Genomic DNA, 57,671 nt, shown 5'->3' with positions numbered 1-57,671 from the left:
TTTTTTTAGATTCATATTTCAAAGCAACTGCAATGTGTGTCGGATTAGTGATAACCACATCCGCTTTAGGCACATTTTGCATCATTCTTCTTTTTGATATTTCAATTTGTCTTTTTCTTATCCGAGATTTTACCAATGGATCACCTTCAAGTTCCTTCGTTTCTTCTTTCACCTCTTGCCTTGTCATTTTCAGTTCCCTTTCGTATTCCCACTTTTGAAACACAAAGTCAAAAATTGCAATTAGAAAATATACAATTCCAGTTTTCAACATAAGTGAAAAAGCCGAACCAACTATAAAATCAGATATTCCCCTGACATCGGAATCAATCAAAACTATGACATCATTAACCATATTTCTCAAAACAAGATAAGCGGTAAACCCAATGACAAGTATTTTGAAAAATCCCTTAACAAGTTCAAATAAACTTCTTTTAGAGAAAAAGATCTTCTTGATCCCAGTTATCGGATTCAGTTTCTCCAAATCAAACTTTAAAGGTTCAAGTGTGAATACATACCCAGTTTGAATAATGCTTCCTCCTACCCCAACTAAAGTTAGCAAAACCATAAACGGGAAGAAATTTATAGCAAGGAAAGAAAAAATTTGAAATGTATATTCGCTAACATTCTTTGGTGTGATTTCAAATTTGTGAAGATTTGAGAGCACCAAACTTGTCAAATTTGCTATTTGTTGATAAACAAAACTTCCACCAAAATAAAATATCGCAATAGAAGTAAGAAGGACGATGCTTGAATTAAATTCGTAACTTCGGGCAACCTTTCCTTTTTTTCTCGCATCTTCTCGTCGTTTCGGCGTTGCCTGTTCCGTTCGTTCTTGAAGCTCCTCAGGCATTTTATGAGCCGATTATTTTTAGAAGTTCAATTATGTTGCCTTGAAACACGATGAAAAGTTTTTTAAAGATATAAACAAACAGTGGAACAGTTAAGATCAGCGCAAGAAGACCAACGATTATTTTGATAGAAAAAGCAAACATAAATATGTTCATCTGTGGAAACGCCCGAGATAAAATCCCGATTGATAAATCAGTTAAAAACAAAGCAACAATGACAGGAGCACTAATTTTAATTGCCGAGACGAAGACGAATGCGATCAATTTAATCCCGAAATCTACGATACCTGCCGAAATAGAAAATGATGAAGAAATAGGCACGATCTCAAAACTTGATTTCAAAACTTGGATCAGAAAATGATGCCCATTCAACATTAAAAAGATAACGACGAATAAATAATTTTTGAATTGACTTAACGCAGGAAGTGGCTCTGAATGTTCAGGATCAAAAGCTGTAGCCGTAGAAAAACCAATATCAAACCCTATAAGATGCCCAGCAAATTGAACCGAGTAAAAGATCACCCACGCAGAAAAACCTAAAATTAAGCCAATCATAACCTCTTTCAGTACAAGAATCACAAAACCAAACAACTCAACCGAAAAATCACTTGTATTTTTATCTAAAATCAATAAGAAAATGTAGCTTAAAAAAATACTCACCCAAAATCTCAATTGAAACGGGATAACGGAATACCCTAAAACAGGTGAAGCGGAAAGAAAACTTAACACCCGAACGAAGATCAAAATAAATGTGAAAAATATGGAAAAGTAAAACTCCATTAAATCATCTTGCTATGTTTGGTATCTGATTAAATATCTCTTTCGTAAAACTCACAGCTATGTCAATTATCCAAGGCAAAGTAATAACAATAACAACCGCTATCACGATAAGTTTTGGGACAAACGAAAGCGTCATCTCATTAATAGAAGTTGCTGCTTGAAAAATTGAGATTATCAGCCCAACAACCGCAGAAGCTATGAGAACCGGTGCTGAAATCAAAAGCGCAGTGAAAAATGTTTCCCTTGCGAGATGAATTATAAACTGTTCCGTCATTTTCAATTCCCTTGTTTTTTAATGGAAACTTCGTATCAACGACCAAACTACCAAATGCCATCCATCAATTAGGATGAAAAGCAGAATTTTAAAAGGAAGCGAAATCATAACAGGTGGCAGCATGATCATTCCCATTGACATCAAAATGCTTGCAACAATAAGATCTATCATTAAAAATGGAACATAGATAAGAAATCCAATTTGAAATGCAATTTTTAGCTCGCTTATTGCAAAAGCTGGGATAAGAACATATGTTGGGATTTCATCTCTATTATTTGGTTTTGGTAAATTTGCAAGCGATACAAATAAAGCAAGGTCATCCTCACGAACTTGCTTGAACATAAACTCGCGAAGTGGTTTGACAGCCCGTTCATATGCTTCTTGCTGCGTTATTTCATTTTTCAAATACGGTTGAATTGCATCTTTATTAATTTTATCCCATACTGGGGACATTATAAAAAATGTTAGAAAAAGCGCAAGCCCAACCAATACTTGACTTGGTGGCATCTGATGAATTCCCAAAGCTTGTTTCAAAAAGTGAAATACAACAATTATCCTGGTGAATGATGTTGTTAGAATAATTAATGCTGGTGCAAGCGAAAGGATCGTCATCAAGAACAAGATTTGCAATGTCAGGGCAACATCTTCTGATTTTTGCGCTTTCCCAACTTCAAATGTAATTTTTGGAACTGGAAGAAGAATTTGATCTTCTGCTTTCGTTTGAGCGTTTCCCAAACCTGTGGATAAAATGAAAATCAACAGCAAAATAAGTTTTCTCATTTGTCCACATTCCTCTATTTTAGCACAAGAAATTTACCATTTTTTTCATTACTGGATGAATAAATATCATCAAGAACTCGCACAATTTCTGGATCATTTATTTCTGCCAAAACATTCATAGAATTTTCACTTACGCCGATCACCAAAATTTTGTTCAACACTTTGATAAGATAAATTGATTTCCTCGGCTGAATTTGTAATTTTTTATAAATCCTCATTTCAATGCCATAGTCCGAAGAAGTAGAAAGAGCAGGATAAAACTTTTTCAGAAAATAACTCAAGGAAAATATCAATATAACTACTACACCGAATGACAAAATTGTTTTTGCCAATAATTCCATCACTTTTCACCTTTTCGCATTTTTTAGTCTTTCATCAGGGGCAACCAAATTGGTAATTCTTATTCCAAAGTGTTTATCAATCACTACAACTTCGCCTTCAGCGATCTTCTTACCATTTACAATTACATCAACAGGTTCACTTGCTAGTTTGTCAAGTTCAATAATTGAACCACGGTCAAGCTCAAGTATATCTTTTATAAGCATCGTTGTTCTACCAAGTTCAATTGAAACAGTCAAAACAACATCCATCAACATTTCAATCTTATTGTTGCCAAGCTTTTCCACCGCTGGTTCGTTATCAACGGTTAGTTTCTCAAGATTTTGAAATTCAGCGCTCTGTGGTTCAGTTTGTTTCAAAATTTGTTCTTTTTCCATTTTCACATCTCCTCATTCTTTACAATTTTTGTTATCTTAACCGCTTTTTTCCCGTTGAAGATGCCTGGTTTTCCATAAAGTTTTAATTTCCCAGCGATAAAAATTTTGACCTCTGAATCAACGCCTGTGTTAAGCAAAATTATATCTCCAACCTCAAGGTTCAGTAAATCCATAAGTGTGATCTCACTTTGTCCGAGCTCAACTATTATCGGAACCTTTGTCGTTTTTATTTTCTCAGCGATGTATTTTGAATATTCCTCTGGCGAGCGCTTCTTAACACCTATAAATCTCTGAAAATTCATCTTCGCAATTACATCTTCTATCACAAATACAGGATAACACAAACTCATTCTATAGTTTTTATCTCCAAGCGTAACGATAAATGAGATCACCAGCACAATTTCACTTGAAGGGGCAATTTGAACGATGTCTGGATCACTTTCATATTTCGCAATTTTAAACTTAAGCGTGTCAATTACTCCCCAAGCCTTCTCAAGCTCAGACGCTGAACGCTCCACTATACCTTTAATCAAACTTTGTTCAATCTGAGTTAAAGCTCTTAAGACCTTTCTCTTGTTTAGCTCTGGAAACTCAACGCCACCGCCCAAGAGTTTATCAATCAAAACAAAAGAAAGTTCAAGCCCAAGTTCAAAGACGATTTCACCTTGACTTTCTCCTACAGAAAGAGTAAATATCACGCTTGGCTTTTCAATTGAAAGTATATATTCCGAATAAAAAAGTTGATCAACATTTTCAACTTGAATTGAGACAGGGGTTTGAAGACGACTTGTTAAATAATATCCAAGCGATTCCCCAAAGCTTTGATGGATTGTTTGAATTGTCCTTATTTGATTCTTTGAAACTCTACTTGGACGACGAAATTCATAAGGAACAATTTCCTTTTCTTCTTGCTTTGAAATTATTTCTCCTGGTGATTTTCCAGCACTTAAACCAGCAAGCAGGCTATCTATTTCCTGTTGAGATAAAATCTCCGGCATATCTTTTAAAATTTTTTACTGAACTATAAATTTGCTGAAATAAACATTTTGGACTCTTCCTTGCGTTAAAATATCATTGACCTTTGTTGCTATTTCCCTTCTTAATTCTTTTCGTTTAGTAACATCCGTAAGCTCCTCAAGCGTTTTGCTTGAAAGAACATTTATCAAAATATCGTTTACTATGACTTCTTTGCTTTGAATCTCCGCAAATGCTTTTTCATTTGTTACCTCAATTCCAACGCTTGTTAATAAATATCTCATTCCCCCAGTCCCAGCTGGATTAACGATTAAATCCTTAACAACAAATAAAAACTCAGGATGAGTGGGGACGAATTCAGATTCAGTGATTTTATATTCATCAGTTGTTTTCTTTTCAGTTACTGCCTGTTTTTTTTCTTTTGCCTGTGTATTTGAGTTTGAATTTTGTGCCCCCGTCTTTGAATTAAGATCAAGAACAAGAAGATAAGCTATAATGATTTGCAAGATGACTATAGGGATTGATACAAATAGAATAGTTTTTTTACTGCCTTTGTTTACATTTTCTGCTTGATTTTTAGCCGTTGTTACTTGTTGCTGGTTCAAAGTTTTATCAGTCATTTATTTAAATATATTTTTGTTTTAAACTCCACGAAAAGATTAAAGCAAAGCGTGTGCCACCATAATTTTTATGAAAAAATGAAGTTTTTCTGCTTTTATCATATCTTGGAGATGGCTAATATTAAGCAGGTGTGTAAGATTATTAAACAAAAAGCCCCAGTTTGCACTGGGGCTTTAATTCTTCGGAGTGCAATCCCCCCCTTAAAAAAGTAGCTCAAAGATAAAATATCAAATTATCTCTTTCCGGGATTTAGTATCTTACCTTCTGGTCTTGGGTCTTGCTTCGCACGAGCCCAAATGATATAAGCTTCCATTGCCTTCATTCGTGGGTCATCTTCTTTAAGTGGCTTACCTTCCATTGGATTTTCAATGCACCAGTTTATCATATCACGAAGGAGAGCGATTCTCTTTAATTGAATTTGGAATTTCGGATATGTTTCGGGATGCGTATCAACTGCATCCGGATGGCACATATCACAAGATATTCCATTTGTTCCAAGCGATGGATCATGAAACCATTTATATCCTTCTTCAATCATTGCCTTAAGCTCTCTATCCCAGATCAATGAATCTCTCCTTGTAAATTTCGTTGACTGATATTTCTTTTGCTGTTGATATGTTGCCATAAGCATTGCTGCAACTTCTTGAGCTTTCTCCCTTGACATAACTTCATCCTTTGCCACATCATTCAAAACAACTTGAGTTTCACCATCGCAAGCTGTTATAACTTTTTTTTCAGTTTTTTTGTCGCCTTCACTTTCAATTGCGCTTAAATCATTTGTAGTATTGAAAAATGCACTTACGAGAAAAACAGCTAAGAGGATGAATGTCTTCTTCATAAAAATTCCTCCTTAAAAATTTTTATTTTTAAAACGATGGATCTATAGGAAGTGGTGGAACTTCTTCCCTTCCACCTGATTCAAGATATCTTGCTGTTACTTTCATTGGCTCTCTGCTCCAGAGATTATAAATCTTGTTCGCCTTTCCATTTGCAAGGACTTCCACAGTTCCATCGCCTGTGCCATCAAATTGATCAAATGGATCTGCTCTGTTCATTTTAATTGTCAACTTTGGAAGTCCAGTCGGTGCATATGGCCAGGGCCAAGCTGTTGAAAGCATACCATAAAAGTTTATGTTCCCAATTCTATGAAATACCGGCTGATGTGTATGTCCATGGATAACAGTGACATTTCTAAATGGTCTCAAAAGCGCTTGAACTTCCTCAGCATCATCCGTCCAGAAGTTCCATGGTTTATAATACTTGTAAAGCGGTGAATGCGAGAACACAACGATTGGAGTATCTCTTGAAACTTTCGCAAGATCTTGTTTTAACCATTCAAATTGCTTCTTTCCAACATCACCATAACCTCGTCCAACTGTAAATGGTCGCCCGTTAGGATTATCAAGCTGTGCCATGAATTTCATTCGGTCCATTGGGCTCATCTTGGCTTCGGTCCAATAGTCATCAACAAGGACAGAATTCAACACGATGAAATGGACACCTTTGTGATCAAATGAATAATATGGTTTTCCGAATAGTTCAATCCACTTTTCACCAAGGTCAAGATACCAGTCATGCTCTCCAACCATCATGTAAACTTTTGGTTTGAGCTCGCTTAAAATTTCTTTCCCAAGCTTTAATTCCTCCGCTTGCCCAAGCTGAGCAAGGTCTCCACCGAAAAGAACGAAATCGGGTTGCGGATCAAGCGCGTTGACATCTTGAACTGCCTTCAGAGCTGCGCGGACAAATCTTTCATTAAGTTTTCTTTCATAAAGATGCGTATCCGAAATATAAGCAAATCTAAACTTGACCTCAGTTCCTCCTTGCTTCGCTTCTACCGCTTCAACCAGTTGGAAAGAATGCGGTGGGAATTGATTCTTTGCAAGCGCAACGGCAGCTGAAGCCATCGCAACTTTCAAGAACTGTCGCCTGTTGAGCTTAGGCAGCATTTTGAAAAATTCCTCTCGCTCTTTCAAATACTGCTCTTCCTTTTTTTCACTTGGCATTTTAGGCATAATTTTGCACCTCCCTTTGTTTGTTTATTTGTTTTCGGGGAAATCTTTCGGAAATTCACCAGTTAATGTTTTCAAAAATTCAACAAGGTCTTGTTTCTCCTGATCGGTTAGATTAAGAGGTCTCATCTCACCTGATAAATTCGGATTATCATTTCCACCTCGGTTATAAAACTCAATAACATCAAGCAGTGTTGCTTCGCTTCCATCGTGCATATATGGTGCTGTAAGTTCAATATTTCTCAGCGTTGGTGTTTTAAACGCGCCAATATCTTTTGGATTTAATGTCACAAGAAATCTCCCAAGCTCAGAATACGCAGGATCAAGCGCAAGCTCATCAAGCTTTCTTTTATCAAGTCGTCCTTGCTTTGCAAGCATTTCAGCTTTTCTGGCAAGCTCCGCGAAACCTTCTCTATTCATCGCAACACCGATATTGTGATATTTGTTATCCGTAAAGAATGGATTTGAGCGATTGAATTCATGACAAGTTATACATCTCGCTTTACCTTGAAATAGTTGCCATCCTCTTTTAGCTGACTCACTTATAGCGTTTTGATCACCAGCAATGAACCTATCAAATGGCGAATTACCTGTTAAGAGAGTTCTCTCAAAAGCGGCGATTGCTTGCGCAACCCTATCAATCGTTATCTCCCCTCCAAAAACCTTTCTGAAAGCTTCAACATACTCTGGGATTCCCTTTAATTTTTTCACAACAGCGTCATGATCGGGCATGCCCATTTCAATTGGATTGATTATAGGCTGTTTAGCTTGCTCCTCAAGGGTTGGAGCTCTTCCATCCCAAAACTGTTCTTCATAAAACATTGCATTTAAAACCGTTGGCGCATTTCTTGCTCCCTTCTTCCCTCCTACTCCTTCACTTACTTTTTTATTTTCCGCAAATGCAAACTTGGGATCATGGCAAGTTGCGCACGAAACAGTATTATCAACCGAAAGACGCTTGTCAAAATAAAGCTTCCTACCAAGTTCAACCTTCTCGGGAGTTATTGGATTATCTGGCGGGATAAACATTTCCCATAAATCTTTTGGAATTCCAAGTGGGATTTTTACTTGATAGGTTACTTTGGCGGATGAGTTCGCTTGCTTTTCACTTATAAATGTGAACGATAAAACAAAGGCAATGAAAAATAAAATTCCCAGATAGAAATGTTTTGATCCGCTCATGGTTTCTTTCTTTTTTATTTTTCATCTTCTTCTACTCAATAAGACAAATAAAACTGGAGATTTATTCCAACGGCAAATTTGTTTTTCCCATTTTCGCTTTATAAATTTATGCTGAGTTCACCTGAATGGGGCCGTAGCTCAGATGGGAGAGCGCCAGAATCGCACTCTGGAGGTCACGGGTTCGAATCCCGTCGGCTCCACACCCTTATCTATCCGACCTCAATACACGATTCAAAAATACAAATCCGAACAACCCAGCTATAGTTGATGAGCTCAATATAGTCAACTTCGCAGTGTTTACTATAGTTGGCTCACTAAAAGCAAGCAAAGTAATAAAAATTGACATCGTAAATCCAATTCCACCTAAAATCCCTGCCCCAAAAATTGTTTTCCAACTTAACTCTTCAGGAAGCTTGCAAATTCCAAACTTCACAGATAAAAAAGTTGATGTAAAAATTCCCAAAGGTTTTCCTACAATAAGACCAAGAGCAATCCCAACTACATAATTTTGAATGAAATTTCGTTCAATCTCTCCACTTAAAACAATCGCAGTATTTGCCAAGGCAAAAATTGGCAAGACAATAAACGCGACAGGTTTATGTAGAAAATGTTGCAAGGCATATGAAGGCGATTTCTCATCATCAAGGTCAAATGGAATTGCAAAAGCCAATAACACTCCCGCTATAGTTGGATGTACACCAGAATGAAGCATAAAATACCACATTATAACTCCTCCAATAATGTAGCAATGAAGTCCTCTTACACCCAACTTGTTAATTAGCAAAAGTAAAGCAAAAATACCTATAGCGATAAGCAAGTTCAATAAAACAACCGTTTTAGTATAGAAAATTGCTATAAGTATTATCGCAGCTAAATCATCAATTACCGCCAATGCTGTTAAAAAAACTTTTAATGAAGCTGGAACTTTGCTTCCAAGTAAAGATAAAACCCCCAACGCAAATGCGATGTCCGTTGCCATTGGTATCCCAACGCCAGATTGAGTTTCAGTTCCATAATTAAAAATCAAGTAAATTACAGCTGGAAACAATAATCCACCAATTGCACCGAAGAACGGCAAAAGTGCATCCTTGATGTTTGAAAGTTCCCCCTTATAAATTTCTCTTTCCAACTCAAGACCGATAAGCAAGAAGAAAATTGCCATCAAACCGTCGTTTATCCAATGCTCAAGCGTCAAACCAGCAAATTTCAAATGAAATAAATTTACATAATCACTTCCGAAACGAGAATTCGCCAATATCAAAGAGATGACGGTACAAGCAATCAAAATAAACCCACTTGTTTTTTCGCTTTCAAAAAATTCATTAAAAAGCTTCGTTAACTTCATAGGTCATCCCTGAATTGTTGATTTTTAAAACAGGTGAATTTTCTTTATTTTATTTTAGAAAAATTCACCCAAGCCAATTTATGATTGAAAAGATTAAAAAAGAAATAATTAACTCAATTGATTCACTGTTACGATATGCGATTGTGATGGTCGGAAACGAAGAAGACGCAAAGGACCTTGTTCAAGAAACCTGCTACAAGGCACTAAAAAATATGAACTCACTTGACGAAAATTCAAATGTGAAGGCTTGGCTATTTACGATAATGCGAAATTTATGGATAAATCAAAGAAAAAGAAGCCAAATTTCCCCAGTTCAGCTTGACGAAACAATAGAAGATGTTTGTGATGAGTGGAATATAAATCCAGAGGAATTGTTAATTAATAATGAAGTGCGTCAGATTTTGATGCGAGCTTTAAATGAGTTGCCAGATGCCTATAGAGAAATTCTTGTCTTGCGGTATTTTGAAGATTTTTCTTATAACGAGATCTCAAAAATTCTAAACTGCCCTGTTGGCACAGTTATGTCAAGATTAAACAGGGCAAGAGAAAAACTTAAAGAAACATTTTTAAAAATTTACGAAAAAAAGCAGTAATGATAGATCACAAAACAATCAAAATATGGATTAATCTTTACCTTGATGGTGAGCTTGCTGGCGATGAGCTTGAACTTTTCAAACAACACATAAAAGAATGCCCAGATTGCACAAAAATTCTAAAGCAACAGCGTGATTTCATTGATTCAATAAGAGCCCTAAAAGATGAGGTAAAAATTCAATCCAAAGATTTCAAAACGGAACTCACAAAACAAATTGAAAGATTCAAACCAGAAAGAAGAAAAACTATAAAATACATCGCTTTTGCCGGCATAATTGCGATTCTTTTAATCATCACAATATCTTTTATTTACTTCCATTCAGAACGCACCGATTTTGTTAAAATCGCCGTTGAGAATCACATGCGTCAAGTCAATGGTCAACTTCCACTTGAAGTAGTGTCGTCTTCAGAGACAGAGATTTCAAATTGGTTCAATGGTAAATTAAAATTTAATTTTCGGCTTCCGCGTTATCCTGATCCTTCAAATCAACCCTATCGCATAAAGGGGGCACGACTTGTTGCTTTAAATAATGACTATGCTGCGCTTGTATCTTATGAAATGGACAATCGTCCAATGACCTTGTTTGTTGCTCCGTCTAAAAGTGCAACTCCTTACGGCAAAAGGAAGGTAAATTTTAAAGAAATTGATTTCTACCTTGATACACGAGATGGTTTTAATATACTCTCGTGGACGGATAAGGGTTTAACTTATGCTCTGGTTTTTGACTTTGAAAACTTTGACTGGAAAAAGCCCTGTATCGTCTGCCATAGCCAAGAAACGAAGGAGATGTAAAGAAATAGTTAGAATCCTTCCTACCGTCAGAATAAGGATCGCAACTTAAGCAAATGTGAAGTGCATTGGAATTACTTTAAAATTTTTTGTAAATTATTAACGCAAAATTCAAAAACAAAACCTTCAAGCAGAAAATGCCAGCCCCAAAGGAGATAAAAAGAATTTCTGAAGTAATTTGGGAAATACCTGAGACATATAAAAAAGGAATGCGTGTCCCAGCGCGAATTTACGCAACTAAACAACTTCTTGATTCAATGGATGAAGGAGTATTTGAACAAGTCACAAATGTCGCTTGTCTTCCGGGAATTCAAAAATACGCTCTCTGTATGCCTGATGGCCATTGGGGTTATGGCTTTCCGATCGGTGGAGTAGCTGCGTTTGATTTTGAAAACGGCGTGATATCACCTGGTGGGATCGGCTTTGACATTAATTGTGGAATGCGACTTGTTAAAACTAATTTGACAATTGAAGAAGTCAAACCTAAACTAAGAGAACTTGTTGACCTGCTATTTCAAACAGTCCCAACCGGAGTCGGAGCAACTGGATTTGTTAAGTTATCAAATTCACAATTTGATGAGGTGATGGTAAAAGGTGCGCGCTGGTGCGTTGAACACGGATACGGTTGGAAAGAGGATCTTGAAAGAATTGAAGAGCACGGCGCTATAAAAGGCGCTGATCCATCAAAGGTAAGCCATAAAGCAAGAGAGCGTGGAATAGATCAGCTTGGAACCCTTGGCTCAGGAAATCATTATCTTGAGATTCAAGTTGTTGATAAAATTTTTGATCAAAATGTTGCAAATGCTTTCGGAATTGAGCAAGAAGGGCAAATCGTTGTTATGATTCATTGCGGTTCGCGCGGATTTGGCCATCAGATAGCAACTGATTATTTGAAAGTTTTTCTTGATGCGATGAAAAAATATGGAATTCCGCTTCTTGATAAAGAGCTTGCTTGTGCTCCAATTGATTCTCCTGAAGGCAGGGACTATTATTCAGCGATGCTCTGTGCTGCAAATATGGCTTTCGCTAATCGTCAAGTTATTTTGCATCGGGTAAGGGAAGCTTTTGAAAAAGTTTTCAAAAAATCTGCCGAAGACCTTGAAATGCATCTTATTTATGATGTTGCGCATAACATCGCAAAAGCAGAGGAATATGAAATTGACGGTAAAATTAAAAAATTACTTGTCCATAGGAAAGGTTCAACTCGCTCATTTGGACCCGGACACCCTGAACTTGCTGAAATCTATAGAGATACTGGTCAACCTGTTATCATCGGAGGCTCAATGGAAACTGGTTCATATCTTCTCGTTGGAACTAAAAGAGCTATGGAAGAAACATTTGGCTCAACTTGCCACGGTAGCGGTAGAACAATGAGTAGACATAAAGCCAAAAAAGAGATAAGTTACAACCAACTCGTAAAACAGATGGAAGAACGCGGAATATATGTAAGAGCTGCTTCAAAGTCAGGTCTCGTGGAAGAGGCAGGCGCCGCTTACAAAAACATATCAGATGTCGTTGAAGCAGTTGATAGAGCTGGAATCTCCAGAAAAGTTGCAGCCTTAAGACCGATAGGAAATATAAAGGGTTGAAAACATTCTGCATTTGATTTAAAAAACATTGAAAGTCAACTATTAATTTTGCCCTTGGACTGCCGCAAATCTCTATAATAAAGCCACATAATCGTCTTTTGATTTTTAAACCCTTTTCGCTTAAATTTATCAAAAATTTAAAAACAATTTGAGGTGAAAAACGCACCATGCCTGTAATGGCTAAAATGAGAAATAATCTTCCTGTGATACTTTTATCACTTGTGTTTTTATTTCTTCTTACGATCGTCCTGGATTGGGGAATGGATATAACAGGACGACATCAAAGAGAAAACCCTTATGAACCCATAGGTGAAGTCAATGGTGAGGAAATAACTTATCAAGAGTTCAATCAAGCACTTGAATTTGAAATTGAAAACTATAGACAAAGGACCGGAAGCGAGCCAGACGAGTTCATGCTTGAGCAGTTAAGAAATCAGATCTGGGAACAACTTGTCACAAAAAAACTCATAGAACAGGAAATAAGAAAACTTGGAATAAAAGTAACCGATGATGAAATAACCGATTGGGTTTTGAATTCACCTGAAACGCTTCCCGAGGTAGTTAAAAGAAATTTCGTTGATTCACTTGGAAATTTAGATAGAACACTTCTTGAAAGAGCTTTAAAAGCAACAACACCTGAAGCGAGGCAGTTTTGGATTGAGGTTGAAAAGTTTTTAAGAGCTCAGAAATTAACCGAAAAACTTCAAAGCCGAATCCTTGCTAGCATTCGGGTAAGCGAAGGAGAAATAAGGGAAAGATTTGAAAAACAAAACACGAGATATGAGATAAAATATGTTTCGCTTGATCCAAATAAGTTTGCAAACAGCATAACCGAACCAACAGATGATGAAATCAGAGAGTATTACCGAAATCATCAAGATGAATTCAGAGTTCAGGAAACAAGAAGATTAAAATATGTCGTTTTCTCCGATGCCCCTTCATCAGAGGATTCCGCTTCCGTTTTAAGGGAACTTGAAAATTTCAAACAGCAAGCATTGCAAGGCGCTGATTTCATTGAACTTGTAAAAAATTACTCTGAAACACCTTTCTCGGATGTATTTTTCAAGCATGGTGAACTTATGCCCGAAATTGAAAACGAAATATGGGATAAAAAAGTCGGGGAAATTGTCGGTCCTTTGAAATTAAGTGATGGATTCCATTTAATTAAAATCCTTGATGAACGAAAAGGGACGGATATATTTGTAAGAGCAAGCCACATCTTAATACCACTTACTCGCGATACGGTGGCGTCATATAATTTAGCCAGGGAAGTTCTCTCATTCGCAAAAAGAGGCGATGATTTTGCAAATCTAGCTGCGACTTTCTCCGCTGATCAAGCAACCGCACGAAAAGGCGGAGACCTTGGATGGTTCGGAAAAGGCAGAATGGTAAAAGAATTTGAAGAAGCAGTTTTCAAAGCAAAGCCCGGCGAGATAATTGGTCCAGTGAGAACTCAATATGGTTTGCATATTATCAAAGTTGTTGCAAAAGATAACCGCGAGCTTAAAATCGCAGATCTTAAGTTAAGCGTTAGAGCAAGCTCAGAAACGATAGAATCACAAAGAAAACGTGCGGAGGACTTTTCACACACAGTTAGAGGGGAAAACTTCGTTCAAGAAGCTTCAGCCCTTGGGCTTGAAATTAAAACAACACCACCATTTACAAAAGATTCACCAATCCCTGGAATTGGATTTAATAAAACGATTTTAGATTGGACATTCTCAAATAAAATTGGCGCTGTAAGTCCAGTTTTCAAACTCAGAGATGGATTCGCAGTTTTCACAATAGCAGAAATCAAAGAAGCCGGAATAAGACCATTTGAAGAAATCAAAGAAGCGCTAAAAGTCAGAGTAAGACGAGAAAAATTAAAAAATAAAGCATTTGAATATATTGCAAATTTGAGAAATAAACTTAATGAAAAGGACGGGCTTGATGCTATAGTTAAACTTGATTCTACGCTTGAGGTAAAAACAGCTTCTGGTTTTACTCTTTCAGGTGGAATTCCAGGAATCGGCACTGACGAAAATGTCCTCGGAAAGCTTCTTGATTTGAAACCAGGTCAAATATCGCAACCAATAAAAGGGAACTCAAATATATATCTTGTCCAGCTCGTGAATAAAACGCCATTTGATTCATCCGCTTATAAATCTCAATATGATATGCTTAAGGAACAGATTTACAACGAGAAGAAAAACACGATTTTCTTCATTTGGCTTGATAACTTGAAAAAGAATTCTAAAATTGTTGACAACCGCTCTTTGTACTTTGAACAATAGATTTTAATTGCCCCACCATTTTAAGGTGGGGTCTTGCTTTCAAAGAATGTTAAAACTAGATCATGCATTCAAAGAGCATTAAAATCTTGACTTTTCTAATTTTTTTGCTTACTGATTTCTTGCTCTCCCAGCCAAACAAAACCATCGGCGTAAATTTCAATTATATTCTCTCCGCATTTGTATATCCAAATGTGATTTCAAACGATAGAGGGATACGAAACCTTTCAAAAGAGATCAACGGGTGGATTGGGATCTCGGCAGATTTCAGATATGAATTTACAGACGGATATTTACTTGGATTTTCATTAGAAGTTGTGGATAAAAAAGTTGAAGATTTTTTGATACGCCGCATATCAAACCAAGTAGTAAGAATTCCTGTTGAAGATAGGTTTAGAATTTACATCGCTGAATTGAGTTTATTTTTCGTTGCACCTTTTAGCTCTCAAAGATGGAACATTTACATCGGCGGTGGTCTTGGTGCATATAAAGGTGATTTCACAAAGTCAATTTTGAATGTTAAAAGTAAAATTCAAAAATCTCCTATTAACCTTGGAATTCAAGTAATATCTGGGGTGATGTATAATTTTAGCGAAAGGTTCGGAGCAAGAGTTGAGTTAAAATTTCGTGATCCGATGGTTGAAACGGAAAATAAGTTTACAGAAAAATTTATAAATTACGGCGGATACACTATCCAAATTGATCAAGCACCTTTTAGACCAAGGGTTAACTTTGATACGATGACCTTAATTTTAGGGATGACATATTCGTTTTAAAACTTAATGATTTTTAAAAACATGGCAACATACGCAGAGCAAAAGAAGATGATTGAGGAACTCAACAGAATATCTTACCGACTTAAAGGAAAAGACAAGTATGATTTTGAAATGCTTTTAAAAAGGCACAAAGATGACGAAGACCTTGATTCGCTCTCAATGAAGCGACTTCGCGAAATTTACGAAAAATATGTTATAAAGAAGGAGAAATAATCCAAATGGTCGGTTTTATTGGAATTGCCGTTATTGTTTTGATAGTTATCTTTGCAATTTTTTATGGTTATGGTCTTATCCTTAAACAGGAAAGAAGCGTCAATCCATATTCAACCCGCGCAAAGTGTACACTCTGTGGTAGATTTTTTGAAAAGGAAAATCTCGTTGAACGAGCAATTGGCATAGAAAAACTTTATTACTTTTGCACCGAATGCATAAAAAGTTTATACGAAGATTATATCAATCTCAAATCAAAACAAAATTGAAAAGGTAAAATGCTCCTTTGTGAATTTAGTATGACACCTATAGGACAAGGAGAAAGCGTGAGCAAATTCGTCGCAAGATGTATTGACATAGTTGAGAAAAGCGGACTTGAATACAAATTAACACCAATGGGTACGATAGTTGAAGGCGAATGGGATGATGTCTTCAACACAATAAAAAAATGCTTTGAAGCACTTAAAGAAGATTGCAACAGGATATCAATAACAATCAAAGTAGATTACCGAAAAGGTCGAACTGGAGCATTAGAAAGCAAAGTTAGAAGCGTTGAAGAAAAGCTCGGAAGAAGTGTGAAAAAAGGTTAACTTTTTTCGTTTTTGAACTTTTTCAAAATTCCAAATGGTATGATCAAAACATACGCAATAAACAGAATAATCGGCGCAAGCGTAATCGCAATGAAATCGTCCACATCACCAATTATCATTAGATAAAAGCCGATGAAAATCAAAACGACACCTAAGATAATAACAACGAAATTTTTCTTTGAAAATGGGATCTCGTTCCTCTGTAAAACTGTCTTCGGTTTCTTCTCCTTTATCTTTGCCATTTAAATTAAGTTTTTGTTTTTGACTTTTAAAAGATAAAAAAACAAACGAAGTTTTGCAAATATGCGAGCTAAACTTTTTATCATCTTTTTTCTTCTCTCGTTCTACTCATGCGATCACGGATTGAAACCACCAGAAGTTGATACCTCAACACAATATGAGGAGCCAGGTTTCGGAGGAATTGTTTATTTCAAAGGGACATGGCCAGACACAATTTATGATCTAAGGGTCGTCGCTTTCAGAAATTATCCACCTAAAAACATAATAAGCGAGGTAATAGAAGGAAAAGCAAAGTTCAGCCAATCATTGCCAAGGAGAGTTGATTCAGCAAAGTATGAAGTTCTAGCTGATACTGGAAGATGGGAATATATCGTCGTAGCACTTCAATATGGTGCAAACATATTTTCTGATTGGAAAGCAATTGGTGTTTACGACACAACCAAGTCCGATACAATCCCAACACCACTTTATATCCCCCCTGGTAGATTTATCCGTGGAATCAACATAGTTTGTGATTTTAGAAATCCACCACCTCAACCATTTAAATTATCCGAAATAATTGGGCTATTAATCACAAAACAAATTGAGATTGAAAAATGAAGTTTCTTTTACTTTTGATTCTAACAACTTCACATCTTTTCTCACAACAGCCCAAAATGGGTAATTTATCAGGAACAGTGCTTGACGAAGAAACAAAACAACCAATTTTTGGAGTAAATGTTATAATTGAAAACACATTCCTCGGAACAGCTACGGATCAGAGAGGGAAATTTAGTATTAAAAACATTCCAACTGGTAAATACACCGTCAGGTTTTCTGCTATAGGTTATGAAATCAAGAGAGAAAAAATTGAAATTTTACCTTCACAAGAAACGAACTTAATCGTTGAATTAAGACCAACCGCATATACAACAGAACCAATAATTGTAACAGCAACAAGAAGGGAACAAATTTTAAGCGAAATCCCTATAAGCACTCATGTGGTTGAATCTGAGATGATTTCAAATAGAAATAATCTTCAAATTGATGATATACTTCGCTATGTCCCTGGTGTTAATATGATCCAATATCAAGTGAACATTCGCGGTTCAAGTGGATATAGTCGTGGGACTGGAACGAGGGTTTTACTTCTTTTTGATGGTATGCCGTTCTTAACAGGCGATGCAGGAGAAATTATTTGGGAAGCGATCCCAGTTTGGCAAATTGAGAAAATTGAAATAGTAAAGGGAGCTGGCTCAGCTCTTTACGGATCAAATGCGATAGGCGGAGTTATAAATGTTATAACGAAAGAAACGACACAAAAACAATCCTTCAGATTCCGAACATACCTTGGAATGTATGACAAACCATATTATCCTCAATGGAGATGGAGCCCAAAAAATAGATTTTACTACGGTGGCTTTGCATCTTTTAACTTTTCCGTTGGAAACCTCTCCTCCCTTATTCACATACAACGAAGCATTGATGAAGGATATAAACAGAATCAAAATTATCACAGGTGGAACTTATTTACAAAGTCAAAATATAATTTTTCCCCTTACTCAAACTTGAGTTTTGTTTTCAACTACATTCGTCAGAAAAATGAAACTTTCTTTTATTGGAAGAACTTACGAAACGCACTTAGACCAAGAGACGAGGACCTTGGATCAAGGGTAAATTCTGAAAGATTTGTCACATTTGCACAATATAAAAGAATTTTAAACGATCGTCTTTTTTATTTAGCTCGTTTAGGATTTTTCAGAAACAAATGGAACGATAATCTAACACCTCAGAATAGAAGCACAGCAGGCTTCATAAATTCAGAAATACAAATCAATTACCAACCAAACGATAAAAACTATTTGATCTTCGGGCTTGATCTAATTTACAATGATGTTAAATCATCACTCTTTGGAAAAAGAAACTCACATTCAGTTGCTATATATCTTCAAGACGACATTAAACTTTCCGAGAGTTTCTCAATTTCGCTTGGCTTGAGAAATGATTTATATAAACTTGACTCTTTAAAATACACTGGGCAAATAAATCCAAAATTTAGCGCAATTTACAAAATCAGCAACGCATTAAATTTCAGGACATCGTTTGGCTCTGGTTTTAGAGCCCCAGCGATAAGCGAAGCATTCACAAGCACTACAGCAGCTGGAGTTACAATTAAACCAAATCCATCTTTAAAACCAGAAAGAGCAATATCATTTGAAGTTGGGTCAAGATTTATACATTCTTTAGCGATGATTGATTTTTCGCTGTTTTGGAATCACTATTGGAATTTGATAGAACCTGTGTTTGACATTGATGGGAAAATTATTTTTAAAAATGTGACCGAGGCAAGGATTCAAGGAGCGGAAATTGGAATCAATTTATTTCCAACATCTTTTTTGAACTTTTCAATTGGATACACTTATCTATTCCCATGGGATTTAAGCGAGGATGCAATCTTGAAATACAGACCAAAACATATCTTTTATGCAAATACGAATTTGAATTACAAAATTTTCCATATGGGCTTTGATTTCAGGTTCATAAGTAAGTATGAAAGAATAGACCAACTTTTAAAACTTATCGTTCCTGATGCAGAAGCAAGGGTTCCAATATATGTTGTTGATGCAAGGTTAGGCTTTGACTTTAGAAAGCTTAAAATTTTTGCAAATGTGAACAACCTTTTACAATACAACTATGTTGAAATCGTCGGTAATCTTGCACCGATAAGAAATTTCAATTTGTCAATTGAGTATGAAATTTGAAATAAACTAAAAACGGGGGAATTTGCTCCCCCGCTTTCTTATACGACCTCAACTTCAACCTTCTTGTTGAAAACGGGTTTTCCGTAAAAGTCAATGTCTATAACAACTGTATCTCCGTTCATGAATTCACCCGCAAGGATTTTTTCCGCAAGCGGATCAAGTATATGCTTTTGTATAACTCTTCTCAAAGGTCTCGCACCATAGGTCGGATCGTATCCAATATCAGCAAGCCATATCTTTGCTTTATCTGTGAGTTCAATCTTCATGTTATTCTTTTCAAGTCGCTTGTTAACTTGCTTGATCTGTAAATCAACTATCTTCAGTATGTCATTTTTAGTCAACGGTTTGAAGAAAATTATCTCGTCAATTCTATTCAGAAATTCGGGTCTTATTGTTTGTCTTAAAATTTGCATCAAATCGTTTCTTAATTCCTCCATAATTTTGTCCCTGTTTTCATCAGTCATCTTCGCCATCTTCTCCTGGATTATATGCGAGCCGATGTTTGAAGTCATAATTATGATCGTGTTTTTGAAGTTAACGACATGACCTTTGCTATCGGTTAATCTTCCATCCTCAAGGACCTGAAGCAATATATTAAATACTTCTGGATGCGCTTTTTCAATTTCGTCAAGTAAAACGACCGAATAAGGTTTTCTTCTAACTGCTTCTGTTAATTGACCACCTTCCTCATATCCGACATAACCAGGCGGTGCACCAATTAACCTTGAAACGGAAAATCTTTCCATATACTCAGACATGTCAATTCTTATCATCGCATTTTCATCGTTAAACAAAAGTTCAGCGAGCGCTTTCGCAAGCTCTGTTTTCCCAACGCCCGTGCTACCTATGAACAAGAAAGAACCAATTGGTCTTCTTTCGTCTTGAAGTCCAGCTCTTGCTCTGCGAATTGCGTTGCTTACGGCTCTTACTGCCTCCTCTTGATCAACAATTCTTTCATGCAATCTTTCCTCCATATGAAGTAGTTTAGTTCTTTCGCTTTCAAGCATTCGCTGAACAGGTATTCCTGTCCATTTTGAAACTATCTCAGCGATGTCTTCTGCATCAACTTCTTCTTTCAACATTCTTAAATCCTTTTGGACTTCAGCTAATTTTTGAGTTGTCTCTTTGAGTTTCATTTCAAGCGAATGAATTACACCATATCTTAACTCTGCAACTTTAGCATAATCACCTTCTCTCATTGCTTTGTCAGCTTCAATTTTGGCTTTTTCAATTTGTTCTTTCATCTCACGAATTGATTTTATAAGTTCCTTTTCAGTTTGCCAATGGGCTCTGAGGCGATCTCTTTCCTCACGCAAAGATGCAAGTTCTTGCTCAATATCTTCAAGCTTTCTCTGTGTTGCTTTTTTGTCAATATCAGTTGCGTAATTTGAAGCAAGCTCTCGCCTTACTGCTTCTCGCTCTATTTCAAGTTGCTTAATTTTTCTTTCAATTTCATCAAGTTCTTCGGGCATTGAATCAATTTCTATTCTTAACTTTGACGCTGCTTCATCTATCAAATCAATCGCTTTGTCAGGTAAATATCTATCGGTTATGTATCTATGGCTCAATTGCGCAGCTGCGACGATCGCTGCATCCGTGATTCTAACGCCATGATGCACTTCATACTTTTCTTTCAAACCTCTTAAAATTGAAATCGTATCTTCAACCGATGGTTCTTCAACGAGAATCGGTTGAAATCTTCTCTCAAGCGCTGGGTCTTTTTCAATATGTTTTCTATACTCATCAATCGTAGTTGCACCAATTGCATGCAATTCTCCACGGGCAAGCGCCGGTTTCAACATATTTGCTGCGTCAACTGCGCCCTCAGCTGCGCCAGCTCCAACAATTGTGTGTAGCTCGTCAATGAAAAGAATAATTTCACCGTTTGATTCTTGAATTTCACGTAAAACAGCTTTTAACCTATCCTCAAACTCTCCACGATATTTTGTCCCTGCGATCAACGCACCGATGTCAAGTGCGAAAATTCTTTTGTTTTTCAACGGTTCAGGTACATCACCTTGGACAATTCTATGTGCAATTCCCTCAACAATTGCTGTCTTACCAACGCCCGGTTCACCGATTAACACAGGATTATTTTTCGTCCTTCTTGACAAGACCTGCATAACACGACGGATTTCCTCATCTCGGCCAATCACAGGATCAAGCTTACCAAGCCGTGCTAATTCAGTTAAATCTCTTCCATATTTTTGTAATGCTTGATATTTATCTTCCGGATTCTGATCTGTAACTCTTTGCGAGCCACGAATTTCTCTCATTACCTTAAGAATTGCATCTTTGGTTATACCTTGTTCAGCAAGGATTTTTCCAGCGTCGTTGTTTTTGTTTTCGGCAAGAGCTATCAAAAGATGTTCAACACTTATATATTCATCTTTTAACTGATTTGCCTCTCTTAACGCATCATCAAAAACTTTCATCAAACTTTGAGATATATACTGATTCCCAAGCCCAGCTCCTTGAACTTGAGGAAATCGGCTTATTGATTGATTTAGTTTATTTTTGATGTATTGAATGTTTCCGCCGATTTTCTTTATAATTGAATTAACAAGACCAGTTTCATCTTCAATCAATGCAAGCAGTAGATGCTCAGGTTCAATCACCTGATGACTTTTCTCGGATGCAATTTGCATCGCCTTTTGAATTGCATCTTGCGATTTTATCGTGAATTTATTCCAATTCATTTACTTTCACCTCCTTTCTTTTTGTTTAGCAAAAAATCAAAACGCTGTTTAAAGTATACTATTTTATGTGTTGGAATTTTAACAGAAAAAGCGAGCAAGAATGTTTTTAAAAATCAGACGTATTCATAATTCAACAAAAAAGGCGAGGTTAAAACCTCGCCTCTGTTGAATCTTTTAATTCTTCTCTTTCTTATCTTTATCGTCAACTATTTCATAGTCAGCGTCTTTAACATCTTTCTTCGCTTCCGACTCTTGAGAAGTACCTCCTGTATAACCACTTCCGTAGCTAGTTCCAGAAGTTGCATGTTGATATAGATAACTTGAAGCTTCGTTCCAAGCACGAGTTAAATCATCCATACCAGCTCTTATGTCAGCGATAGGTGCGTTCGTTTTGATCAAATCTTCAAGTTTATTTGCCTTCATTTCAATTTTACTCTTCAAGTCGGATGGTAATTTATCACCTATTTCACGCAATTGCTTGCGTGTTGTATAAACGAGGTTGTCAGCTTGATTTCTAAGTTCCGCTTCTTCACGTTTTCTTCTGTCTTCCTCAGCGTGTTCTTGAGCCTCTCGCTTCATTCGTTCTATCTCTTCTTTGCTTAATCCGCTTGACGCTGTTATTCTTATGCTTTGTTCCCTACCTGTTGCTTTATCTCTTGCGGTGACATGTAAAATTCCATTTGCATCTATATCAAATGTAACTTCAATTTGTGGCACTCCTCTCGGAGCCGGTGGTATTCCATCAAGTATAAATCTACCGAGCGATCTATTATCCTTTGCCATCGGTCTTTCACCTTGCAAAACATGGATCTCAACTGAAGTTTGATTATCAGCTGCTGTTGTGAATATCTCGGTCTTTCTTGTCGGAATCGTTGTATTTGCAGGGATTAAAACAGTCATCACTCCACCAAGCGTTTCAACACCGAGCGAAAGTGGTGTGACATCAAGTAATAGAATATCTTTTTCTTCGCCAGCAAGGACAGCAGCTTGAATCGCAGCACCAATTGCAACTGCTTCATCTGGATTGACGCTCTTGTTCGGTTCTTTCTTGAAGAAATCACGAACGATTTGCTGGACTTTTGGAATTCTTGTTGAACCACCGACGAGAATAACCTCATCAATATCGTTAACCGTTAACTTCGCTCTTCTCAAAGCTTCTTCGCAAGGTGGAATAAGCTTCTGCAAAAGATCATCTATTAATGCTTCAAACTTTGCCCTTGTCAAAGTCATTTGCAAATGTTTAGGTCCAGTGTTGGTCGCTGTGATAAATGGAAGATTTATCTCTGTTTCAAGTCGGCTTGAAAGCTCAATTTTAGCTCTTTCTGCAGCTTCTTTCAATCTTTGCAAAGCAATCGGATCTTTGCGAAGGTCAACTCCCTCTTGCTTCAAAAACTCCTCCGCTATCCAATCAATTATCCTTTGATCAAAATCATCTCCACCGAGATGTGTATCGCCGCTCGTCCCTTTGACTTCAAAGACACCTTCACCAATTTCAAGAATTGAGATATCAAAAGTTCCACCACCAAGGTCAAAAACTGCGATTTTCATTTGCTTACCTTTCTTGTCAAGCCCAAAAGCAAGAGCTGCTGCGGTTGGCTCGTTGATTATTCTTCTGACATTCAATCCCGCAATTTCACCTGCTTCTTTAGTTGCTTGACGCTGTGCGTCATTGAAGTATGCTGGGACAGTTATAACCGCATCCGTTATCTTTTCACCCAAATAAGCTTCTGCATCCTGTTTTAATTTTTGCAAAATCATCGCTGAAATCTCCGGTGGTGAATAAACCCTGTCTCCAATTTGAACTCTCGCTGTGTTATTCGGACCACGAACAACTTTATACGGAACTCGCCTTGCTTCCTCAATCACCTCATCATAGAATCTTCCCATAAATCTTTTTATTGAATATATCGTATTCTCCGGATTTGTGATCGCCTGTCTTTTCGCAGGATGTCCAACGAGCCGCTCACCCGTTTTAGTAAACGCAACAACAGATGGAAGCGTCCTTGGACCTTCAGATGTTGGTATAACAACGACATCATTTCCCATTTTTACTGCAACGACAGAGTTTGTGGTTCCAAGATCAATCCCAACAATTTTTGGCATAGTTTTCCACCTCGTTTTTATTTTTTTATAAAACTTGAAAAATTTTCTGTAAATTTATATTGCAAAGCTCGTGCCAGAGGAAAATGATTAAAAGTTAATAAAAATTTTTTGCGAATTTCATTCCGAAAATTTTAAATTTGGCAGACAAATGAAAAGATTTCAGAAACTTAAGCATTTTTGACCGATGAGAGTTAAAGCAACTGAAGAAAACATAAAACTTGCTGGGAAAATCATAAAAGAAGGTGGATTAGTTGCATTTCCAACTGAAACAGTTTACGGGCTTGGTGCAAACGCTTTGAATCCATATGCGGTTGCAAAAATTTTTGAAGTCAAAAAACGGCCAGCCTTTGATCCACTTATTGTTCACATCTCTAAAATTGAGTGGCTTGAAAATCTCACAACAAAAGTAGATGAAAGAGCCAAAAAACTTATAGAAAAGTTTTGGCCAGGTCCTTTGACTTTGGTTTTGCCGAAGTCAGACATCGTTCCCGACATCGTCACCGCTGGTCTTCCAAGCGTTGCTATTAGAATGCCTTCTCATCCCGTTGCGCTTGCGCTAATTGAAAACGCTCAAACCCCGATCTCTGCACCAAGTGCAAATCCATTTGGTTATATCAGCCCAACAACCGCTGAACATGTTGAAAAAATGCTTGGCGATAAAGTTGACTTAATTCTTGACGGAGGGAAAACTCCAATAGGTGTTGAATCAACTGTTTTATCGTTAATTGACGACGAGCCAAAAATTCTTCGCCCAGGTGGACTTCCAATAGAAGAAATAGAAAAAGTCATAGGTAAAGTTATAATTCAAACAAGAGCCGAAAAAATACTTTCGCCTGGGCAACTTAAAAAACACTATTCACCAAGAACCCCTGTTAAAATCTTTAAATCATTTGATGAGATAAAGGAATCCTCCGAAAACCTTGGTCTTCTACTTTTCAAGAAAACTGACTTAAAAATTAAAGCGAAACATATTGAGATATTGTCTGAAAGCGGTGATTTAGTTGAAGCTGCTGCCAACTTGTTTTCGGCGCTCCATCGGCTTGATGATTCAAATGTTGATGTGATTTATGCACAAGAAGTTCCAGAAGTCGGACTTGGTCTTGCAATAATGGACAGATTAAGAAAAGCATCCGCTAAAGAATAAATTAAGGGGATCCACAACTTAGAGGGATCCCCATTTTAGTTTTCACTTAATTCAAAAACGGTGATGGACAAAGACAAAACTTTTAAATTATCTGTTTATCTCAAGTATTTTATATTTCACAATTCCAGCTGGAACTTTTACCTCAACCACATCTCCAACCTGTCTTCCAAGCAATCCTTTTCCGATCGGCGATTGAACAGAAACTTTTTTCTCTGCCGAGTTTGCCTCCTGCGATGAAACGATCGTGTATTCAATGATTTGATTTGTATTGAGATTAAGAACTTTAACTTTTGAGTATAGATAGACCTTATCGTTCGGTAGATTTTTCGTATCTATAACTTTTGCTTTGGCAAGTGTTTCTTCAAGTTTCTGAATTTTCAGCTCGAGCATTTCTTGTTCTTGCTTCGCCGTTTCATATTCCGAGTTTTCAGAAAGATCGCCGTGCGATCTTGCTTCAGCAATTTTCCTTGCTACTTCTGCCCTGCCCTTTGTTTTTAGCTCAGATAATTCTTTTTTAAGTTCCTCGTACTTTTCCCTTGATAGATAGATTACATCATTTCTGTCGCCCATCATTTTGAGTCAATTAATTTTGTTTTTACTTAAAATCTGCTGTTGTTTTAACCAGTGTTTCTTAACAACTTCAAAAGCTGGTTTACTATACGGAGAAAAACCCGTTTTCAAGGAATCATCTTTTAAATCCGCATCCCAATTCCAAAAGAACACACCATCAACGAAATCAATATGTGAAATCACATCAAGCGCAACTTGATAACATAAACTTTGCTCCGCAAAATCAACAACTGTGCCTTTTTGCCAAGGCCTCATGCTCGCTCCATCAGTTGAAGGATAACCAATTTCAGTGAAAATCAACTTTTTATCTTTGTGATTTTCGGTATACCAACTTTTCAAATCGTTTAAATACGGTTGCCATCCGAGGACAAGCTCATCGTAAACGGGATCCAGTTTATTTGACACCGGAGCGAAAAAATCTATGCCTACATAATCAACCTTATCCCAAAAAGAAACATTTCTATATTCATCAAAATTTGAAGCGTAAATTATCTTTCCGTTGTAAACTTTGCGGACGCTATCAATTAAATCCGACCAAAGTTTTCTCTCTGCGCTCAGCGAAGCAAGTTCTGTTCCAACGCAAAACATCTCAACCCCAAGCATTTCAGATATCCTTGCATAATTTAAAACATATCTTGAATAATTTCTAAACCACGCGCCAACATCCACAGGTTTAATTTTCGTTCTCGGAGTTCCATCATAAACATCAACATGAATCTTCAACATAACACCAAAATTTTTTGAATGTGCATATTGAATTATTTGCGAAATTGAATATACGCTCGGTGTTCGGTTTATATCTTCTATGATCACCGTGTCATTCAACTTCTTTTGATAAAGCGTCACAACAACCGAAACCCAATTCGCTCCAGATGTCGCCATAGTGTCAAACGAAGTTCGCGCTTGCTCTGAGCCATATTCGGTCCGTCTCCACGAAACGAAATTGAAACCCTTTTTGTATGCTTGAACTCTCTCCTTTATCATTTCATCTTTGATGTTGACAATAAAATTGCAACCGTAGAATAAAAAGAGCAAAAGAGAAATTTTTGAAGCGATCATCTTCATCAAACCTGTGTCCCGCCGACTGTTATTTCACTTACGAGGATGGTTGGTTGCCCAACTCCTACTGGGACATATTGTCCATCTTTCCCACATGTTCCTGTCCTTTTCTCAATTTCAAGATCGTTTCCAACGCCGATAACCTTCTTCATAATATCAGGTCCATTCCCAATTAAATTTGCGCCACGAATTTGATATGTTATTTCACCATTTTCTATTAAATATCCTTCGTTTATTTCAAACACGAAATTTCCACTTACAATATCAACTTGACCTCCGCCTAAAGATTTCGCATATATTCCGAACTTAACGCTCTTTATCAGATCATTGGGATCGTCTTTTCCGGCATCAATGTAAGTGTTTCGCATTCTCGGCAATGGATAATGTCTATATGATTCACGCCGACCGTTGCCTGTTGATTCAAGATTCATAAGTTTTGCGTTTAACTTATCAAGCATGTATCCCTTTAAAATTCCGTTTTCTATTAATACGGTTTTTTGCATAGGTGTTCCTTCGTCATCAATCGCAAGTGAACCTCTTGAGTTAGGAACAGTGCCATCGTCAATAATTGTGACAAGTTCAGAACAAACTTTTTGACCTATTTTTCCGGAATAAACTGATATCCCTTTTCTATTGAAATCACCCTCAAGCCCGTGTCCAACGGCCTCATGGACAAGAACTCCGCCCCAACCTGATTTAATTACAACAGGGAAATTTCCAGCTGGTGCTGGCTTTGCATTTAATTTTGAAACAGCTTGGCTTGCTGATTCAATGCCTGCTTTCTCTGGCGAATGTTCAATCAAATAATCATATCCATATCTTCCACCCACATAACTTATGCCCATTTCACGCAATCCATTATCAATTGCTACTGAAGTTATAAAAATTCTAAACAAAGAATCTTCACTTTCAACGAAAATTCCTTCCGAATTCGCAATCCAAAAATATCTGATGCTCTCTTGGTAATTTATATCAACTTGTTTTATCCGAGCGTCATAACTTCTTGCTGAATCGTTTGCCCGCTTAAGCCATTCAACTTTTTGATCAATATCAAGAAGATAAATTGGTTTGTCGGATGAAAAATTTGGCTTTACACTTCTTTTATTCTCAAGATCAGCGATTTTGAAACTTGCTTCACCATTAGCAATGTATGAAGCAACCTCTGCGACTTCCAAAATTTTTTCAAATTTAAAATCATTTGTATATGCGTAGCCAGTCTTTGAACCTGAGATAACTCTTACACCGAGCCCAGGTGAGATCCCATAACTTAAACTTTTCACTTTATCTTCTGAAAAATTTATCGTCGTTTCAACTCTATATTCAAAATAGATTTCTGCGAATTCCCCGCCTCTTGCAATCGCCCGGTCTAAAACTTTTTTTATCTGTCCAACATCAAGTATTTCGGGATATGCAAGTTTCATTTGCCTTCACTTTTATTTTTCTCATCCATTAACACTAAATGTCCAAGCTTATCTCGTTTTGTTCTAAGATAGTTAATGTTAATTTCATTTGGTTGGATTTCTATTGGAACTCTCTCAACGATTTCAAGCCCGTATCCGGCAAGCCCAACTATTTTTTTGGGATTATTTGTAAGAAGTCTCATTTTTCTGACGCCGAGATCAACAAGTATTTGGGCACCGATTCCATAATCTCTTAAATCAGGTTTAAACCCAAGCATTTCATTTGCTTCAACTGTGTCCTTACCTTCGTCCTGTAATCTATAAGCTTTGATTTTATTAACAAGTCCAATTCCTCTACCTTCTTGTCTCATATAAAGCAAAACTCCTCTTCCCTCGCGTTCTATCATCCTCATTGCGGAATGAAGTTGATCTCCGCAATCACATCTAAATGAGCCAAAAACATCGCCAGTTAAACACTCAGAATGAACACGGACAAGCACTGGTTCACCATCATCAACTTTCCCTTTAACAAGGGCAACATGGACTTTTCCATCGGTCAAACTTTCATAGAGATGAAGTTCAAAGAAGCCATATTTCGTAGGAAGCTTCGTTGTGGTAATTTTTCTAACCAGTTTTTCACTTTTGAGGCGATAACTTATTAAATCTTTTATTGTTATAATTTTCAATCCAAATTTTTTCGCAACCTTGAAAAGGTCTGGGACTCTTGCCATTGTCCCATCGTCGTTCATGATCTCACATAATACACCTGCCGGATATAATCCAGCAAGTCGCGCAAGATCAACTGCCGCTTCTGTATGTCCTGCCCTTCTCAAAACTCCGCCTTCCACCGCTTGAAGTGGGAAGATATGTCCAGGCCTTGCGAAATCCCCAGGCTTTGAATTTGGATCAACTATCGCTTGAATTGTTTTCGCCCTGTCAAAGGCAGAGATTCCTGTCGTTGTTCCTTTTTTGTAATCAACGCTTACGAGAAAAGCTGTGTTATGTCTTGATGTGTTAAATTCAACCATCGGTTCAAATTCAAGCTCGCGTGCTCTCTGTTCAGTTATAGCAACACAAATCAAACCACGCCCATATTTTGCCATAAAATTAACCACTTCAGGTGTCGCCTTTTCTGCAGCAACTATAAAATCGCCTTCGTTTTCCCTATCTTCATCGTCAACAACTATCACAATTTTCCCATTTCGTATATCTTCAATTGCTTCCTCTATCGTATTAAATTTTTCACCTGGCATCATATTTCACCTCGTGTAGATTTATATTTCAAGCGGTTTCTAATCTCGTGTGGGAGATCCTTTTATAAAAAAATTTGGGACAGATTAACTCTGTCCCATCAGAAAATAATTAAGGGATTTTAAAGATATGAATTAACCTTGACCTTCACGAGTGACAACTGCTATAGCTGCCTTTTCAAACTTTATTTTTACACCTTCATCAACTTCAAGCAAAACTGTTCTGTCGTCAAGTCCAACGACTTTTCCGTGAATTCCACTTGAAGTTATAACTTTGTCGCCTTTTTTCAACGACTCAATAAGTTTTTGATGTTCCTTGGCTCTTTTCTGCTGCGGTCTTATTATCAAAAAATAGAAAATCAAAAAGATCGCAACGAACATTATAATCGTGCTGATCAAACTGCTCGTAGCATCTGGTTGCGCCTGAAATAGAAGAACCATGATTTTTAACCTCCGAATAAATTTGCTTCTAAATTTTGCTTTAAGATAAGAAAATAAAGCAAGATTTCAAAATTTAGCCTAAAACATCTTTGATATCTCGCTCTCAAACTCGGGGAAGTAATGGTTTATCTCGCGAATGTTGAATTGCCTTAAAATTGATGTGTTTGGCTCGCGATCAAGCAAAAATTCAAAGGATAAATAAACAAACTTCTCAACGGTTATCTTTCCTTCTGTTAATTTCTTGAAATAATTTTCTTCAACGGACACGATGTGCATTGTTTTAGATTTTCCTGAAACAGTGACTTCAAATTCCGCAACTGGAAATGGCTTTATTTGTTTTACTTCAATTTGATAAGCCATAATACCACCTCCAGTTTATTTTAAAGCAAGAAAGATATATCTCGCCAGGAAAACGAATGTCAAAGCAATTATTATCCAGTTTATTTCCTTATGTCTTCCACTGAATAACTTCACGATCACATAAGATGTGAATCCAAGAGCGATCCCATCGGCAATGCTAAATGTCAATGGTATCCCAAGCATCATAATAAACGCAGGGATCGCCTCAGTTATATCGTCCCAATTTATATTGACAATAGGTTTTACCATTAAGCTTCCTACAATGATAAGAGCTGGTGCAGTAATTGGATAAAGAACATAACCAGCGGAAACTTCAACTCCACCACCAACCAACTTAACAATGGGATAGAAAAGAAGCGAAATTAAGAAAAATAAAGCGACAAAGATTGCTGTTAAACCCGTTCTCCCACCAACCGCAACGCCAGATGCGCTTTCTATGTAAGCAGTCACTGTTGATGTCCCCAACAAAGCCCCAAATGTAGTTGCAAGAGCATCTGACAAGAGTGCCCTTTCAGCTTTTGGAAGTTTTCCATCTTTCCCCACAAGTCCAGCTGCCTGCCCAACACCTATCAGTGTGCCGACAGTATCAAACAAAACCATATAAAGAAAAACAAGGACAGCAACAATAAAAGTGATATCAAAAAGATTTGAAAAATCAAGTTTTAAAATCGCGCTTTCCTTCACCTCTGGCAACGATATAACTTTGCCCTCAAACTTTATAACTCCCAAAATAATCGCCAATATCGTTGAGAAAAATATCCCAATTAAAATTGCCCCTCTTATGCCACGAGCCAAAAGAACAGATGTAAAAATCAAACCGAAAATAGAAATCAAAACCTCAATTCTATGAATCTCACCAAGCTGTGGTAAATTTGTCCCTGAATTAATCTTTATAATTCCTGCTTGAATAAAACCTATCAAAGTGATGAAAAGCCCGATCCCAGTTGCAATTGAATGCTTCAAACCTTTAGGCATCGCATCAAGAACTGCTTCTCTTAACTTTACAAGTGAAAGCACACTGAACAAAACGCCAGAAAGAAAAACGATTGTAAGAGCGGATTGCCAAGAAAATCCCATGCTCCCAACAACGGTATAGGAAAAGAAAAAATTTTGCCCCATGCCAGGAGCTAAAGCGATCGGATAGTTAGCAAGCAAAGCCATTATCACTGATCCAATCGCAGAACCAACGCAAGTTGCAATAAGCCCCGCCCCGAAATCAATTCCAGCGTGAGATAAAACAACCGGTTGAACAAAAATTATATAAGACATGGTCATAAATGTAGTAACCCCAGCGACGAATTCAATCTTGATGTTCGTATTTCTTTTGCTAAGCTCAAAGAGGTTTTCAAGCAATTTGCTCATACCGAAGGTCAATGTTAAATTTTTAATTTCCCAAAATTTTTATAACAAAAAATTTTCTCAAAATCAAGTTGCCATGTGGAAATCGCTCCCGCTTAAAACTTACTTAACACAAAAAGGGGAGATTTTCAGAAGAATTAACCTTGATCCTTACGATGAAGAATGCACACGAGCAAAACTAAACCTACCTCAATAAATACAAGTTCTTTTTCACTTAACAAAGGCTCATTTCAATAAAACCATCTTTTTGCTAGCTTCAAACTCGCCAGATTTGATTCTGTAAATGTAAACTCCACTTGGAAGATCGTTAGCTACGAACTTAACGGTTTTTTCTCCGACATCAAATTTTTCATCCTTGATAAGAGTCCTAACCTTTCTTCCAGTTACATCAAAAATTTCAATTGTTACATTTGCTGGCTTTGGAAGCGCAAACTTTATGTTCGTTTCAATGTTGAAAGGATTCGGATAGTTTTGATACAGGACGAATTTTTTAGGTATTATCTTATCAGACCCAGTATCAGTTATGATAAATTCCCATCTTTCTCTTGCCCTCATAACCGCTCTTCTTAAAGCTTGCAAGCTATCACCGCAGACGATCGCAAAGCCAATTTTCAATGTATCCCTGTTCTTAAACAATGAAGTTCCGCCAGAAATAACAACAGAAACATCTCCAGCTCCAGCCGAATCCCTTCTCACACCTCTATAACTTAACGCCTCCCATTTTTCAGACTTTGTGAATCCATCATAAATTCCCCACAGGTTATCACCTGCATTATTTATAAACCAAACTCCTTGATTGGCTCCACCGATTAATGCGATCCCTGTTAATGTCTTCTCACCATCTGGCTCTATATCATATACATAAACGAAATTACCAACCCTATCGTAAACGATCATGTTTTCATATGCACTTCCAAGATCAAAATCAAGAAACAATCCAGCTCGGAAATTAGCGTAATCAGAACCGGATTTGTTAATTATTGAATACTTAAGCAGAACAAAGTTCATATCATCAAGTGTTTGATCAAAAGCAAAGCTATTAAGTTGAACTTCAATTCCGACCCTATTCGGACTTGGTGCAAGCGAATCGCTAAAAATTGCAAACCCATCTTGCGCTGAGATATTTCCTGGCGTTCTTAAATAAAAAGGCGTTCTATGTATGAAATCACTTCTTTGCCTTTGACCTGTTTCATCCCTTGCAACATCAACTATTTTAGAACTACTAAATCCAGCCATGAAAGCACCCTCAAAGAGCAAGTTATTCCCATCACGATAAAGCAAACCCTTCCCTTGCGTGTTTGAAGGATAATCGTTGAAAGCAAGATTACCGCGACTTGTAACAGTTAAAGTTATAAAGTTAGCGTTATGCTCCCTGAAAGTTGGTCTTACGAAAACTTTGAAATAAACAAAATCGTTATATGAGCCAGCAGATATTTTCACGACAAATTTAACTGTATGATTCTCTGGAGTGCTTGGATCTATTCTAAATTTAAATGGTTCTGAAAAGTTGCTCCTTGATTGTAAAGTTCCAAGCGTTCCAATTGTAAAAGCGCCACTTATTATTTGAACATATGGATCCGAGGTCTCAAGGGTCGCAACGAGATTTGAGGCTGGCAAAAGATAATTCTTAAAAATCCCTTTAATTTGTATCGTCTCTCCAGGATCAATAGCACCATCTTTATTTCCAAGAGAATCATCAATTATGAAGTCCTCAAACCTTACCGCCGGGGAATTAACAGTTAGTGCCCTATATGCATTCACACGACCATATCCGAGCTGATGTCTATAATTAGGATTTTTATCATCTATCGGATCAGCTGTAACTCTAATTTTTTCAGCAACTTGATCAGGCGTCAGTTCAGGAAACCTCGCTCTAACAAGCGCTGCTATTCCAGCAACAAGTGGACTTGCCATTGATGTCCCCATTATAGATGTATAAGTATCGTTATACCAAGTGTTGAAAATTCTACCATCTGCGGTAGTTCCACCAGGTGCGCAAACATCTACTGTTTCACCGAAATTTGAATATCCTGCTTTAACATCATTTGAATCAACAGAAGCAACACTTAACACATGTTTATATCCCGAAGGTGAGTGAAATTCATCGCTTCTATCGTTTCCAGCAGCTGCGACAACAAGTGCGCCTTTCGCTGTCGCGTATCTTATCACTTCCTGCTCAAACCTTGAACTTCCTCCACCACCCCAACTACAATTTATGATCTTCGCTCCATTATCCACTGCATAAACAATCCCCTCGTAACCATAATAAATTAAATTGTCATCGTCGTCATCAATTGAAACTTTCACCGCCATGATTTTGCTCCTAAACCCAGCACCTGCTACCCCAATTCCATTATTTGTCACCGCTGAAGCAATCCCTGCGACATGAGTTCCATGAACCGGTTTTTTCTCACTTGGATCATTATCCTGTTTTGATCGCTGATTATTAAAATTATCTTTTCCTCCAAAGTCCCACCCTACAAAATCATCAACATATCCATTCCTATCGTCGTCAATTCCATTATTTGGTATCTCTCTCCAGTTACGCCATATGTTTCTAGCAAGATCAGGATGATCAAGATCAACACCTGTGTCAACTATACCGATAACGATGTTTGTATCGCCTTGCGTTATATCCCACGCAAGTGGCATTTGAACTTTCCTCAAATACCATTGATGAGTAAGAAAAAATGGGTCGTTCGGAATAAAATGGGGTCTATATATGTAATGTGGCTCTGCATACTCCACACTTTTCAGATTTGAAAGCTTTGCAACAACAAAATCAACGCTCATCATCTCGGGAAAACGAACGATATAAAATAAGCTTAAATCAGGCTCGCCTTTCTTAAGTGAATTCCCCGTATGAGTCGGAAACATTTTCTCAACAGAAGTTATACCAAGCTGAAGAGATACACTATTGAACTCGTCAATTTCAACTCTTTTAAGATCAAGACGATTTTTATATTCTGGTCTGAACTTCACTATTGCAATTCCAGGGATAAACAAACGCTCTCTATCACCAACTTGGTAAAAGCTTTGCTTCACCATTAAACCAGAAAGTTCAACTTTCTCGCTCGGATAGAAAAATGGAGAGATTAAAACGGCAATTATAGACAAAGAAAAAAGCAAAAGAATCTTCATTGTCCTCTATCTTTCGTTGATTTTAAAATCAAATTATGAAGATCCAAAGAACGATCGCTTTTCGCTTCTAAAATAGTTCAGCCATATCAGTTTAGTTATTAAATCAAAGCAGCGGGGCAACTTAAATTTGCCCCGCATATATGCACAATTAAAACGAAATCCCAAATCCAGCTGAAAGGACATTTACATTTCCAAGGGAATAGTCAACATTAAGATCAAAAATTACAAGATCAAGCTTAAATCCAGCAGTAGCTCTAAAATTGTTTTTACCTTTTAAGCTCAAACTTATATCTTTAGGTGTTCCAAGCGGTGGCCTATATGTATAGTTTATATCTGTTGTAAATGTTTCATACCCAACCCCTCCATACAGAGTGAAGAAAACAAAACTCTTACTTGCATGGACATTGACATTCAAAGCAGTTGCTTTCAGATAAGAACCAACTTTCAATTGCTGATACACACCTTGAACAGCGATATCTATCGGGAACATAGGAATATATTGACTTACACTATGTCCCAAGCCAATTCCTAAAAGATTTATACTTCCGATATCATCGTTAATTTTTATTGATGGGACAAATCTAACAAGCAATTCAGAATTAAAAGTTGATAAACTTAATTGTGGAACGGCAAGTGGGACAAGGGAAAGCCCAAGACCTCCTGGAAGATTTACATCTTGGATATTACGATATCTTGTTCTTGCGCCTCCATTTTTATCACCAAACACGGTCGCTGTTTCAACATTTGATGGATTATAATCCGCTCCCAATTGTGCTCTAAATTTTTTCATTGACGATGGAACAAATACAGCCATACCTTTCACACCGACATAAAACCCAAATAATTTACTCATTGACGCAGTATGATAAAGACCTGAATTTAGATTTGCCCCCATCACATCAACAAGCGGTTGAATATAACCTTTAACCGCCGCTTCTGGAAAGCTTCTCATATTTACATCTACCTGTGAAAAAGCAAAAGATGATAAAAAGACCAAGGAAACAGCTAAAATAATAATTCGCTTCATTTTTGGCTCCTTTTTTAGTTTTTGGATTTAGCTTACTCTCTCAAGAACAAAATCTGCAAGTTTCATTAATGATTCTTTTACTTGCGATTCAGGAAAATCACTGATGAAGTGTTTCGCCCTATCAAGATAATCTTCAGCAATCTTTAGCGTATACTCAATACCGCCATAACTTCGCACAAAGTCAATTACATAATAAATGTCCTTAATTTTGGGATTATTTTTTATGATTTTTATCACACGGCGGGATTCCTTGCGGGAAGAATTTTTAAGAGCATAGATCAAAGGTAATGTTATCTTTCCGTCTTTTATATCAGATCCTATCGGTTTTCCAGTAATACTACTATCACCCATATAATCAAGTAAATCGTCCCTTAGCTGAAATGCTATACCGAGATTTTCTCCGTAGTTTTTGAGCTTATCTATCACAATCTCGTCATCAGTTGTGCTCGCTGCACCAAGCTCACAACATGCTGCAATTAAAGAAGCAGTTTTATCGGAAATTATCCTGAAATACATTTCCTCATCTATATTGCTTGCCTTAGCGTTTTGGATCTCAAGCAATTCACCTTCGCTCATCCTACGAACTGCTTCACTTGTTATGTGAAGGAATTTATATTCTTTATGTCTCAAAGATATAAGCAATCCTTGCGCAAGGAAGAAATCGCCAACGAGAACCGAAACCTTATTTCCCCATATCGCGTTCAAAGATGGGAAGCCCCTTCTCATATCTGATTCATCAACCACATCATCATGAACAAGTGTAGCTGTGTGAAGAAGTTCAACGAGAGTAGCTGCATGATAAGTTGATTCGTTTATTTCACCAGCGAGCTTCGCAGATAAAAGCACGAGGGTTGGTCTGATTCTTTTCCCTTTTTGCCTTAAAATATAGTGAGCAATTATGTTAAGAAGCTTTACTTTTGAAAACATCGCCTTTTTAAAGGAGCGTTCAAATTCAATAAGTTCGTCTTTTATAGGTTGTATTATTTCAGCTAAATTCACATTTGGAACCATTCTTTGTTTTTAAAGTCCAGTTTTTTTACCTGTTAAATGAACAATCAATATGCTAAGCTCGTAAAGCAGATAAAGCGGTATCGCAAGGGTAGCTTGGCTTGCGATATCAGGTCCTGGCGTTAAAAGTGCAGCTATAATCAAAATAACAACAACAGCATGTTTTCTGTAATGCCTCATAAAAGCTGGCGTCAATATCCCGATTCTTCCAAGGAAAAATGAAAGCATTGGCAATTCAAAAACAACCCCGGAAGCAAGCATAAGACCAATTACGAAACTCATATATTCATTTATCGCAATTATATTTTGAATCTCCTGGCTACCAAATCCTGCGAAAAATCTCAATGAAATCGGAAGCACCACGAAATATGAAAAAATGATCCCCGCAAAAAAACACAATGATGAAAAAGCAACGATCCAAAGTACATATTTCTTCTCCCTCGGCAATAAACCTGGCTCAACGAATTTCCAAAATTGATAAAGTGTAAAAGGCAAACTTAAAACAAAGCCAGAAATTATAACCACCTGCATATAAAGCATAAACTGTCCATACGGCTTTAGATTTTGGAGAGTAAAACCTGCTTTCTTAGCTGGCACAATTAAAATCCCATTAACTATCGTATCGCTAAAAAAAGCACAAATTACAACGCCGACAACAATCCCAAGCAAAGATTTTATAATTCTTGACCTCAACTCCTCAAGATGCTCCCAAAAACTCATCTCTTTCTCGTAGGTCTCGGCATCGTTAACTTTAACATTTTCAATCCTGGGTTCAGCCATTGACTTAAAAAGTTTCGTTGAACTTTTTGATAAGTTAAACAATTAAATAGTCAAAATCAATTTTACCAGATTTGCCGAAATGGTTGATAATTAGGTGATAATTTTGCTAAATTAAAACCTGTGCCGATAAATAATAAGATGAAACTAAACAAAACTAAAGAAAAGAATGGAACCGATACGAGTTGCTTTTCTATGGCATATGCATCAACCTTATTATAAAGAAGATGGTGAATATCTTCTTCCTTGGGTGAGGTTCCACGGCGTTAAAGATTACTGGGATATGGTTAGAATACTTGACGACTACCCCAAAATCAAACAAAATTTCAACCTCGCCCCATCACTTATCATTCAAATCTTGGATTATGTCAATAATAAAGCAGAGGACAAAATCCTTAAGCTATCAAAGAAAAAACCTCAAGATCTAAGCGAAGATGACAAGTTTGAAATTTTGAAAAACTTCTTCATAGCAAATTTTGATAGAATGATCAAACCATATCCAAGATACCTTGAACTTTTCAACAAACGAGGTGGATTTTCCTACACTGCCGAAAAATTTGATGAAGTTTGCTCAAATTTCAGCGAACAAGATTGGCTTGATCTTCAAGTGTGGTATAACCTTGTCTGGGTTGGCGAATATAGCAAATATGATGAACCATTTAAAAATTTTTTTGAAAAAGGTAAAGATTTCACCGAGCAAGAAAAACACATTTTAATTCAGGGACATTATGAAATTTTGTCAAGGATAATTCCTAAATATTTAGAAGCACAACAACGAAGTCAAATTGAAGTAAGCATAAGTCCTTTTTATCATCCGATTCTCCCACTCTTGTGTGACACTTCTATTGCAAAAGTTTCCTCCCCAGACATAAAATTACCTGCTAAAAAGTTTATTCATCCGGAAGATGCAGATGCTCAAATAAAAAAGGGAATTGAACTTTATGCTGAAATTTTCGGTGAAAAACCAAACGGGATGTGGCCAAGCGAAGGGAGCATAAGCGAGGATGTTTTAAATCTTGTAGCTGAAAATAAAATCAAATGGATCGCATCAGATGAAGAAGTTTTAATTAAATCGCTCGCAATTGAAAATCAGGGAAACAACAATACAGATAGAATCAAAATTTACAAACCCTACTCTTACAAAACACCTTTTGGCGAGGTTAAAATAGTATTCAGGGACAGGATTCTTTCAGATCTAATTGGATTTGTATATTCAAGTTGGAACCCCGATGACTCCGCACATGATCTTGTAAATAGAATTTTAAAGATTCGCGAAGATATTATAAAAAGCGAAGGAGAAAATGCTTTAAAAAATTCAATCGTAAGCATAATCCTTGATGGAGAAAACTGTTGGGAATACTATCAAAGCGATGGGAAAGATTTTTTGCGGACTCTTTATTGGCTGATTTCAAATGACGAGAGAATTGAAACTGTTAGATTAAATGATTTTCTTTCTAACGCTAATTCAGTTGCTTTGAAAAAAATTTTTCCTGGCTCGTGGATAAACGCAAATTTCAATATTTGGATCGGTCATGAGGAAGATAACAGGGCTTGGGATCTTCTTAAACAAGCTCGTGATTTCCTTGTGCGAGAAATTGCAAAGGGCAAGCATAGCGAAGATAAAATAAAAAAAGCATGGGAAGAAATTTATATTGCCGAAGGTAGTGATTGGTGTTGGTGGTTCGGCGATGAACATATCACAGCACAAGCAGATGAATTTGACCAACTGTTTAGAAAACATCTTATTAGGGTTTACGAACTATTTGGAGCTGAACCACCAGTTGAACTATACCATCCAATAAAACGAAAATTTGTTAAATTCTTTATCGTTGAGCCGAAGAAATTTATTTACCCGTTGATTGATGGTTCAAGGGCGCGCAATTTTGAATGGGAAAACGCAGGTTATTATGATGTTGCGCACACAGGAACAGCAATGCATCAAGCATCAACGCTTGTAAAGAGAATATATTTTGGATTCAACGAAACAAACTTCTACATCAGAGTTGATACATCAAGGGACTTAACAGAAAATCACAAGATTGAAATTCATTTCATAGAACCATGTGAGATAAGGATTGAGTTTAATCACGAAGGTTTTTCAGTCAGGAAAATCAAGGCGCGAAATAAGCAAGAGATATTTGAGATAAAATACGCATTTAAAGAGATCTTTGAATTCTCAATAAGCAGGAAGACATTGTGTGCCGAGGGCGATGTTCAAAAAGTTAAATTCCACATTCACACCTACGAAGACCACAGAGCAATAGAGAAATGGCCTAAAGAAGAGTCAATAGTTGTAAATTTAAAAAACAAAACCCGATGATGGGCAGGCACCCCTGCGTCACACGGAATTAATTGCCTACCGTTGCTCCCTTCCGGGCCTGGCGGGGTTCGGCAACATTCCGTTGCGCAGGACCTTACCCAAACATCGGGCATTTGTGCCCGGGACCGGACTCGAACCGGTACGTCCCTTTCGGGACACAGGATTTTAAGTCCTGTGCGTCTACCATTTCCGCCACCCGGGCACCAAATTTTTTAAAAATTTAAAAAATCACAAATTCAAAACAAAATTTTCACCTCTTCCTTCCAACCTGTGCCTTCCAAATTTCATAATTTTTCCTTATATCCTGCAAAACTTCAAGATCAATTAAATCATCATTTCGCATTCTCACATCATAATTTTCCCATCCCATGAAATTCTGTAAAGATTTTCTCGTTTTCTCATCAAAAACCCCATTCACTGGACCATCATAAAATCCACGATCTTTCATAATTTGTTGTAATTCCCTGCAAATTTTCTCATCTATCTTTACAAGGTTCTTTGGATCACTTTTAAAAAAGTAAAGTTTATGAAGGTTATACAATCGCTGAAGTTCCTCAAGCGGTTTGGGATGATCGTAGATGCTTATATCAATGTAATTATCCATTGTGCTATCATAGCCAGCTCCTTTTTTAACAACAAGCAAAGCGGCGGATTGCTCACCTCGTTTATCTCCTCCAGCTTTACCACCAGCAACAAGTGCAGCGACAAGTCGGTCGGCAAGTGTTCCTTTCGTTTCTTCAAATGTTTTCGCCATAGCTTCAACTGTTCTCTGATCAACAAGTATATTTCCTTGAACAGCGTAATACTTTCCAACTATTATCTGTCCTTTGCCACCATACTTTTTCTCAGATCCATAACCCACAATTCCTCCAGCCCAGTCAAAGCACTCACTCCCAGTCCAGCTTACTGAATTACCTTTAAAATCAACTATTCCAACTTGTCTCAATTCTCTTTGTGGATCATTTTGCAAAAGGATTTGAAGCGCCTGTTCGGCAGTTGCACCGTTCTCAAGAAGCGCAAGCCCGGTTGGACCATATCCAACATTTGCAAAACTTTGCGTTGCAATCGCGCCGACATTTGCTTTCGCCCAAGGGACAATCGGTCTAACATTTGGAAACTTTGATTGCACAGCAACCCCTACCTCATTTGCAACAGGATCAAAAGCAACGATTGAAAATGTGGCAACTAATTTGGGCTTAACGAAGTCAGTTGGAAAATTAGCAGCAAACACCAACAAGATTGCGATTATAAAAACTGAAGTTATCTTCATTTTAGCACCTCCATTTTTATTATTAATTCAAAAAGCAAACTTTGTTAAAAACTCAAGTTCACTAACTGCAAAGTCGCTAACTCCGAGTGCATTCACTTTTGCCTTATTATATATTCCAATCCCTCCGGGCTAACACTTACAAGATTTAAATGCTCTGACAAGATTATCTGAGGTTTAATAAGTCCTGTTTTGTCATTGACGACATCACGATAGCTGACATAAGCTTTTACCACTGTATCTTTATTTAATTCTGTTGGCACAAGTTTTGAAAGAACCCCACGCACAACAACTTTTATATTCGGCGGGAAAAGTATGACTTCTTTATCTGAAGGTGACTCAATTACATAAACAGGGACAATAAACTCACGCTCAACTATTTGCTCTGCTAAAAACTTAACTTGGGCAAAGTTATCACTTAACTTGATTAATTTTTCGTTCGGATTTGAAATTTTAACTCTCACGCTAATTTCTTGCCCAGTTTTCTCAATTAAAACTTTATCTGTGAACACTGCATCAATTTTTGAGATTACAGATTCAGCGCCCGATATCACAACGCTATCTGGGAAAACCCTTGGCGGATACGCAAAACCTGTGTTTTCTTTATTTATCTCATATACAAAAACGACAGGGACTTTTTTCTCAACTTTTCTGTCCAATTCAAAATTCAATGTCTCAGGTTCTATCCGAAGTATACTGACATTTTCTGGAAGCGGAATTTTAACGCGATGATCGCCAAGCAAATTCAAATTCACATTTCTTTGAACACCTGAGAGATCAATTAAGACATTTGGCTGGGATAAAAAATAAAAGGGCAGGATTTTCCAACCCCGCCCTTTCAACTTGAGATTAACAAATTCGGGATAATTATTCTTTATTGCCCTTTCTGGATGGAGATTTTTTAAAACAACTTTCGCCTTGAAATTTTCCTCATACTCTCCATTAAGATTAACAATAACCCAGAGAAAGAAAGCAAAAAAAACCGAAAGGACGAATGAAACATAGTTTTTCATCTAATTTCAGCCAAACTTCGCTTTTATAATTTTTTCAATTAATTCTTCCTTGGTCGCCTTTGAAATTTCACGACCTGTTAATTCAATTTCCTCAATTTTTCTCGCTATTGATCTAAGTTGCATCACACTAAAATTTTCAAGATAGGAGCGAAGCTCATCTGGAGAATTTGCTTCTGGAAGGTCAACAGGATCAATCTGTGCTTTTCCACTTGAGATATCAGATAATTTTTCAGGATAAATTAACATTTCAAGATCATCAATTGGTCTTGGTATGACATGGACTGAGACAAGTTCTCCAACTCTTTGAGCAGCTGCTGCACCTGCGTCAACCGCTGCTTTAACCGCAGCAACTTCACCAATTATTTTAATTGTGACATATCCACCCCCGATATATTCCTTCCCGACTAATTTGACATTTGCAGCTTTACAAGCTGCATCAGCTGCCTCAATGGCAGCTACAAGTCCCCTTGTTTCTATCATTCCAAGGGCATATTCAATCATAGTTTAAACCTTGTGTTAAGTTTTTACTTTCCCTCGGGTCGCTTCGGTAAAATAAGTTCAACATCAGCATGAGGTCTTGGTATGACATGGACTGAGACAAGTTCTCCAACTCTTTGAGCAGCTGCTGCACCTGCGTCAACCGCTGCCTTCACAGCGCCGACATCACCACGAACCATAACTGTGACATAGCCACCGCCGATAACTTCCTTTCCAATTAAAGTTACTTTAGCAGCTTTACACATTGCGTCAGCTGCTTCAATTGCTCCGACAAGTCCTTTTGTTTCAATCATTCCAAGTGCATCAAGCGTTTCTGCCATATGAGGATTTCCTTAATTTGTTTTTGTTTGGCATCTGAAAAAATATAATCAGTTGTTTCAAAATTATCAAATCAAATTAACCATAAATTACCAAACGATAAAAACAGCGTTCTTGTAATTCTTCTTCAGCTCACGAATGCTATCCCCTCCAAATTTTTCAAGGACAGCGTTTGCAATAATTGGAGCAACTACGGATTCGGCTATTACACTTGCAGATGGAACTGCGCAAAAATCGGAACGCTCATATCTTGACTTCGTTTGTTTTAGCGACTTTAAATCAACACTCATCAATCCTTTAATAACTGTTGAGATTGGCTTCATCGCAACTCTTAAAACTATTGGTTGACCGTTTGTCATCCCACCTTCTATTCCGCCAGCACGGTTTGTTTTACGATAAATTACTCCATCTTTTACAAAAATTTCATCATGCACCTCCGAGCCAAATTTTGTCGCATTCTCAAACGCCGGTCCTATCTCAACACCTTTAACAGCTTGGATTGACATAATTGCCTGCGCCAATAGCCCATCAATCTTTCTATCCCATTGAACATAACTTCCAAGCCCAACTGGTAAGCCTGTAATGAAAACTTCAAAAATTCCACCAACTGTATCACCATTTTTCATCGCCTCTCTTATAACATTTACCATCTTTTCCCCAACAACCTTATCAATACATCTCACTTCAGATTTATCAGCTAATAAACTCAATTCAAAAGCACCTTTGGATTTGCGAATTATTTTAAGAACTCGTTTCTCAAGTTTATTTCTATCATCAAATCCAGCATATCCTATCTGAATAACATGGCTTCCGATGAAAATTCCAAGTTCTTCAAGCAATTTTCTTGCGATTGAGCAACACGCCACCCTTATAGCTGTCTCCCTTGCGCTCGCCCTTTCAATTACATTTCTTATATCGTCAAAACCATATTTAAAATATCCTGCAAAGTCAGCGTGACCAGGACGAGGAATTGTTATCTTTTCAACATCATCGCTAGCTTTCTCTATTGACATCTTCTCTTTCCAATTTTCCCAATCACGATTTTTTATCATCAATGCTATTGGGCTTCCGATTGTTTTCCCATACCTTACGCCAGAGATAATTTCAACTTTGTCATTCTCAATTCTCATTCTTCCCCCGCGCCCATAGCCCATTTGTCTTCTTTTTAGATGAAAGTTTATATAGTCAGCATTTATCTCAAGTCCAGCTGGGATGCCTTCAACAATTCCAATAAGTGCTTGACCGTGCGATTCGCCAGCTGTTAAAATTCTTATCATCGTTAAGAAAAATTTTTTTGAAAAAATTAAACAAGCGGATTTCTATTTGCAAATAAACTCAACCAAAACTATATTTTTAAAAAGGAAACTCCGCCAAAAATAACAGGAGGTAAAGCTATGGTAATCGCAACTGAATTAAGGGAAGGTATGGCAATTAGAATTGAGGGAACGATTTACAAAGTCATTGAGGCAAAGGTCCACGCTGGAAGCGGACAAATGCAAGGTTTCGTATCAGCACGACTTTTGAACCTTTCAACTGGACATTATACGGAAAGAAGATTTAGAACAGATGAAAAAATTGAAGATGTTGAACTTATAAGAAAACCAATGGAGTATATTTACAACGATGGAGATTTGTATTACTTTATGGATCCGCAAACTTATGAACAAGTCGGAGTGCCGAAAGAATCATTGGGGAACTTCGCAAAATTTCTAAAAGAAGGAACAAAAGTAGATGTTGAATTTCTCGGTGAACAGCCCGTTAGCGTTAGATCTCCAAAAACGGTTGACCTTAAAGTTATCCTAACAGGATCTGGCGTTAAAGAAGCACAAGATAACACAATGAAAAGCGCAACGCTTGAAAACGGCATGGAAATCCTCGTCCCACAATTTATCAAAGAAGGTGAAATTGTAAGAGTTGATGTTGAAACAATGAAATATGTTGAAAGAGTGACTCAGAAAAAAGTTTAAACCAGTGCTCATTTATCTACACCCGTATTTTACTTATAAGCATTCGCTTGAACGAAAGGGAACCCCCATCTTAATTTTGTTTTCTCACTGCCCCAAAAATCGCTTGATATATTTGCAATTTTTTTTTATATTTTTAACGATACAATAAATCATTAAATTTTTCGCAATGAAGATTCCAAGGCAAATATCGCGATTTTGCGAGTATTGTGGAGGCAAGCAAAAGTTCAAGTTCAGAGGGAACTTTGAAGCTGAACCGGATAGCAAGCTTTGGTATGTTTGTCAAAAATGTAAACATGTTGTCCTCGTTTCCACAGAAGAGCTAAACCTACAACAAAATGAAACTTCGCAGGAAAATTACAGAATTTATTCAGCAGAGGAAACATATGAAGTTGGAGAATTAATTTACCACACAGAATGGCAGGACTACGGAAGAGTCAAGAAGAAAGAAGTATCCTCAAGTGGCTACAGCATAATCGTTGTTGAGTTTGAAAAAATTGGTCAAAAAAAACTTGTTGAAAACTTTAAACAATAAAAAAAGCGAGGTGATAAAATTGGTAGGCATAATAGTTCAAGAAGGAGAATCACTTGACAAGGCATTAAAAAGGTTCAAGAAAAAATATGAGCAGGCAGGAATCCTGCGCGAATATAAGCGAAGAACTTTTTACACTCCACCATCCGTGAAAAAGAAAATGAAAAGAGCAAAAGCGATCCGCAGAAACCAACGCATAATGATGGAACAGATGTAATTTAAAACAAACTCTTTCTCTGCTTGTGAATAAGAAAAAAAGGCAAGTGCTGAAGAAGCACCGAAAGAAAGAGAAAAAAAGAAAAGAAAAAATGCGCAAACTCAGAGAAATGCTTGCTCAAATGAAACAACAAGAGCAAGCACAAGAAACTTAAAACTTATTTTTCAGCTCTGTAAAAATATTTCCTTCGGAACGAGTCAAACAAGAAAGATATAATTCTTGCGCTGTTAACTTAAGTTGCCTGTAAAATCGCACACTTGAAGTAGGGCCATTTTAAAAATTTGCACTAAACTTACAACAAAATGCTCGTTCCGAAGGAAGTTTTATTTTTTATAGCGAAACTTTGAAACAAATATTTCTTTTAAAACCCATGGGCAAGATCGGTAAATTATGGAGAAAAAAGGTCTTAGGTTTTGCATATACTTTTGATGATGTCCTTCTGGTTCCAGCTAAATCAAATGTCCTCCCGAGAGAAGTTGATGTGTCAACATATCTTACTAAAAATATAAAGCTAAATATCCCACTTGTAAGCGCAGCAATGGATACAGTCACAGAATCAGAGATGGCAATAGCAATTGCACGAGAAGGCGGGATCGGAATAATTCACAAAAATATGACGATTGAAAAACAAGCAAGCGAAGTTGACAGAGTTAAACGATCAGAAAGTGGAATGATATTAAATCCCATAACGCTGACACCTGATAGAAAAGTTCGCGAAGCCCTTGAGATAATGAGTCATTATAAAATTTCTGGAATACCTATAGTTGATTCAAACGGAAAACTCGTTGGGATTTTGACAAATCGCGATTTAAGGTTTGATCCTGATCCAGAAGCGGAAGTTTCTAAATACATGGTAAATTCAAATTTGATAACTGCTCCCCTTGGGACAACGCTTGAAGAAGCCGAGAAAATATTGCAAAAGCATAAAATAGAAAAGCTTCCAGTTGTTGATAAAAATGGTTATCTTCGTGGCCTTATAACATTCAAAGACATTCAGAAAAAGAAAAAATATCCAAACGCTTGTAAAGATGAACTTGGTCGCCTCAGAGTTGGTGCAGCTGTTGGAATTAAATCAGATACGCTCGAAAGAGTTGAAGAGCTCAAGAAAGTAGGAGTTGATGTGATAGTTATAGACACTGCCCATGGTCATTCTAAAGGTGTAATAGAAATGTTGAAAAAAATAAAGAAAAAGTTTCCAGAACTTGATGTCATCGCCGGAAATGTTGCAACTGCTGAAGCAACCCTTGATCTCATAAAAGCTGGGGCTGATGCAGTTAAAGTTGGAATAGGTCCTGGCTCAATTTGCACGACAAGAGTTGTCACAGGTGTTGGTGTTCCTCAAATTACCGCTATTATGAATTGCGCAGAAGTAGCAATGAAATATAAGATACCAATCATAGCAGACGGCGGAATAAAGCAAACTGGAGACATCGCAAAGGCAATCGCAGCTGGAGCCGACTCCGTAATGATCGGGGCATTGTTCGCTGGAACCGAAGAAAGCCCAGGTGAAAAAGTCTTATATGAAGGAAGAAGTTATAAGGTTTATAGAGGAATGGGATCAATTGAAGCGATGAAGGCAGGAAGTAGCGATAGATATTTCCAAGATGTTGAAGACGATATCAAAAAACTTGTCCCCGAAGGTATTGAAGGCAGAGTTCCATACAAAGGTCATTTAAGCGATGTCGTTTATCAAATGATCGGTGGTCTAAGATCTGCTATGGGCTATTGCGGTGCAAGGAACATTGAAGAAATGAAGACGAAAACTAAATTTATCCTGATGACAAGCGCTGGCCTCAGAGAAAGCCATCCACACGATGTAATAATCACAAAAGAAGCTCCAAACTACAGCATATCAAATCTCTAAGTGAGATGTCCCAAACGAAAATCAAACTTGAAAAAGTTAGACGAAAACTTGATGAACTTAAAATTGACGCTGTTCTAATAACTCACCTTCCTAATATAAGATATCTAACAGGATTTTCCGGTTCCTCAGCGCTCTGCGTCATAACAAAAACAGATGCGTTTTTCATAACTGACTTTAGATATGAAGAACAATCAAAACAGCAAGTAAAAGGTTTTAAAAGATTTATAGCAATTGGGAAAACTTCAATTGACTTGATTTATGAAGAAAACATTTTCGGCAAAGTTAAAAAAGTTGGATTTGAAGCACATCGCGCGTCTTTCTCGTTCGTCCAGGAGTTGAAGAATAAGTTTAAAAATCTAAAATTCGTCCCGACGAAAAATTTCATTGAAGAAATTTCCGCAATCAAAACCGATGACGAAATTGAAAACATAAAATCTGCAATTAAAATAAGCGAAAAAGTTTTTCAAGAAATTTTAAAAATCATCAAACCTGGAATATCTGAAATTGACATTGCTTCTGAAATAACATATCTTCATAGAAAATACGGAGCAGAGAAAGATGCTTTTGACATAATTGTTGCAAGCGGTTGGAGAAGTGCACTACCCCACGGAGTTGCCACTGATAAAAAACTTAAAAAGGGGGAACTTGTCGTAATTGACTTTGGATGTGTTTACAACGGTTATCATTCAGATATAACACGAACAATATCTATCGGAAAACCTTCGGCCGAAGCAAGAAAAATTTACCAAATAGTGCTTGATGCTCAAACCAAAGCAATTGAAAATGCAAGAAGTGGTCTTAAGGCAAGTGAGCTTGATTCCATCGCAAGAAATTACATCAAGCAAAAAGGCTATGGTAAATTTTTCGGACATTCGCTTGGACACGGGATCGGAACAGAAACACACACGCTTCCGAGGATAGCACCAAAAAGTGATTATATTCTGCAAAATGGAAATGTTATAACAATTGAACCAGGAATTTACATTCCAGGATTCGGTGGCGTTAGAATTGAAGATGATATCCTGATAAATTCAAATGCGTCAATTTTAACCTCATTGCCAAAAAATTTAATTGAAATCTGATGCCAAGAAGGGTTCTGATGATAACTTATTACTTCCCGCCAGTCATTTACGGGCCAAGCTTAAGAGTTTTCAACTTTGCGAAGCACCTTGTAGAGTATAATTGGCACTCGTCAATTTTGACGCTTAACCATTCCATATTTCCAGTGCTTAAAGATTTCACTCTCTCCGAAGATTTGAAGGAAAGCAATACAAAAACATATACAGTAAATCTTATAAAACCAATCTCAACAATTGCATCTTTAAATTTTCCAGAACTAAAAAAACCGTTGATACCGCGAGTTTTATATTACATCGCTAAAATTTTCGGCATTAGTGAACCTGAAGAAGTTTGGAAGTTAAAAGCGATCAAATTCGGTGAGAAAATTTTAAAATCTCAGCGATACAATGCGATCATTGCTTTCTACCCCCCATTTTCAACAGCTCAAGTCGGGGCTCACTTATCCAAAAAATTCAAGATCCCGCTTATAATTGACTATTCCTCAAATCCATTTCAAAAGAAATCACTTACTTCATTAGAAAGAAAATTGTTAAGAACCGCATCATCGGTCACGGTTGACAACAGAAAGATCAAAGATCAACTTCTTCAAAATTATCTTTTTCTTGACTATAACTCCGTTAAAATAATTCCAACTGGTGTAGATTTTTCAGAGTTTGAAAACCTACGCCCAACGGAAGACGAAAAATTCACCTTAACTTTATCTTATGGAAAAATCACTGCGAAAAAACTCAAATTAATTCTAAACGCATTATTTCACCTCTCGCGTAAAGAACCGCTTTTTAAAAAATTGCTTTTGCTTAATTTAATCGGCGTCCCATCAAATGAAATTCTCAACTTGATTAACCGACTTCAACTGAAGGAAAATGTTAAAATTTACTTGAACTTACAACGGGAAAATTACATAAAAATTCTTCTCTCCTCCGATTTTCTTATCTACCTGGACGAGTTTGATATCTCAAATGTCCCTTATGATTACTTAGCAACGGGAAAGCCGTATATCGCAATAATAAATGGACAGAATAATTTCAGATACATAATTGGCGATTACAAAAACTCGCTTATAGCCGACGCAAGTGATTTTTCATCAATTACAACCGCATTTGCTAAAGCCTTTGAATCTTTCATTAACCACAGAATACCTACTCCGAAGATATATCCAGAAAATTACGATATTAAAAAGGTCATAATAAATCTCGTTCGTGAACTTGAAATGTTCACAGCTGATTAAAACAAAGAGATACAAACGATGAAAATTCTCGTTGTAGGTTCAGGGGGACGGGAGCATGCGCTGGTTTGGAAAATCGCACAATCGGAAAAAGTTGAGAAAATTTATTGTGCTCCCGGAAATGCGGGAATTTCTGAAATTGCTCAAACTGTGCAGATCAAACCTGAAGATCTAAACTCGCTTTTAAATTTTGCAATTGATCAAAAAATTGACCTTACCGTTGTAGGACCTGAATTGCCACTTTCTCTTGGGATCGTTGATCTTTTTGAATCACGCGGATTAAAAATTTTTGGACCACGGAAACTACCTGCTGAAATTGAGAGCAGTAAAGTTTTCGCGAAAAATTTCATGAAAAAATACGGCATACCGACAGCGAATTATGAAACCTTTACATCCGAAGAAAGCGAGAAAGCGAAAAAATTTGTCCAAAGTTTAAATCTACCTATCGTAATAAAAGCAGACGGCCTTGCAGGTGGAAAAGGTGTAACGATATGCGAAACAATTCAAGACGCAATAAGTACGATTGATTTATACTTTAAAAATAAAATTTTTGGCTCTGCTGGAGAAAAAATTGTGATTGAAGAGTTTTTAAATGGTGAGGAAGCATCTGTCTTTGCTATAACAGATGGTGAAGATTTCATCATACTTGCCCCAGCGCAAGATTATAAGCGAGCTCTTGATGGCGACAAAGGTAAAAACACCGGAGGAATGGGTTCATACGCTCCAACTCCGATCGTAAACGCAGAAATACTTGAAAGAGTAAAGAACGATATCATCAAACCAACAATTCAAGGTTTAAAAAATGAAGGTAGAGAATACAAAGGATGCCTATATTGTGGTTTAATGCTAACAGAAGATGGCCCAAAGGTTCTTGAATTTAACTGCCGTTTTGGTGATCCAGAGACACAAGTTGTGTTGCCTTTATTAGAAGGAGACATAATTGAGATGTTTTTTAGAGCAATAGATGGTAGGATAAAAACTTTTAATTACACTATTAAAAATGCAACAGCCGTATGCGTTATAATTGCATCAGCAGGCTATCCTGATAACTACGAAATCGGTAAAGAAATAAAAGGGCTTGACGAGGCGAAAAAAATTAACGATGTCATTTTATTTCATGCTGGAACGAAAAAAATCAATGGTAAAATCGTAACTTCAGGCGGACGCGTTATAGGAATCACCGCAATCGGAGCAGAAAATGATTTTGAAAACACAATTAAAAAAGCTTATTCAGCAGTTGAAAAGATAAAGTTTGAGGGAATGCACTATAGAACCGACATAGGCAAAAAGGCAGTTGAATTCTTAAAAACAAAGAGAGGATAAGATGTCCTCAATTTTTGTAAATGAACAAAATAAACTGCGCAACGGCTGGAAAATTTTGCTTTTCATAATAACTTTCGCCATCTCCATCGCAGTAGTAAGTTCAATCTTCAGCTTATTTTTCCCAATTTACGATTTCATAATTAGCGAAATCATTGTGCTGGTTTCAGTGATAATCTCCAGTTTTATAATGATGAGGTCTTTGGAAAAGGAAAGTTTGCTTAACATAGGTTTAAAATTTAAATCTGGAACCACTTACGAAATTGTGCTCGGTTTGATTTTAGGTTTTCTGATGATAACAGTTGTAGTCCTCCCGAACATAATTCTTGGTTATTATAGATTTGATCTTGCGCCGAATCGTATAATACCGCAGATTTTTGAAGCGATATTATTTTTTACGCTCGTTGCGTTTGCAGAGGAGATGTTGTTTCGTGGCTATCCTTTTCAGAGGTTAATTGATGGAACTAATCCAACTATTGCCACACTAATTTTTTCATTTGTTTTCTCATTGGCACATTTTCAAAATCCAAATATCAATGTAATTGCAGGCTTAAATATCTTTCTTGCTGGCATATGGCTTTCGGTATCATATATCAAAACTCGTTCCCTATGGCTTCCAATTTCACTTCACTTTTCCTGGAACTTCTTTCAAGGTTATCTTTACTCTCTCCCGGTAAGTGGAACAACTTTGATAGAGCCGATTTTTGATGTTGAAATAGCGGCTGAAAATTTGATATCTGGTGGAGATTTCGGTCCAGAGGGAAGTTTACTTACGAGCTTGGTGCTTGTCATTTCAACTGTATTCATTATAAAAAATCCTCGTTTAAGCAGTGAGCAAATTTCTTAATATATACCTTTGCTTGTTATTTTCGCTTGTGGTGAAATCTTTTTCACAAGGTGTTGTAATAAACGAAATAATGAATGCCCCTCAAGGCGGAGAACCGGAATGGATAGAGATTTTGAATTTCTCAAGCGAGCCGATCAATTTAAAAAACTGGAAAATATCAAATAGAAATACATCCACAAAATACACAATCACATCAACTGATTACATCCTTCAACCAGATAGCTATGCAGTTATAACAAGAAGCGACACTATTTTTTATTTCCACAGCATACCTTCCAAGGTTTTCATAGTTTCCAGAATGCCGACTTTTTTATTCAGAAACGATTCCGATGCGGTGGTGATTTTTGATTCAACCGATGACATTGTTGACAGTGTTTATTACAAAAGAACTTGGGTCGTCAGTGGATATTCAATAGAGCGAATTTATCCAAACGGAAACTCAAATTTAAGATCAACTTGGGGAACTTCCGTTGATCCAAAAAGAGGGACGCCTGGACGGAAAAACAGCATAATGGCTAAATATAACGATGTCGCCGTGAGGACATTTACAATTGAACCTTCTCAAGTTCTCCAAGGTCAACCTTTTAAAGTCAAAGCGACTGTTTATAACATCGGGATAAGAACAGCTGAAAATTTAAAAGTAGAGTTCTATGTGGATTTGAACAAAAACTCCATTTTTAACGAAGATGAAAAAGTTGGTGAAACTACGATTTCACAACATATTGAATCAACTGATTCAACTTCTTTTGAAATTAACATTTCCGGCTTAATTTCTGGAGATTATCAATCACTCTTAAAAGTTGTTTTCAGTCCAGACGAAGATACTACGAATAATTCCGTGAGAAAATCCATATCAATACTTCCACCTCCTCTTTCCTTCAATTCCATCGTAATTAACGAGATAATGTATGCTCCGATTTCACCAGAATCGGAGTGGATAGAGCTTTACAACAGAACTGGGACATCAATAAACTTGAAAAACTGGAGAATTGGGGATTCTCAAACCTTACGAACGATAAACATTGACTTTATCTTAAACCCGAACGATTATGTTGTTTTATCATCAAGAGATACGATCACCTCAATTTATCCATGGCTTAGGGATAGAGCAAACAAAATTTTAGTGATTTCCCTTCCTGCATTCAATAATGATGAAGACGCTGTGCGAATTTATGATCAATATGGGAACTTAATTGATTCGGTTTATTACTTTTCAAGCATGGGCGGAACAAATGGCTTCTCACTTGAGAGAATTTCACCAGATAAACCTTCAAACCTTGCCTCAAACTGGGGCACTTCAAAAAGTCCCTTTAGAGCTACACCATTACTTAAAAACTCGCTGACTCAAAAAAACAAAGATTTGACTATCACAAGCATACAACATTCAAAACCTGCTCTTAAATCAAACCCGGTTGAAATAAACATTTTCGTCAAAAACATCGGAATTTCGGCAATTAAAGATTTTACAGTTAAACTTTTTAACGACGAAAACACAGATAAATTACCTCAACAAAATGAATTGATCGGTGAAAAAATTAGCAACTTAAATCTTGCCCCAGGTGATTCAATAAATCTTAATTTCTACTTCACACCAGGCTTTGTAAAATCATATAACTTAATTGCCACCGTTTCACATCCCGAAGACGAAGATACGCTTAATAACACACTTCATAGCCGGCTTGAGATTTCGTATCCAAGCGGGACGCTTTTGATAAGCGAGGTCATGTTCGCTCCAATCGGCGATGAACCAGAATGGATTGAAATCTACAATGCAAGCAAAGATATCGTAAATCTTAAAAACTGGAAAATAGCTGATGTCGCTGACAATATCACGATAACAAAGAATGATTTTTTCATCTTGCCCAATCAATATCTTGTGCTATCAAAAGATAGCTCAATCTTGAGTTTCTATCCGACATCATTAAATGTGCTGACGCTTTCCTTGCCAACCTTAAACAATCTTGGAGACGCTGTTGTAATTTATGATCACACTGGATTTAAAATAGATTCACTTTTGTATTATGGAAACTGGGGCAAAACAGGTTTCTCAATTGAACGAATTGATTTTGAAGAACCAACTACAGATTCATCAAATTGGTCAATTCCATCTGATTCTGTAAAAGCGACTCCGAGCAGGGAAAATTCATCAAAGCGAAAAAATTTTGACTTGAAAATCCAATCTGTTGAAATTCCCTCTTCAATAGATCAAGGCGAAATTTTAAGAGTTCAACTTACAGTTCAAAATTTCGGACTACAACCAGTTAATGAGTTCTCCATAAAAGTTTATAAAGATTTAAACTTTGATTCCACGAGCACAGAAAATGAAATCATCTTTGCTCAAAGCTTTAAAATCACGCTAAATAAAAAAGATTCCGTTAAGTTAAATTTTGAAATCGCAAATCTCGCCGATGGGGAGAACCTGGTTATTTTCACGATTGACCTTCAACTTGATGAAAACCCAAAAAACAACAAGGTATTAAAAAAGGTAAGAGTTAGTTTCCCAACGAATTGTATTGTCATAAACGAAATTATGTTTGAACCGCTTTCAGGATATTGTGAATACATTGAATTATACAATCGTTCTACTAAGCCCGTGAATTTGAAAAATTGGAGATTTAACGATATGAGGAATCAATCTGGACAAGCTAACTTTGCCACAATCTCACCGCTTGATTTAATTATCAACCCGAAAGAGTATCTTGTTTTAGCTGCTGATTCAAGTTTTCATAGATACCTTCAACAGGGCGATTCGGTAGATTTCAAGCTTGTTATACTTAACAAAAGTTTGAGCTTAAACAACGATTTTGATGATATCGTCATCACCGACTTAACGGGAAAAATAATAGACAGCGTGAGATATTTTTCAAACTGGCATAGTCCTATTGTTTGGGACAAAAGAGGTAGAGCACTTGAAAAAGTAAATCCGAATTTAGCTTCATCAGAAAGGTCAAGCTGGATGACTTCATCCGCGAAAGTTGGAGGAACACCTGGGCGAAAGAATACCGCTTTTATTGAAGCTCCAAATGAATTGGGAACAGCAAGAATTAATGTCTCCCCAAATCCGTTTTCCCCTGACGGCGATGGTTTTGATGATGTTTGCTTAATTTCGTATGATTTGCCATTTAACTCTGGAATTCTAAATGTGAAGATATTTGATTCATACGGGAGACAGATAAAAACCCTTGCTGTTAATCAATTTACCAACAAAAATGGAAATTTACTTTGGGACGGGACAGACGATAATGGCAAGATAGCAAGGATCGGGATTTACATTATTTTATTTGAAGCAATTTCTGAAAATGGAGAGACATTTAAGCGTAAATTTACTGTTGTCTTGGCAAAGAAACTTTAAATTTTAATTCCCCACACTTCTGGCTTTGCGCTTCTGGTCATCAATTCATATGTTGCTCTTACTGGATCTTTACCTTTGAATAAGATATCATAAACTGCGTTTGTTATAGGCATCTCAATTTCCAATTTCCTTGCAAGTTCAACTGCGGAAATCGTTGTCCACACGCCTTCTGCGACCATGACCATATTTTTTAAAATATCATCAAGTTTTTTTCCTTTTCCGATTTGTTCTCCAACGAATCTATTTCGGCTGTATTTACTTGTGCAGGTGACGATTAAATCACCAATTCCAGAAAGACCTGAAAATGTTTCAAACCTTGCTCCCATTGCCATTCCTAATCTAACGATCTCAGCTATTCCCCTTGTCATCAGAGCAGCTTTTGTATTATCTCCGAAACCTATGCCATCCGCAATTCCAGTTGCGATTGCAATTATATTTTTCAAAGCCCCGCCGAGCTCAACACCTATGACATCATCAGTTGTATAAACACGAAAATATTGATTCATAAAAACACCTTGAACAAGCTTTGCGACATCTTTATTTGAAGAAGCAACGACTACAGCAGTTGGCATTTTCTGGCTCACCTCTTCAGCATGACTCGGACCGGATAAGATACAGTAATTCTCATTGACCTTCAAAACATCAAACAATATTTCGGAAATTCGCATCAAAGTTTTATTCTCAATTCCCTTTGCGACATTAACCACGACTTTATCTTTACATTTTTCAAATTCCTCCCTTGATAAAAATTCCCTCAAATGTTGCGTCGGAATAGCTAAGACAATTATTTCAGATTCATCTATTGCCTCGTTCAAGTCAGATGTTAATAAAATTTCATCTGGAATTTTAATCCCAGGAAGGTAAAGAATGTTTTCGCGGTTTGATCTAACTTTTTCAAGATAATCACTCCTTCTAAACCACAATTTAACATTATGAGCATTGTCATAAAGTAAAAGCGAAAGCGTAGTCCCCCAGCTACCTGCTCCTATTACAGATACTTTCATGGCTTTTTACTGAAACTTATCTTGTTCTCCGTCCCAGAGAGTAAACGCTTAATGTTGCTTTTATGACGATAAACTATAAGAACCGCAAGCACAGTTCCGAAGATCAAAAGAGTGAGAAAGTCATTATGCTCTAATTTTAAAACCTTCTCAGTAAAGATGATCACAAACGGAAAAGATATGGCTGAAGTAATTGAACCAAGCGAGACATATCTTGTTAATCCAACGATTATGATAAAAACTAAAAAAACGATCAAAAAATCAAGTGGAGCAATCCCAAGCAACATTCCTGCAGATGTGCTTACACCTTTTCCGCCTCTGAATCCTGCAAATATAGTCCACATATGCCCGACCACAGCAAAACATCCCGCTATTATTTGAACAGTTGTTAAATTCAAAAACATTGTTTCGGTATAAAACCATTTAGCTATAAAATAAGTTGCAAAGAATCCCTTAAATGCATCAAACAAGATAACGAAAATTCCCCAACCCAATCCCACAACTCTTATGACATTTGTCCCACCTGGGTTTCCACTTCCATAGTTTCTTATATCAATTCCCTTGACAAGTTTACTAACGATTATGCTTGTTGGAATTGAACCTGCGAGATAGCTGAAAAGAATTATCAAAGCGAGATTAAGCACAGTGAATCCTTTGCGATTTAATTTTAAAAAATTTAAATCTCACAATTAAAAAAACAAAAGGGCGTGCTTTTGCACGCCCTCAGAATTAATTTTTAGAATACCTTATCTTGCGGTAAAGAGTTCAACAACATTTTTCCATACTTCGGCAGGGACTTTCGGGATTTGATACTTCCCAACGATATTGCCAGATGTTGGCAATTGAATCCCGGGCAATGACATAACATCAATTAACGGGATATTTGAACCAAATTTGCCGTTTATTGCTTTAATAAATTCATTTGCAATTATCGCATGACCGCGAGTTGACGGATGAATCCCATCTAAGCTGAAAAGTCCACCAGTTATAAAGTCCGTTGTGAACTTGAATCCTGCAATCTCAAGCCCTTGTGCTTTAACTTCATTCAACTTTGAGAAGATATCAACCTTAACAACTCTTCCAGCTCTTGCTGAGCTAGCGATGACTGTATCAATTATAAAATTATATCTCTGAATCGCAGTTCTTGCAATATTAACTTCACTTGCATCAAGAACAACA

General features: G+C 36.9%; 54 protein-coding genes, 2 tRNA genes, 1 other RNA gene and 1 pseudogene (2 of these 58 cut by a window edge). 22 read left to right on the top strand and 36 right to left on the bottom strand.

Annotation, left to right across the window (positions count from 1 at the left end):
• The 11 genes from flhB to NZ923_07815 all read right to left on the bottom strand — a co-directional run.
• Positions 1-850, bottom strand: the 5' portion of a protein-coding gene (gene flhB, locus NZ923_07865; protein MCS7229930.1) for a flagellar biosynthesis protein FlhB. The gene continues 230 nt to the left of window position 1, outside the view; only the first 850 of its 1,080 coding nucleotides appear in the window; it begins with the start codon at positions 848-850; the stop codon falls past the left edge of the window.
• 1 nt (position 851) lies between these two features.
• On the bottom strand, positions 852-1,628 hold the full coding sequence (fliR, locus tag NZ923_07860) for a flagellar biosynthetic protein FliR (GenBank protein MCS7229929.1): 777 nt from the start codon (positions 1,626-1,628) through the stop codon (positions 852-854).
• Positions 1,629-1,632: 4 nt separating this feature from the next.
• Entirely contained in the window at positions 1,633-1,902 is a 270-nt protein-coding gene (gene fliQ, locus NZ923_07855) for a flagellar biosynthesis protein FliQ (GenBank protein ID MCS7229928.1), read from the bottom strand.
• A gap of 18 nt (positions 1,903-1,920) precedes the next feature.
• Positions 1,921-2,682, bottom strand: coding sequence for a flagellar type III secretion system pore protein FliP (gene fliP / locus NZ923_07850; GenBank protein ID MCS7229927.1), 762 nt, complete (start codon positions 2,680-2,682; stop codon positions 1,921-1,923).
• Positions 2,683-2,696: 14 nt separating this feature from the next.
• The gene (locus tag NZ923_07845; protein MCS7229926.1) at positions 2,697-3,023 is read right to left on the bottom strand and encodes a flagellar biosynthetic protein FliO; all 327 of its coding nucleotides are present in this window, start codon (positions 3,021-3,023) and stop codon (positions 2,697-2,699) included.
• Positions 3,024-3,029: 6 nt separating this feature from the next.
• Positions 3,030-3,398 (bottom strand): flagellar motor switch protein FliN, encoded by a 369-nt coding sequence (fliN, locus tag NZ923_07840; protein MCS7229925.1) that lies wholly within the window; start codon positions 3,396-3,398, stop codon positions 3,030-3,032.
• Between the two features lie 2 nt (positions 3,399-3,400).
• Positions 3,401-4,396 carry a flagellar motor switch protein FliM gene (fliM, locus tag NZ923_07835; protein MCS7229924.1) on the bottom strand — a complete coding sequence of 332 codons (996 nt, stop codon included), beginning with the start codon at positions 4,394-4,396 and terminating at the stop codon, positions 3,401-3,403.
• Positions 4,397-4,411: 15 nt separating this feature from the next.
• Complete coding sequence (locus NZ923_07830) at positions 4,412-4,993, bottom strand: flagellar basal body-associated FliL family protein (protein ID MCS7229923.1); 582 nt, start codon at positions 4,991-4,993, stop codon at positions 4,412-4,414.
• 233 nt (positions 4,994-5,226) lie between these two features.
• A complete protein-coding gene (locus NZ923_07825) occupies positions 5,227-5,832 on the bottom strand; it encodes a hypothetical protein (protein MCS7229922.1) in 606 nt (201 codons plus the stop codon).
• 28 nt (positions 5,833-5,860) lie between these two features.
• Entirely contained in the window at positions 5,861-7,000 is a 1,140-nt protein-coding gene (locus NZ923_07820; GenBank protein ID MCS7229921.1) for a metallophosphoesterase, read from the bottom strand.
• A 33-nt stretch (positions 7,001-7,033) separates the two neighbouring features.
• Entirely contained in the window at positions 7,034-8,188 is a 1,155-nt protein-coding gene (locus NZ923_07815) for a cytochrome-c peroxidase (GenBank protein ID MCS7229920.1), read from the bottom strand.
• Between the two features lie 127 nt (positions 8,189-8,315).
• Between NZ923_07815 and NZ923_07810 the strand changes: the two genes are divergently transcribed.
• Positions 8,316-8,388, top strand: a tRNA-Ala gene (locus NZ923_07810).
• A gap of 5 nt (positions 8,389-8,393) precedes the next feature.
• Here the strand turns inward: NZ923_07810 and nhaA are convergent.
• Positions 8,394-9,533, bottom strand: coding sequence for a Na+/H+ antiporter NhaA (gene nhaA / locus NZ923_07805; protein ID MCS7229919.1), 1,140 nt, complete (start codon positions 9,531-9,533; stop codon positions 8,394-8,396).
• An 80-nt stretch (positions 9,534-9,613) separates the two neighbouring features.
• Here nhaA and NZ923_07800 point away from each other — a divergent pair, with 80 nt between their 5' ends.
• The 8 genes from NZ923_07800 to NZ923_07765 all read left to right on the top strand — a co-directional run bounded on the left by NZ923_07800 (position 9,614) and on the right by NZ923_07765 (position 16,355).
• The gene (locus NZ923_07800; protein ID MCS7229918.1) at positions 9,614-10,126 is read left to right on the top strand and encodes a sigma-70 family RNA polymerase sigma factor; all 513 of its coding nucleotides are present in this window, start codon (positions 9,614-9,616) and stop codon (positions 10,124-10,126) included.
• Complete coding sequence (locus NZ923_07795) at positions 10,126-10,920, top strand: zf-HC2 domain-containing protein (protein ID MCS7229917.1); 795 nt, start codon at positions 10,126-10,128, stop codon at positions 10,918-10,920. The genes NZ923_07800 and NZ923_07795 overlap by 1 nt, the downstream gene beginning before the upstream one ends.
• 206 nt (positions 10,921-11,126) lie before the next feature.
• Positions 11,127-12,506 carry an RtcB family protein gene (locus tag NZ923_07790; GenBank protein ID MCS7229916.1) on the top strand — a complete coding sequence of 460 codons (1,380 nt, stop codon included), beginning with the start codon at positions 11,127-11,129 and terminating at the stop codon, positions 12,504-12,506.
• 167 nt (positions 12,507-12,673) lie between these two features.
• Positions 12,674-14,782 (top strand): peptidylprolyl isomerase, encoded by a 2,109-nt coding sequence (locus NZ923_07785; GenBank protein ID MCS7229915.1) that lies wholly within the window; start codon positions 12,674-12,676, stop codon positions 14,780-14,782.
• 62 nt (positions 14,783-14,844) lie between these two features.
• A complete protein-coding gene (locus NZ923_07780) occupies positions 14,845-15,555 on the top strand; it encodes a hypothetical protein (protein MCS7229914.1) in 711 nt (236 codons plus the stop codon).
• A gap of 21 nt (positions 15,556-15,576) precedes the next feature.
• Positions 15,577-15,768 carry a hypothetical protein gene (locus NZ923_07775; GenBank protein ID MCS7229913.1) on the top strand — a complete coding sequence of 64 codons (192 nt, stop codon included), beginning with the start codon at positions 15,577-15,579 and terminating at the stop codon, positions 15,766-15,768.
• Between the two features lie 5 nt (positions 15,769-15,773).
• A complete protein-coding gene (locus tag NZ923_07770) occupies positions 15,774-16,034 on the top strand; it encodes a hypothetical protein (protein MCS7229912.1) in 261 nt (86 codons plus the stop codon).
• Positions 16,035-16,043: 9 nt separating this feature from the next.
• Positions 16,044-16,355, top strand: a complete 312-nt coding sequence (locus NZ923_07765) for an MTH1187 family thiamine-binding protein (GenBank protein ID MCS7229911.1) — start codon at positions 16,044-16,046, stop codon at positions 16,353-16,355.
• On the opposite strand, the gene NZ923_07760 is transcribed toward NZ923_07765, so the two are convergent.
• Positions 16,352-16,597, bottom strand: a complete 246-nt coding sequence (locus NZ923_07760; GenBank protein ID MCS7229910.1) for a DUF3098 domain-containing protein — start codon at positions 16,595-16,597, stop codon at positions 16,352-16,354. The genes NZ923_07765 and NZ923_07760 overlap by 4 nt on opposite strands.
• Positions 16,598-16,658: 61 nt before the next feature.
• Here NZ923_07760 and NZ923_07755 point away from each other — a divergent pair, with 61 nt between their 5' ends.
• Both NZ923_07755 and NZ923_07750 read left to right on the top strand, forming a co-directional pair.
• Complete coding sequence (locus tag NZ923_07755) at positions 16,659-17,195, top strand: hypothetical protein (GenBank protein ID MCS7229909.1); 537 nt, start codon at positions 16,659-16,661, stop codon at positions 17,193-17,195.
• A 14-nt stretch (positions 17,196-17,209) separates the two neighbouring features.
• A complete protein-coding gene (locus NZ923_07750) occupies positions 17,210-19,336 on the top strand; it encodes a TonB-dependent receptor (GenBank protein ID MCS7229908.1) in 2,127 nt (708 codons plus the stop codon).
• 38 nt (positions 19,337-19,374) lie between these two features.
• Here NZ923_07750 and clpB read toward each other — a convergent pair whose 3' ends face one another.
• The gene (gene clpB, locus NZ923_07745) at positions 19,375-22,035 is read right to left on the bottom strand and encodes an ATP-dependent chaperone ClpB (protein MCS7229907.1); all 2,661 of its coding nucleotides are present in this window, start codon (positions 22,033-22,035) and stop codon (positions 19,375-19,377) included.
• A 174-nt stretch (positions 22,036-22,209) separates the two neighbouring features.
• Positions 22,210-24,138, bottom strand: a complete 1,929-nt coding sequence (gene dnaK / locus NZ923_07740) for a molecular chaperone DnaK (GenBank protein ID MCS7229906.1) — start codon at positions 24,136-24,138, stop codon at positions 22,210-22,212.
• 184 nt (positions 24,139-24,322) lie between these two features.
• On the opposite strand from dnaK, the gene NZ923_07735 reads away from it, so the two are divergent.
• Complete coding sequence (locus tag NZ923_07735) at positions 24,323-25,282, top strand: L-threonylcarbamoyladenylate synthase (protein ID MCS7229905.1); 960 nt, start codon at positions 24,323-24,325, stop codon at positions 25,280-25,282.
• Between the two features lie 87 nt (positions 25,283-25,369).
• Here NZ923_07735 and greA read toward each other — a convergent pair whose 3' ends face one another.
• From greA to tatC, 11 genes are all read right to left on the bottom strand, one after another.
• The gene (gene greA / locus NZ923_07730; protein ID MCS7229904.1) at positions 25,370-25,852 is read right to left on the bottom strand and encodes a transcription elongation factor GreA; all 483 of its coding nucleotides are present in this window, start codon (positions 25,850-25,852) and stop codon (positions 25,370-25,372) included.
• A gap of 9 nt (positions 25,853-25,861) precedes the next feature.
• Complete coding sequence (locus NZ923_07725; protein ID MCS7229903.1) at positions 25,862-26,917, bottom strand: hypothetical protein; 1,056 nt, start codon at positions 26,915-26,917, stop codon at positions 25,862-25,864.
• Positions 26,917-28,332 carry a TldD/PmbA family protein gene (locus tag NZ923_07720; GenBank protein ID MCS7229902.1) on the bottom strand — a complete coding sequence of 472 codons (1,416 nt, stop codon included), beginning with the start codon at positions 28,330-28,332 and terminating at the stop codon, positions 26,917-26,919. Before NZ923_07720 ends, NZ923_07725 begins: the two co-directional genes overlap by 1 nt.
• On the bottom strand, positions 28,329-29,564 hold the full coding sequence (locus tag NZ923_07715) for a bifunctional 3,4-dihydroxy-2-butanone-4-phosphate synthase/GTP cyclohydrolase II (GenBank protein MCS7229901.1): 1,236 nt from the start codon (positions 29,562-29,564) through the stop codon (positions 28,329-28,331). The genes NZ923_07720 and NZ923_07715 overlap by 4 nt, the downstream gene beginning before the upstream one ends.
• Before the next feature lie 132 nt (positions 29,565-29,696).
• Positions 29,697-30,002, bottom strand: coding sequence for a preprotein translocase subunit YajC (yajC, locus tag NZ923_07710; protein ID MCS7229900.1), 306 nt, complete (start codon positions 30,000-30,002; stop codon positions 29,697-29,699).
• Positions 30,003-30,080: 78 nt separating this feature from the next.
• Positions 30,081-30,362, bottom strand: coding sequence for a hypothetical protein (locus tag NZ923_07705; protein ID MCS7229899.1), 282 nt, complete (start codon positions 30,360-30,362; stop codon positions 30,081-30,083).
• A 15-nt stretch (positions 30,363-30,377) separates the two neighbouring features.
• Positions 30,378-31,724 (bottom strand): NCS2 family permease, encoded by a 1,347-nt coding sequence (locus NZ923_07700; protein MCS7229898.1) that lies wholly within the window; start codon positions 31,722-31,724, stop codon positions 30,378-30,380.
• A 222-nt stretch (positions 31,725-31,946) separates the two neighbouring features.
• Entirely contained in the window at positions 31,947-34,862 is a 2,916-nt protein-coding gene (locus NZ923_07695) for a S8 family serine peptidase (GenBank protein MCS7229897.1), read from the bottom strand.
• A gap of 148 nt (positions 34,863-35,010) precedes the next feature.
• Complete coding sequence (locus NZ923_07690; protein MCS7229896.1) at positions 35,011-35,889, bottom strand: hypothetical protein; 879 nt, start codon at positions 35,887-35,889, stop codon at positions 35,011-35,013.
• Positions 35,890-35,916: 27 nt separating this feature from the next.
• The gene (locus NZ923_07685; protein ID MCS7229895.1) at positions 35,917-36,900 is read right to left on the bottom strand and encodes a polyprenyl synthetase family protein; all 984 of its coding nucleotides are present in this window, start codon (positions 36,898-36,900) and stop codon (positions 35,917-35,919) included.
• Between the two features lie 9 nt (positions 36,901-36,909).
• On the bottom strand, positions 36,910-37,719 hold the full coding sequence (tatC, locus tag NZ923_07680) for a twin-arginine translocase subunit TatC (protein ID MCS7229894.1): 810 nt from the start codon (positions 37,717-37,719) through the stop codon (positions 36,910-36,912).
• A gap of 124 nt (positions 37,720-37,843) precedes the next feature.
• On the opposite strand from tatC, the gene NZ923_07675 reads away from it, so the two are divergent.
• On the top strand, positions 37,844-39,994 hold the full coding sequence (locus NZ923_07675; GenBank protein MCS7229893.1) for a glycoside hydrolase family 57 protein: 2,151 nt from the start codon (positions 37,844-37,846) through the stop codon (positions 39,992-39,994).
• Here NZ923_07675 and ffs read toward each other — a convergent pair.
• The 7 genes and pseudogenes from ffs to aroC all read right to left on the bottom strand — a co-directional run bounded on the left by ffs (position 39,993) and on the right by aroC (position 44,364).
• An RNA gene (gene ffs, locus NZ923_07670) (signal recognition particle sRNA small type) lies at positions 39,993-40,093 on the bottom strand. The genes NZ923_07675 and ffs overlap by 2 nt on opposite strands.
• Before the next feature lie 17 nt (positions 40,094-40,110).
• A tRNA-Leu gene (locus NZ923_07665) sits at positions 40,111-40,196 on the bottom strand.
• A gap of 48 nt (positions 40,197-40,244) precedes the next feature.
• A complete protein-coding gene (locus NZ923_07660; GenBank protein ID MCS7229892.1) occupies positions 40,245-41,264 on the bottom strand; it encodes a DUF1028 domain-containing protein in 1,020 nt (339 codons plus the stop codon).
• A 92-nt stretch (positions 41,265-41,356) separates the two neighbouring features.
• Positions 41,357-42,274 (bottom strand): hypothetical protein, encoded by a 918-nt coding sequence (locus NZ923_07655; GenBank protein ID MCS7229891.1) that lies wholly within the window; start codon positions 42,272-42,274, stop codon positions 41,357-41,359.
• A 237-nt stretch (positions 42,275-42,511) separates the two neighbouring features.
• Positions 42,512-42,775, bottom strand: a pseudogene (locus NZ923_07650) (BMC domain-containing protein).
• A gap of 23 nt (positions 42,776-42,798) precedes the next feature.
• Entirely contained in the window at positions 42,799-43,092 is a 294-nt protein-coding gene (locus tag NZ923_07645) for a BMC domain-containing protein (protein MCS7229890.1), read from the bottom strand.
• A gap of 87 nt (positions 43,093-43,179) precedes the next feature.
• Positions 43,180-44,364, bottom strand: a complete 1,185-nt coding sequence (gene aroC / locus NZ923_07640) for a chorismate synthase (GenBank protein ID MCS7229889.1) — start codon at positions 44,362-44,364, stop codon at positions 43,180-43,182.
• A gap of 120 nt (positions 44,365-44,484) precedes the next feature.
• Between aroC and efp the strand changes: the two genes are divergently transcribed.
• The 9 genes from efp (at position 44,485) to NZ923_07595 (ending at position 55,491) form a co-directional block, all read left to right on the top strand.
• Entirely contained in the window at positions 44,485-45,057 is a 573-nt protein-coding gene (gene efp / locus NZ923_07635; GenBank protein ID MCS7229888.1) for an elongation factor P, read from the top strand.
• 166 nt (positions 45,058-45,223) lie between these two features.
• A complete protein-coding gene (locus NZ923_07630; protein ID MCS7229887.1) occupies positions 45,224-45,589 on the top strand; it encodes a hypothetical protein in 366 nt (121 codons plus the stop codon).
• Positions 45,590-45,608: 19 nt separating this feature from the next.
• A complete protein-coding gene (gene rpsU, locus NZ923_07625; protein ID MCS7229886.1) occupies positions 45,609-45,803 on the top strand; it encodes a 30S ribosomal protein S21 in 195 nt (64 codons plus the stop codon).
• A gap of 370 nt (positions 45,804-46,173) precedes the next feature.
• A complete protein-coding gene (gene guaB / locus NZ923_07620) occupies positions 46,174-47,667 on the top strand; it encodes an IMP dehydrogenase (protein ID MCS7229885.1) in 1,494 nt (497 codons plus the stop codon).
• A 5-nt stretch (positions 47,668-47,672) separates the two neighbouring features.
• Positions 47,673-48,749: a Xaa-Pro peptidase family protein gene (locus tag NZ923_07615; GenBank protein MCS7229884.1), complete on the top strand. Its 1,077-nt coding sequence runs from the start codon at positions 47,673-47,675 to the stop codon at positions 48,747-48,749.
• Positions 48,749-49,975, top strand: a complete 1,227-nt coding sequence (locus NZ923_07610; GenBank protein MCS7229883.1) for a hypothetical protein — start codon at positions 48,749-48,751, stop codon at positions 49,973-49,975. Before NZ923_07615 ends, NZ923_07610 begins: the two co-directional genes overlap by 1 nt.
• 18 nt (positions 49,976-49,993) lie before the next feature.
• On the top strand, positions 49,994-51,295 hold the full coding sequence (gene purD, locus NZ923_07605) for a phosphoribosylamine--glycine ligase (protein ID MCS7229882.1): 1,302 nt from the start codon (positions 49,994-49,996) through the stop codon (positions 51,293-51,295).
• A gap of 1 nt (position 51,296) precedes the next feature.
• Positions 51,297-52,139 carry a CPBP family intramembrane metalloprotease gene (locus tag NZ923_07600; protein MCS7229881.1) on the top strand — a complete coding sequence of 281 codons (843 nt, stop codon included), beginning with the start codon at positions 51,297-51,299 and terminating at the stop codon, positions 52,137-52,139.
• 28 nt (positions 52,140-52,167) lie between these two features.
• Positions 52,168-55,491 (top strand): lamin tail domain-containing protein, encoded by a 3,324-nt coding sequence (locus NZ923_07595; GenBank protein ID MCS7229880.1) that lies wholly within the window; start codon positions 52,168-52,170, stop codon positions 55,489-55,491.
• Here NZ923_07595 and NZ923_07590 read toward each other — a convergent pair.
• The 3 genes from NZ923_07590 to NZ923_07580 form a co-directional block, all read right to left on the bottom strand.
• Positions 55,488-56,495 carry an NAD(P)H-dependent glycerol-3-phosphate dehydrogenase gene (locus NZ923_07590; protein ID MCS7229879.1) on the bottom strand — a complete coding sequence of 336 codons (1,008 nt, stop codon included), beginning with the start codon at positions 56,493-56,495 and terminating at the stop codon, positions 55,488-55,490. The genes NZ923_07595 and NZ923_07590 overlap by 4 nt on opposite strands.
• Complete coding sequence (gene plsY, locus NZ923_07585) at positions 56,492-57,136, bottom strand: glycerol-3-phosphate 1-O-acyltransferase PlsY (GenBank protein MCS7229878.1); 645 nt, start codon at positions 57,134-57,136, stop codon at positions 56,492-56,494. Before plsY ends, NZ923_07590 begins: the two co-directional genes overlap by 4 nt.
• 102 nt (positions 57,137-57,238) lie before the next feature.
• On the bottom strand, positions 57,239-57,671 hold the 3' portion of the coding sequence (locus NZ923_07580) for an SGNH/GDSL hydrolase family protein (GenBank protein MCS7229877.1). The gene runs 998 nt beyond the window's last position; the window shows 433 of its 1,431 coding nt (coding positions 999-1,431); its start codon lies beyond the right edge, outside the window; the stop codon is at positions 57,239-57,241.

Source organism: Candidatus Kryptonium sp. (assembly GCA_025060635.1).
GTDB lineage: Bacteria > Bacteroidota > Ignavibacteria > Kryptoniales > Kryptoniaceae > Kryptonium.
Note: the sequence above shows the minus strand (reverse complement) of the source record. Positions and strands in the feature narration are given on the sequence as shown.

What these genes read in the sequence shown, in the direction of transcription:
- fliR (MCS7229929.1), bottom strand. Translation starts at nt 1,628, where the DNA reads ATGGAGTTTTACTTTTCCATATTTTTCACATTTATTTTGATCTTCGTT.
- fliQ (MCS7229928.1), bottom strand. Translation starts at nt 1,902, where the DNA reads ATGACGGAACAGTTTATAATTCATCTCGCAAGGGAAACATTTTTCACT.
- fliP (MCS7229927.1), bottom strand. Translation starts at nt 2,682, where the DNA reads ATGAGAAAACTTATTTTGCTGTTGATTTTCATTTTATCCACAGGTTTG.
- NZ923_07845 (MCS7229926.1), bottom strand. Translation starts at nt 3,023, where the DNA reads ATGGAATTATTGGCAAAAACAATTTTGTCATTCGGTGTAGTAGTTATA.
- fliN (MCS7229925.1), bottom strand. Translation starts at nt 3,398, where the DNA reads ATGGAAAAAGAACAAATTTTGAAACAAACTGAACCACAGAGCGCTGAA.
- fliM (MCS7229924.1), bottom strand. Translation starts at nt 4,396, where the DNA reads ATGCCGGAGATTTTATCTCAACAGGAAATAGATAGCCTGCTTGCTGGT.
- NZ923_07830 (MCS7229923.1), bottom strand. Translation starts at nt 4,993, where the DNA reads ATGACTGATAAAACTTTGAACCAGCAACAAGTAACAACGGCTAAAAAT.
- NZ923_07825 (MCS7229922.1), bottom strand. Translation starts at nt 5,832, where the DNA reads ATGAAGAAGACATTCATCCTCTTAGCTGTTTTTCTCGTAAGTGCATTT.
- NZ923_07820 (MCS7229921.1), bottom strand. Translation starts at nt 7,000, where the DNA reads ATGCCAAGTGAAAAAAAGGAAGAGCAGTATTTGAAAGAGCGAGAGGAA.
- NZ923_07815 (MCS7229920.1), bottom strand. Translation starts at nt 8,188, where the DNA reads ATGAGCGGATCAAAACATTTCTATCTGGGAATTTTATTTTTCATTGCC.
- nhaA (MCS7229919.1), bottom strand. Translation starts at nt 9,533, where the DNA reads ATGAAGTTAACGAAGCTTTTTAATGAATTTTTTGAAAGCGAAAAAACA.
- NZ923_07800 (MCS7229918.1), top strand. Translation starts at nt 9,614, where the DNA reads ATGATTGAAAAGATTAAAAAAGAAATAATTAACTCAATTGATTCACTG.
- NZ923_07795 (MCS7229917.1), top strand. Translation starts at nt 10,126, where the DNA reads ATGATAGATCACAAAACAATCAAAATATGGATTAATCTTTACCTTGAT.
- NZ923_07790 (MCS7229916.1), top strand. Translation starts at nt 11,127, where the DNA reads ATGCGTGTCCCAGCGCGAATTTACGCAACTAAACAACTTCTTGATTCA.
- NZ923_07785 (MCS7229915.1), top strand. Translation starts at nt 12,674, where the DNA reads ATGCCTGTAATGGCTAAAATGAGAAATAATCTTCCTGTGATACTTTTA.
- NZ923_07780 (MCS7229914.1), top strand. Translation starts at nt 14,845, where the DNA reads ATGCATTCAAAGAGCATTAAAATCTTGACTTTTCTAATTTTTTTGCTT.
- NZ923_07775 (MCS7229913.1), top strand. Translation starts at nt 15,577, where the DNA reads ATGGCAACATACGCAGAGCAAAAGAAGATGATTGAGGAACTCAACAGA.
- NZ923_07770 (MCS7229912.1), top strand. Translation starts at nt 15,774, where the DNA reads ATGGTCGGTTTTATTGGAATTGCCGTTATTGTTTTGATAGTTATCTTT.
- NZ923_07765 (MCS7229911.1), top strand. Translation starts at nt 16,044, where the DNA reads ATGCTCCTTTGTGAATTTAGTATGACACCTATAGGACAAGGAGAAAGC.
- NZ923_07760 (MCS7229910.1), bottom strand. Translation starts at nt 16,597, where the DNA reads ATGGCAAAGATAAAGGAGAAGAAACCGAAGACAGTTTTACAGAGGAAC.
- NZ923_07755 (MCS7229909.1), top strand. Translation starts at nt 16,659, where the DNA reads ATGCGAGCTAAACTTTTTATCATCTTTTTTCTTCTCTCGTTCTACTCA.
- clpB (MCS7229907.1), bottom strand. Translation starts at nt 22,035, where the DNA reads ATGAATTGGAATAAATTCACGATAAAATCGCAAGATGCAATTCAAAAG.
- dnaK (MCS7229906.1), bottom strand. Translation starts at nt 24,138, where the DNA reads ATGCCAAAAATTGTTGGGATTGATCTTGGAACCACAAACTCTGTCGTT.
- NZ923_07735 (MCS7229905.1), top strand. Translation starts at nt 24,323, where the DNA reads ATGAGAGTTAAAGCAACTGAAGAAAACATAAAACTTGCTGGGAAAATC.
- greA (MCS7229904.1), bottom strand. Translation starts at nt 25,852, where the DNA reads ATGGGCGACAGAAATGATGTAATCTATCTATCAAGGGAAAAGTACGAG.
- NZ923_07725 (MCS7229903.1), bottom strand. Translation starts at nt 26,917, where the DNA reads ATGAAGATGATCGCTTCAAAAATTTCTCTTTTGCTCTTTTTATTCTAC.
- NZ923_07720 (MCS7229902.1), bottom strand. Translation starts at nt 28,332, where the DNA reads ATGAAACTTGCATATCCCGAAATACTTGATGTTGGACAGATAAAAAAA.
- NZ923_07715 (MCS7229901.1), bottom strand. Translation starts at nt 29,564, where the DNA reads ATGCCAGGTGAAAAATTTAATACGATAGAGGAAGCAATTGAAGATATA.
- yajC (MCS7229900.1), bottom strand. Translation starts at nt 30,002, where the DNA reads ATGGTTCTTCTATTTCAGGCGCAACCAGATGCTACGAGCAGTTTGATC.
- NZ923_07705 (MCS7229899.1), bottom strand. Translation starts at nt 30,362, where the DNA reads ATGGCTTATCAAATTGAAGTAAAACAAATAAAGCCATTTCCAGTTGCG.
- NZ923_07700 (MCS7229898.1), bottom strand. Translation starts at nt 31,724, where the DNA reads ATGAGCAAATTGCTTGAAAACCTCTTTGAGCTTAGCAAAAGAAATACG.
- NZ923_07695 (MCS7229897.1), bottom strand. Translation starts at nt 34,862, where the DNA reads ATGAAGATTCTTTTGCTTTTTTCTTTGTCTATAATTGCCGTTTTAATC.
- NZ923_07690 (MCS7229896.1), bottom strand. Translation starts at nt 35,889, where the DNA reads ATGAAGCGAATTATTATTTTAGCTGTTTCCTTGGTCTTTTTATCATCT.
- NZ923_07685 (MCS7229895.1), bottom strand. Translation starts at nt 36,900, where the DNA reads ATGGTTCCAAATGTGAATTTAGCTGAAATAATACAACCTATAAAAGAC.
- NZ923_07675 (MCS7229893.1), top strand. Translation starts at nt 37,844, where the DNA reads ATGGAACCGATACGAGTTGCTTTTCTATGGCATATGCATCAACCTTAT.
- NZ923_07660 (MCS7229892.1), bottom strand. Translation starts at nt 41,264, where the DNA reads ATGAAGATAACTTCAGTTTTTATAATCGCAATCTTGTTGGTGTTTGCT.
- NZ923_07655 (MCS7229891.1), bottom strand. Translation starts at nt 42,274, where the DNA reads ATGAAAAACTATGTTTCATTCGTCCTTTCGGTTTTTTTTGCTTTCTTT.
- NZ923_07645 (MCS7229890.1), bottom strand. Translation starts at nt 43,092, where the DNA reads ATGGCAGAAACGCTTGATGCACTTGGAATGATTGAAACAAAAGGACTT.
- efp (MCS7229888.1), top strand. Translation starts at nt 44,485, where the DNA reads ATGGTAATCGCAACTGAATTAAGGGAAGGTATGGCAATTAGAATTGAG.
- NZ923_07630 (MCS7229887.1), top strand. Translation starts at nt 45,224, where the DNA reads ATGAAGATTCCAAGGCAAATATCGCGATTTTGCGAGTATTGTGGAGGC.
- guaB (MCS7229885.1), top strand. Translation starts at nt 46,174, where the DNA reads ATGGGCAAGATCGGTAAATTATGGAGAAAAAAGGTCTTAGGTTTTGCA.
- NZ923_07615 (MCS7229884.1), top strand. Translation starts at nt 47,673, where the DNA reads ATGTCCCAAACGAAAATCAAACTTGAAAAAGTTAGACGAAAACTTGAT.
- NZ923_07610 (MCS7229883.1), top strand. Translation starts at nt 48,749, where the DNA reads ATGCCAAGAAGGGTTCTGATGATAACTTATTACTTCCCGCCAGTCATT.
- purD (MCS7229882.1), top strand. Translation starts at nt 49,994, where the DNA reads ATGAAAATTCTCGTTGTAGGTTCAGGGGGACGGGAGCATGCGCTGGTT.
- NZ923_07600 (MCS7229881.1), top strand. Translation starts at nt 51,297, where the DNA reads ATGTCCTCAATTTTTGTAAATGAACAAAATAAACTGCGCAACGGCTGG.
- NZ923_07590 (MCS7229879.1), bottom strand. Translation starts at nt 56,495, where the DNA reads ATGAAAGTATCTGTAATAGGAGCAGGTAGCTGGGGGACTACGCTTTCG.